Source organism: Ornithinibacillus scapharcae TW25, from assembly GCF_000190475.1.
Lineage (GTDB): Bacteria > Bacillota > Bacilli > Bacillales > Amphibacillaceae > Ornithinibacillus > Ornithinibacillus scapharcae.
In genome coordinates this window covers 57672-115342 of record NZ_AEWH01000004.1, presented here as the reverse complement: position 1 = coordinate 115342, position 57671 = coordinate 57672, and the positions used below count along the sequence as shown (strand labels likewise).

Here is a 57671-nt window from a genome sequence, read left to right as displayed (position 1 = left end):
TTACAACTGGTGACGGGGAAGTTCTTGCTTTAGATGCTAAGTTGAACTTTGATGATAACGCTTTATATCGTCAAAAGGACGTTTTAGAATATCGTGATTTAGATGAAGAAGATGAAAAAGAAATTGAAGCTTCAAAATATGACCTTAGTTATGTAGCACTAGATGGTAATATTGGCTGTATGGTAAACGGTGCAGGACTTGCAATGTCAACAATGGACATCATTAAACATTACGGCGGGGAACCCGCTAACTTCCTTGATGTTGGGGGCGGCGCTACTGCTGAAAAGGTTACAGAAGCATTTAAAATCATTTTGTCCGATAAAAATGTAAAAGGAATTTTCGTAAATATCTTCGGCGGAATTATGAAGTGTGATGTAATTGCTGAAGGAGTAGTAGAAGCTACAAAACAAGTCGGATTAAATCTACCTTTAGTTGTGCGCCTTGAGGGTACAAATGTTGATTTAGGTAAAAAGATTCTGAATGAGTCTGGTTTAAATATCATTCCTGCAGATTCCATGGCAGATGGGGCAGAGAAGATTGTATCCCTAGTAAAAGGTGCTTAATGGATTTTAAAATCTTGTAATTTAATAGACTAGTTTTTGGAAAGGACGGACGAAAATGACTGTTTTTGTTAATAAAGATACGAAAGTAATTGTCCAAGGAATTACTGGTGGTACTGCTAGATTTCACACAAAACAAATGCTGGAATACGGAACTAAAATTGTTGGCGGTGTAACACCGAAAAAAGGTGGAACAGAAGTCGAAGGTGTTCCTGTATTTAATACAGTAAAAGAAGCGGTTGACCAAACTGGTGCTAATGCTTCTGTAATTTATGTTCCAGCACCATTCGCTGCAGATGCTATTCTAGAAGCGGTAGATGCTGAATTAGATTTAGTTATTTGTATTACAGAGCATATCCCTGTACTTGACATGGTTAAAGTAAAACGTTATATGGAAGGGAAGAAAACTCGTTTAATCGGACCAAATTGCCCGGGTGTTATTTCTCCAGACGAATGTAAGATCGGTATTATGCCAGGTTATATTCATACAAAAGGTCATATCGGAGTAGTTTCCCGCTCTGGAACGTTAACATATGAAGCGGTTCACCAGTTATCACAAGCTGGTTATGGTCAAACTACTGCAGTCGGTATTGGTGGAGACCCTGTTAATGGAACAGACTTTATTGATGTATTAAAAGCATTCAATGATGACCCAGAAACTTATGCAGTGGTAATGATTGGTGAAATTGGCGGTACTGCAGAAGAAGAAGCGGCTGAATGGGTAAAAGTGAATATGACAAAACCTGTTGTGGGATTCATTGGTGGTGCTACAGCACCTCCGGGTAAACGTATGGGTCACGCTGGAGCAATTATCTCTGGTGGTAAAGGTACTGCTGAAGAAAAAATTCGTGTGATGAATGAATGTGGAATTGAAGTTGCAGAAACACCTTCTGTAATCGGAGAAACGATGATTCGTGTACTGAAAGAAACAGGTTTAGCAGAAAAGTGTAAGACACACTAAGTACCTTGAACGTGTAAATATAGGTAGAACCTAAAAGGCTAACTTTTAGGTTCTTTCCTAATACGCTGCCCCTAGATGAAAAATTATAAAAAGGAAGTGACAATTTGCTACAAAATAAACGAGATCGATTAATTCACCTCCATCGATGTCGAAACCTGTCAAGAAGAAACCTCTATCGAATGCTTCAAACGGACGCCACTCTAACTTTTATCTACTCCCTTTCTTCAGCTGAATTAAGAAAATTTCTCTCCATAGGTGTAACACAATCTGATTCATTATTTCACGATCTGCATAGTCATGCATTAATAGATGAAATGATGGCAGATAAGAGGCGATTTCAGATACTCACCATACTAGATGAGGAATTTCCTATTACACTAAAGAACATTCAAGATCCTCCCTTGGTTTTGTATGCTGCCGGAGATAAAACTTTAATGAATAAATCACCCTCCATCAGTGTAATTGGCACAAGAAAACCTACCAAGCAAGGAGGATTAAAAACAGGATATATGATCACTCCATTAATAAAGAAAAATTGGGTCATTATTAGTGGGATGGCGAAAGGGATTGATTCTTATGCACACCAGCTAGCATTATATCATCAAGGCAAAACAATTGCAGTTTTAGGTAGTGGATTTTATCATATATATCCTAAAGAAAATAAGGCATTATTTCATCAAATAGTTAAAAATGGACTTGTCCTTACCGAGTACCCTCCCAATACACCTCCAAAGAAATTTCATTTTCCTGAAAGAAACCGGATCATTAGTGGTTTAAGCTTTGGTACTTTAGTAATAGAAGCAACTGAAAAAAGTGGAACGATGATAACGGTAGAACAGGCTTTGGATCAAGGAAGAGAAGTATATGCAGTACCAGATGCACCTCATATTCCTCAGTCAATTGGATGCTTGAGGCTTATCCAAGACGGGGCAAAAGTTGCATTAACATATAGAGATATCCTAGAGGATTGGGAATCAGGTAGTCCAAATGGATATCTTTAGGCTTATAAATGGCATTAAGAGCAATCAAAGTGTCGTTTTTAAGTATTTTGGTTAAAGATACTTTTTACCATCGTATGTTTGACAAAAGACTGGTATATATTTATTATTAGTGAGGATTTAGTTAGGACATGAATACTTAGTAAAATAGTCTATTTTTTAAATGTTTAATCTGAATATGTTGACATTTTTATCATCTATTCTTACATTTAGATGTATAGCACTTTTAGGACGCGATTGATTTAGGGGTTAATATACTAGGTTTTTCGTTACCTCAGTTAAGGAGGAAGAGGATGGCAGATTATCTCGTAATTGTAGAATCACCCGCAAAAGCGAAAACGATCGAGAGATACTTAGGAAAAAAATATAAAGTCAAAGCTTCTATGGGACATGTAATAGATTTACCGAAAAGTCAAATGGGTGTCAATGTAGAAGAGGGATATAAGCTAAAGTATATTACGATTCGTGGTAAAGGTGATGTATTAAAGGATTTAAGGAAATCAGCAAAGAAAGCCAAAAAAATATATCTCGCAGCCGATCCAGATCGTGAAGGGGAAGCGATTGCATGGCATTTAGCTCATGCCTTAAATGTGGATGAAAACTCAGAATGTAGAGTTGTATTTAATGAAATAACAAAGGAAGCAATCAAGGAATCTTTTAAAAACCCACGTAAAATTGATACGGATTTAGTAGATGCACAGCAAGCGAGACGTGTGCTAGACCGCTTAGTTGGTTATAATATCAGTCCTTTGCTCTGGAAGAAAGTAAAGAAGGGACTTAGTGCAGGCCGTGTGCAATCAGTTGCACTTAAAATGATCACAGACCGTGAAGAAGAAATAAATAACTTTAAACCAGAAGAATACTGGTCAATCGAAGCTAACTTTCAAACAGGCAAAGAGTTATTTGATGGTGCTTTTTATGGAGTGGACGGTAAAAAGCTTGAGTTATCATCAGAATCAGAAGTGAATAATGTATTGAATAAATTAGTAGATAATAAGTTTACCATAGACAAGGTCACGAAAAAGGAACGTAGGAGAAACCCTTCACAGCCGTTCACCACATCATCTTTACAACAGGAAGCTGCTCGAAAATTGAATTTCCGTGCAAAGAAGACCATGATGATTGCTCAGCAATTATATGAGGGAATAGATCTTGGTAAGGCTGCTGGTGGCATTACTGGTTTAATAACTTATATGCGTACCGATTCCACTCGTATTTCAGAAACTGCAAAAACAGAAGCAAAAGCATATGTAGAAGAGAAATATGGAAGTGAATATTTAGGTGTCAATAAGAAAGAGAAACAAAAGGAAAATGCACAGGATGCCCACGAAGCTATTCGTCCAACTTCAGTCATGAGAGAACCAAATTCACTAAAAGCAATTCTCTCAAGGGACCAATTAAGACTGTATAAATTGATATGGGAACGTTTCTTAGCAAGTCAAATGGCTCCAGCTGTATTAGATACGATGACAGTACAACTAATCAATAACAAAGTTGAATTCCGTGCTACCGGTTCCAAAATAAAATTCAAAGGTTTTATGAAGGTATATGTAGAAGGAACAGATGATAATAAGAAAGTGGAAGACAAAATCTTGCCTGATCTTGATGAGGGAATGGTAGTGGATGCCAATGAAATTATTCCGAATCAACATTTCACCCAACCACCACCAAGGTATACGGAAGCAAGATTAGTGAAAACGATGGAAGAGTTAGGTATTGGTAGACCATCTACCTATGCACCTACTTTAGATACCATCCAACGGCGTGGCTATGTCACATTAGATAATAAGCGTTTTATTCCTACTGAACTAGGTATAATTGTGGTGGATATCCTAAAAGAGTTCTTCCCAGAGATAATCAATGTGGAATTTACTGCGAAAATGGAGAATGACCTAGATGCTGTAGAAGAAGGAAAGGTCGAGTGGGTCAATATTATCGATGATTTTTATCATGGGTTTCAAAAGCGTTTAGTCAAAGCGGAAGAAGAAATGGATAAAATCGAGATTAAAGACGAACCTGCTGGGATAGATTGTGAGAACTGTGGCCATGAAATGGTTTATAAGATGGGCCGATATGGAAAATTCCTAGCTTGTTCTAATTTTCCAGACTGTCGAAACACAAAACCTATCTTAAAAGAGGTTGGTGTTACTTGTCCAAAATGTAAGGAAGGTAATGTGGTAGAACGGAAGTCTAAAAAACGCCGAGTATTTTATGGATGCGATCGATTCCCTGAATGTGACTTTGTATCTTGGGATAAGCCAATCGCTAGGCCATGTCCGAAGTGTGATTCTCTATTAGTAGAGAAGCGGACTAAAAAGGAGACCCAGATAACTTGTACAAATTGTGACTATAAGGAAAATACGCAAGGCTAGTTTGACCTATAAACACCTCTAATTGTTTCAGAAACAATTAGAGGTGTTTTTCATGTAAAGAATAATGTAGTGAATATTGGACTGGTAGCATAGGTGCAAACCAGCAGTAAGGTTTTAAACTGAAATTTCTAGGGTAAAGAAATATTAAATTTTAATTATAATTTTTAAACAATTGGTAAAAATGATTAGTGGGACATAATTTACTAATATTAGAAGGTATCGAATTATGTCGAAATATGAAGAGTTTCTAATTGACTATTAGGGTTGAAATGGCTATAATTATGCAGTGGAAAGTGGAAGTACTTGACAGGATTACAATATGGATAAGAATAGAATTTTGTCCGAGTTGAATTCAATTCAGAATTTTGTTACAATTTTGTTAAGTTCATTGCAAAAACTATTCCATCTATGGTATATTTGTACATGGCTGTTGGCAGGGGTGAGGATTTGAAAGTATTTGCGGAATATCAGAAGTCTTTTATCGAATACCTACAAATCGAAAAAAATGCTTCCCCATACACAATAGAATTTTACAATCTAGACTTGGAGGAGTTTTTTTCTTTCTTAGTTATAGAAGAAATTCATACTCTGCAGGATGTTGACCAACATTGTGTTCGGCTTTTTTTAACTACACTATATAATCGAAAGCTATCTAGAAGGTCCGTATCAAGAAAAATATCTAGCTTGCGTACCTTCTTTAAGTTTTTAGAGAGAGAAAAAATTATCGGAAATAACGTCTTTACGTTAATAACTTTACCAAAAGCTCCGAAACCAATACCAGGTTTCCTCTATACGGAGGAAATGGAGAAGCTTTTTGAAAGTAATAATGCTGAAGACCCTCTAGGTCAAAGAAACCAAGCCTTATTAGAAACGTTATATGGTACTGGAATTCGAGTAAGTGAATGTCAGAATCTACGCCTAAAGGATTTGGATTTTCATATTGGAACGATGTTGGTAAAGGGAAAAGGAAATAAAGAACGTTATGTTCCATTCGGTAGTTTTGCAGAAAAAGCGCTACAAGTATACATACATGATGGTAGACAGCAACTACTAGAAAAATCGGGATCCAATACAGATACTCTTTTTCTAAATTCTAGAGGTAACCCGATTACCACTAGGGGGATTCGCTTAGTACTGACAAAAATGGTAGAAAAAGCTGCGCTTACTGTAAATGTTCATCCACATAAACTTAGACACACCTTTGCAACGCATCTCTTAAATGAAGGTGCGGATTTACGAACTGTTCAAGAATTATTAGGCCATGAAAGTCTTTCGTCTACGCAAATTTATACTCATGTCACAAAAGACCATTTGCGTAATATTTATTTAAGCAGTCATCCAAGAGCAAATAAACGAGATTAACGGATGAGGTGATCCTTTTGACACAAGAGATACATGCTACCACAATTTTTGCTGTACAGCACAAAGGCCAAAGCGCCATGAGTGGTGATGGCCAGGTGACATTAGGTAATTCTGTGGTGATGAAGCATAAAGCAAAGAAAGTACGACGTTTATATAACGGGAATGTGTTAGCGGGGTTTGCAGGATCAGTTGCAGATGCTTTTACGCTTTTTGAAAAATTTGAAGGAAAGTTAGAAGCGTTTAATGGCAACTTAACTAGAGCAGCTGTGGAGTTAGCACAGGAGTGGCGAAGTGATAAAGTATTACGTAAGCTAGAGGCAATGCTGATTGTCATGAACAAGGAAAGTATGTTGTTGATTTCAGGTACAGGTGAAGTGATTGAACCTGATGATGGGATCCTTGCAATTGGTTCTGGTGGTAATTATGCACTTAGTGCTGGAAGAGCACTAGTAAGCTACGCGGAGGATATGTCAGCTAAAGACATTGCGCTTGCTGCAATGAAGATTGCAGGAGAAATTTGTGTATTTACGAATGATCAAATTACGTTGGAAGTACTAGATTAAAGGGAGGCCATGTTTGAATGGGTATAAATTTAACTCCAAGACAAATCGTAAACCAACTGGATAATTACATTATTGGTCAGAATAGCGCTAAGAAATCAGTGGCAATTGCTCTTAGGAATAGATACCGTAGAACTTTGCTTGATGACAAACTGAAAGATGAAATTGTACCTAAGAACATACTAATGATTGGACCAACTGGTGTTGGGAAAACAGAAATCGCTAGACGTCTAGCAAAGCTTGTTGGGGCACCATTTGTGAAAGTCGAAGCTACCAAGTTTACCGAAGTAGGCTATGTAGGGCGAGATGTGGAATCGATGGTGCGAGACTTAGTCGAAATGTCCTTACGAATGGTAAAAGAAGAAAAAATGAATGATGTTCTAGGTAAGGCAAAGGAAGAAGCAGAAAGAAAGTTGGTTAAACTCCTTGTTCCACAAGTGAAAAAGCAATCTACTATATCCAATCCTTTTGAAATGCTATTTTCTTCTCAAGGTAATGATGAAGCAGATGAAAATATGGAGAAGGATGAGGAGATTAAATCTAAGCGTAGTCGAGTAGCGCATCAGCTTGCAATGGGAGAACTAGAAGATCATATTGTAACCATTGAAATTGAGGAAATCCCACCATCTATGTTTGACTTACTTCAGGGATCTGGCATGGAACATATGGGAATGAACATGCAAGAAACACTTGGTCAATTTATGCCAAAGAAGAAAAAGAAAAGAAAGTTAACTGTTTCAGAAGCAAGAAAGGTACTTACTCAACAAGAAGCGCAAAAGTTAATCGATATGGAAGAAGTGTCACAAGAAGCGGTTAATAGAGCGGAGCAATCAGGTATTATCTTTATAGATGAGATTGATAAAGTTGCTGGTAAGCACGATAACTCGCCGAATGTATCACGTGAAGGTGTTCAACGAGATATACTACCTATTGTGGAAGGTTCCACTGTTGTAACGAAGCATGGTCCAGTAAAGACAGATCATATGCTATTTATTGCTGCAGGGGCATTTCATATGGCGAAACCATCTGACTTGATACCAGAATTACAAGGTAGATTTCCAATTCGCGTTGAATTAGAGAAGTTATCGGTCGATGACTTTGTGCGTATACTAAATGAACCATCGAATGCACTATTAAAGCAATATCAAGCTTTATTGAAAACCGAGGGTATAAATGTTGTATTTACAGACAAAGCTGTAAATAGAATTGCGGAAATTGCCTATCAGGTCAACCAGGATACGGACAATATTGGAGCTAGAAGACTACATACAATTTTAGAAAAATTGCTTGAAGACCTTTCATTTGAAGCTCCTGACGTTACCATGGAGACCGTGGAAATAACACCTGAATATGTTGATCAAAAACTTAGTACGATTGTAAAAAACAAAGATTTAAGTCAATTTATATTGTAATTAATTAATATATTGGAGGAACTATAAAAATGGAACTATTAGATCGCGCAAGAAAAATTAACTCAATGTTGCAAAAAGCAACAGGTAAATCAGTAAACTTTAACGATATGGCTGCATCATTAACAGAGGTTATTAAAGGTAATGTATTCATCTTAAGTAGAAGAGGGAAACTACTTGGTTATGCGATTAACCAAGAAATTGAAAACGAGCGTATGAAGTCTATGTTGGAAGAAAGACAATTCCCTGAAGAATATACAGAAGGTCTATTCCATATTCATGAGACTACTGCTAATTTAGAAATTAATAGCCAATACACTGTTTTTCCAGTAGAAAACAGAGACTTATTTAAAGATGGACTTACAACAATTGTTCCTATTATTGGTGGTGGTCAACGCCTAGGTACATTGGTTATCGGTAGATTAAAAGAAGCATTTAATAATGATGATTTACTACTTGCAGAGTATGGTGCTACTGTAGTAGGAATGGAAATACTGCACGAAAAAACAGAAGAAATCGAAATGGAAGCAAGAAGTAAAGCTGTTGTACAAATGGCAATTAGTTCATTGTCATATAGTGAATTAGAAGCGATTGATCACATCTTTGAAGAACTAAATGGTCATGAAGGTCTTCTAGTAGCAAGTAAAATCGCTGATCGTGTTGGAATTACAAGATCTGTAATTGTTAATGCGCTAAGAAAACTAGAAAGTGCTGGTGTTATTGAATCTCGTTCACTAGGTATGAAAGGAACGTACATTAAAGTTCTTAACGACAAATTCCTAGTAGAATTAGAAAAATTACGTTCAAGATAAGTATAATTCTTACTAATATAAAACCCTTAGACTAAAAAATCTAAGGGTTTTTTTCATGTTTAAAAGTATCGATAATCAAATTCCTTCAAGATAAGAAAACGATATAATGCTCATTCACACGAAACTCCGGAGGTAATAATTGGTAAAAAGATGTGCTAGTAATTGACTTCTTGCTATAGGATAATAAGTAGGTAAAAAGTAGGGTGATAAGCGCGTGGAGTATGGTTCTTTTTTACCAAGATTCTACAAAAAATAAATTAGGTTGAAAGTTATTGTAGACTGAGTTATATTTTTACCTGTAAATTAGTTATTATTACCTAGTAGTCAGGTACTGTTTTGGAGCATTAACTTGAAAAATGTCGAATTTTGATAGACTTTATATAAGATATAAATTACAATATTCGTATAGAATTTTTATTTATGTCCGTTTCTTTATAAAAAGACAATCAAAGGAGGGTGAAAAATGGACTTATTTAGCGGTACGATTAATACATTACAAAAGTCTCTTAACTATGCATCTGTAAAAAATCAAACAATCGCTTCTAATATTGCAAATGTCGATACACCGAATTATAAGGCGAAAGACGTGGTTTTTAAGGACGTACTTCAACAGGAACTTTCGGGTTCTCTTACAGCTAAACGTACACACCCAAGACACATTCCGTTCGAAAATGATCAAAATGTTTCTTTTAAAACGATACAACGAAATAATACTGTCTTTAACCATAATGGAAATAATGTAGATATCGACAAGGAAATGGCAGAATTGGCACAGAACCAAATATATTATCAAAGTTTAGTAGACCGGTTAAATGGAAAGTTTAATAGTTTACAAACAGTTATTAGAGGAGGTAGATAACCATGTCAATATTTAACGCATTTAATGCGAGTGCAAGTGCACTAACTGCTCAAAGACTTCGTATGGATGTTGTCTCTTCTAATATCGCGAACGCGAACACAACTAGAGCAACTATTAACGAGAATGGAGAGTTTGAACCATACCGTAGAAAGATGGTAACGATGGCGCCGGCAGATAATAGTTTCCAATCCTTTCTTCAGAAGGCACAAAATACAACATCGAATCCTGCTTCAGGAGTGAAAGTTACTGGGATTGTTGAGGATGCGGAGCCATTTAAGTTGGTTTATGATCCAACACACCCTGATGCGAATGAAGAGGGTTATGTAGAAATGCCCAATGTCGACCCACTAAAAGAAATGGTCGATCTAATGAGTGCCACTAGATCCTATGAGGCTAATATTACTGCGTTAAATGCTAGTAAAAGTATGTTAATGAAGGCACTTGAAATTGGTAAATAAGGAGAATAGTGATGAATCTTTCTATTGGTAATATTAATCATGTGAATCCAAGCACAATGATACCGAAACAAAAGAAGAGTGTGGGTGAGGCTCAAGCGAGTTTTGCTAATGCATTAAAAAACGCTATTAATAATGTAAATGAGTTACAGAATGTCTCCGACAAGAAAACGGAGGCACTTGCTTTAGGGAAAATTGATGATTTGCATGATGTGATGATTACTGCTCAAAAAGCAAGTATTACATTACAAGCAACAGTTGAAATTCAGCGTAAGGCTATAGATGCCTATACTGAAGTCATGAGAATGCAGGTTTAATTTTTTCTTTTATATCGGTACAATCTATTTTATTGTAAATAGTTTTGAACATAAAATTTTAAAAATTGCAAACCTCAAAAACATAACTATGGATTTCCAACAAGCTGGGAGCCATAGTTTCTACTATTATTGCAATATTATTTGGCGGGGGAGTACATGAACGAGAAAATAATGAAACTAAATGAAAAGGCCAAATCGTTTTGGACGAAACGGTCAAAAGGTCAAAAGGGTTTAATAATAGGTTCGATGCTCGCGGTTATTGCTTTAGTAGCGGTTGTCTCTATATTTGCGACAAAAACAAATTATGTGCCATTATACAATAATTTATCCTTACAAGAAGTCGGGCAAATAAAAACAGAATTGGATACTAGAGGAGTTCCTTATGAAATACAAGATGGTGGAACGACTGTATTAGTTCCTGAAGAACAAGCTGATGGATTATTAGTTGATCTTGCGGGACTTGGTATTCCAGACAGTGGTAACATTGATTACTCCTTCTTTAGTGAAAATTCTTCTTGGGGAATAACCGATAATGAATTTAACATTATGAAACTAGACGCAATGCAAAGTGAGTTAGCAAATTTAATAAAGAGTATTGATGGAATCAATGATGCTACGGTAATGATTAATATGCCGAAAGATCCAGTTTTCGTTAGTGAAGCAACTCAGCCAGCTAGTGCATCTATTGTAATTGAAACTGCACCAGGCTATCGATTTGAAGGTAATCAAATTAATTCATTATATCAATTAGTATCAAAAGCAGTTCCCAACCTTCTACCTGAAAATATTACGATTATGAACCAGTACTCAGAGTATTTTGATATGAATTCACAGAATGGTTCAGGATTTGGGGATGCGTACACATTTCAACAAACTGTAAAGAAAGATATTGAACGCGACCTTCAAAGAAGGGTACAGCAAATGCTAGGTACCATGGTTGGAATGGAAAACGTAATTGTATCTGTAACAGCTGACATCGATTTCACACAAGAGAATCGAGTGGAAGAAATCATTGAGCCTGCAGATCCTGAAACAATGGAAGGTTTACCAGTAAGTGTTGAGACTATTCATGAAACCTACACTGGAGAAGGCGCACAAGCTGGCGGTGTAGCGGGGACTGGAGACGAGGATATTACTGGTTATCCTGGTGCGGAAGATGGGAACGACGGAGAATACGAATATATTAAAGAAACAATCAATAATGAATTCAATCGAATTCACAAAGACATCGTAGAAAGCCCTTATAAAGTACGTGACCTAGGAATTCAAGTGGCTATTGATGAGAATGATCTTGATCCACAGGATCGAGCAGTAGTAGAGGAAGGTATTACTTCTATATTAAACTCGATTATTACAACATCTGTTGATGCTGGATATGGGGAGATTACACCAGAAGAAAAGACATCAATTGTATTCCAAGAGTTTAGTGGCGGGAACGAACAAGCAGCAGAGCCTGCATTTACTATTCCGGTTTGGATGTACATTGTTGGCGGCGTACTATTGCTAATAATCGTTTTATTACTAATTCTACTATTTAAACGTAAGCGAAACACAACAATGGAAGAATATGATGAGACAGCATTTACAACAGAACAAGTCCAAACGGTTCCAGATATAGAAGCTGCTTCCGATGAGACTGAATCTGCTCAACGTAAAAAGCAACTAGAAAAAATGGCTAAAGATAAGCCGGAAGAATTTGCGAAGTTACTTCGTGGATGGATTGGGGAAGATTAGGAGGTTAGATAAATGGCTCGTCAACAAAATGAATTAACAGGTAAACAAAAAGCGGCAATTCTCTTAATCTCCCTAGGACCAGATGTGTCAGCGCAAGTTTACAAGCACCTAACGGAGGAAGAGATTGAAAAGCTTAGTCTAGAAATTTCATCTGTTAAGAAGGTTGATTCTGGAATGAAGGAGCAAGTCCTGGAACAATTCCATCAAATTGCTCTTGCTCAGGATTATATTTCTCAAGGTGGTATTGGCTATGCCAAAACGGTTTTAGAAAAAGCATTTGGTGAACAAGAAGCAAGTAATATCATTAATCGATTAACTTCTTCATTACAAGTTAGACCGTTTGATTTTGCTAGAAAAGCAGATCCACAACAGGTGTTAAACTTTATACAAAATGAGCATCCACAAACAATTGCTCTAGTTCTTTCTTATTTAGATCCAGAGCAAGCAGGGCAAATACTATCTGCCTTACCACAAGAAGTACAGGCAGATATTGCAAAACGTATTGCGACGATGGACTCTACTTCACCTGACATCATTAGCCAGGTAGAGGAAGTGCTAGAACGAAATATATCTTCTCAGTTTACAGAAGACTATACGCAAACAGGCGGTATTCAAGCTGTTGTAGAGGTACTGAACGGGGTTGACAGAAGCACAGAAAGAACTATCTTAGATGCGTTAGAAATACAAGATCCGGAACTGGCTGACGAAATTAAGAAGCGTATGTTTGTATTCGAGGATATTGTTATCTTGGACAACCGTGCTATTCAGCGTGTAATTCGTGAAGTGGAGAATGAAGACTTACGACTAGCACTTAAAGTTTCAAGTGATGAAGTAAAAGATATTGTCTTTAAGAATATGTCACAACGTATGGCAGATACATTCAAAGAAGAAATGGAATACATGGGTCCAGTCCGCTTGCGTGATGTAGAAGAAGCTCAAACACGGATTGTTGCGATTATTAGAAGGCTTGAAGATATTGGTGAAATCGTAATTGCACGTGGTGGGGGAGACGATATCATTGTATAGTATCCAACCTGAGTCAAAAAGAGTCATTCAATTAAAAACGATTCAACAACCAATTATGGAACAAGAGCTGGACTTTGAATCACAGCTAAAATTTGATCTTCAACGAATTCAAGAAGCTAAAAACGAACTTAATGCTATTCAAAAACAGAAAGAGCAACTGATTTTGGATACAGAAAATCAAATTGAGCAAGCAAAAAAAGATTGGTTGGAAGAAAGAAATCTTTTAGTTGAGCAAGCGAAAGAGGAAGGTTTTCAAGCCGGATTCGAACAGGGGAAATTAGAGAGTGAACAACAATTTAAGCACTTAATTGACCAGGCCAATTCGATCATTATAGCATCTAAAAAGGATTATCAAGTAACCGTTGAGAAAAGTGAAGAGACTATTCTTTCACTGGCAGTACAAGTTGCCGAAAAAATAATGAAGCAAGTACTAGAAAACGAACCTGAATCCTTTTTAGCTATCGTAAAAGAAGCCATTACATCAATTAAAGATCAACGTGAGCTCTCTATTTATCTGCATCCAGATAATTACGAATATGTTTTAACACAAAAAAATGAGTTAGAAAGAGTAATCGATACAAAATCTGAACTTTCGCTATATATAAATGAATCATTGGAAGTAGGAAGTTGCGTAATTGAATATCCATTCGGAAAAATCGATGCAAGTATTGATACGCAACTTCATCAGATTAAACAAGTTCTTCACGAAATTGTAATGGAGTCAAGAGAATGAATCTAAAAAAGTACTTTAATGCAATCGAGGAAGCTGATGTATATAAACGTTACGGCAAAGTAGAACGAGTTGTAGGTATCATGATTGAATCTGTTGGTCCTGCAGCAAATATTGGTGAGGTTTGTTATATACACCCAACAAACAATTTAAAGAAGAAGCCTGTTCTTGCAGAGGTAGTTGGTTTTAACCAAGAAAAGATAATTTTAATGCCTTACAACGAAGTCTCTGAAATCGGTCCGGGTTGTCTCGTGGAATCAACAGGTAAACCACTAACTGTCAAAATTGGCAGAGGGTTAATTGGAAAGGTTGTTGATTCACTTGGTAAACCACTTGATGAATCAGAACTACCAAAGGGATTATCTAACTATACAACAGAGCAAGCGCCACCTAACCCGATGTCACGTCCAACAATTTCCCAACCAATTCCTGTTGGTGTAAAAGCAATCGATTCGATGCTAACAGTCGGAAGAGGTCAACGAATTGGTTTGTTTGCTGGTAGTGGTGTTGGCAAGAGTACATTGTTAGGGATGATCGCACGTAACAGTAAAGCGGACATAAATGTTATTGCACTTATTGGAGAACGTGGTCGTGAGGTTCGGGAATTTATAGAGAAAGATTTGGGACAAGAAGGTCTTAATCGGTCAATTGTTGTCGTTGCAACTTCCGATCAACCTGCCTTAATGAGAATTAAAGGTGCCTATACGGCAACTGCAATTAGTGAGTATTTTAGAGATCTTGGTTATAACGTTAACCTTATGATGGATTCCGTTACACGTGTTGCAATGGCCCAACGAGAAATCGGACTTGCAACTGGTGAACCCCCAACAACGAAAGGTTATACACCATCTGTGTTTTCTATCTTGCCTAAACTATTAGAACGAACAGGTACAAATAAAAATGGTGCTATTACAGCATTTTATACAGTTCTAGTGGATGGTGATGATATGAATGAGCCAATCGCTGATACCGTTCGAGGTATTCTTGATGGTCACTTTGTAATGGATAGAAGATTGGCGGAACAAGGACAATACCCTGCAATCAATATTCTGAAGTCTATCAGTAGGGTTATGAATCAAATTTCTTCACCAGACCATTTGGCTATCGCACAACAGGCGCGAACACTACTGGCAAAGTACGAGGAGAATAAGGATTTGATTCAAATTGGGGCCTATAAACGAGGCACTGATCATGAAATTGACAAGGCCATCCTTTATTATCCGAAACTACAAAACTTCTTGAAACAGGATGTCTATGAAAAACTTACCTTTGAAGAAACGATAGACAATTTAAGTATGTTGTTAAATGGAGGTAGTTGATTTTGTCGGGAACAGCAGTATTAACTAAAATTCTAGATATTCGTGAACGCGAGAAAAGAGATGCGGAACTAGCATATAAAAGATCAGTTGATTTATTCGAGGAAGTAGGTACTAAGCTTCTGAGGATTCTACAAAAAAAAGAAGCAGTAGAAGCATCTTATGAGGAATCGCTTCGATCGAACATGAATCTAGACCAAATCCAGGACCAACTTGCTTATATTGAGTCATTAAACAAACATATAGAAGATTTACAACTACAGGTCCAAAAAGCACGATACAATATGGAATCGAAACAACAAGTACTGACAGAAGCACATGTTGAAACGAAGAAATTCGAAAAAATTATTGACATACGAGCAACAGAAGAACAAGAAGTATTAAAAAGAGCGGAAGCTACATTTATGGATGACATTTCCATCCAACAATATCTTAGTCACAAAAAATAGGTGAGACAAATGGCGAAAGAAAAAGAATTTATAGAAAAAGAAAAAATGAATCCATTCCTGTGGTTCCTATTTGCCATAGTTATACCTGTAATTATTGCAATTACGCTAACGGTTATTGTATTTGCTGTGGCTGGGGTGGATGTCGTAAATTGGGCAAAGAATACTGGTGAGAAAATCCCTGTACTATCTTCCGTTATTACAACGGAGGAAGAGGCAAGGGAGTTAGAAAAAGAAGAAAACAATCAAGCTAAGCTAGATAAAAAAGATGAAGAAATCGAAAAGTTAAGTCAAGAAAACAAAACACTTGATAATAAGATTGAGCAACTAGAACAACAAATTGTAAAGCTTGAGAGAGACTTAGAAGTGGCAAACCAGCAACCAGAGGCTGAAGTTGAAGTAGAAGACACAAATAAGACAGTAAAACAATTATCAAGTTCTTTTACTGAAATGAAGGGTGAGCAGGCTGCATTAATATTAGAACAACTCGATACCAGTACTGCATTTCTCATTTTAAATGAAATGTCGAATAAGGATCGTGGTGCAATCATGGAGAATATGACTCCAGAAGCTGCTGCTGATATTGCGAGAAGATTTATCAATCAATAAGAGTATCGATTTTGAAAGGAGGTGAAATAAGATGAACGTGACTAGTATGGCAGTCCAACCAGGAGTAGTAAGTAATGGAAGTCAAACTGCTAAAACTGCTGGAAAGACAGTGGAGGTATCACCATTATTTTCAAAGTTACTCCATCAAATAGATAGTGAACTTAATTCTGATACAAGAGACTTGGAAGGAGAGCTTACCCCAGAAACCAGTAGTCTACTAGATCTATTAGCTAGTTTAAATATAGAGCTTAGTAGTCTATTAGAAAATAGGGATAGCCTTGAAGAGATTTCAGCAAAAATAACAGACAGCCTATCACTAGAATCTGTTACCGAAGCACTTGGTGATGATGAGTTGGTTCAGTTATTGGTTGAAAAACTTGGGATTGAACTGGAATCGGAATCAGCTACTGACGTATTCACAGCTACGATGCCTATCCATTTAGAAGGTATCATGCAGCTAGAACAAGTAGACCTTGTGAAAGTGCAAAATCAATTAGCAGATTTAATGGTTAAATTCGAAAGTTTATTATCGGAAGTTAATAATCAACAAGATATACGTCGGATAGCTCCAAAAGTATTAGATATTTTAAAGCAATGGTCTGCATTAGAAAATCAACTAGTACGTGCATTTAGTTCAGAAGGTAATCAACTAGAACCAGTATCGTATAAGATGAACCAGGTCTTAAAAGAGATTCTTCAAGTATACGAAAGCCGGAACAAGTTAACCGCTAAATCAGCCTATCAGAACGATGCACAGGTGACGACTAAGGATGTTGTAAAGTGGATTGAGAGTGCTCTACAAAATCAACAGCTTATGGATAAATCTGCTCCAGTTCAAGGCGTTAACTACCAAACAAATATGGCTATGCCTAAATTAGAACAGTATGTAATTTTTATAAACCAAAATCAAAGTACTCAAACTGTTGACCAGCAGTTAGTTGATCAGTTCCAACAGGTCATGAAAACAAGTAAGTTTCTAACGATGCCAAATGGTGTTAATCAGTTATCAATCGCTTTGAGACCAGAAAATCTTGGGGAGATGATGATTCGATTAGTAGAGGTTAATGGTGAAATGACCGTTAAGATCGTAGTAACATCACAAGCAGCCAAAGACGTATTGGAATCAAATATGAATCAATTGAAGCATATGTTCTCACCACAACAAGTAGTGATTGAAAGACAGGATGCAACGATTGGTCAAGGACAGACTCAAACGAAACAGAGTGATGAACAATCTCTACAAAGTCAAAATCAAGGATCAGACGAATCCTCACATCAAGAAGATAACAAACAATCTGATGAAGAATTTGACACCTATTTAGAAGAGTTTATCCAAACTGAGAAAGGCTAGGTGAGAAACATGCCAACAATAGATCCGTCATTGTATCTTAAGAATCAAACTCAAGTTAGAGTTCCAGGAACCGAGCTTGGAAAAGATGAATTTTTAAAAATCTTAATGACCCAATTACAGAACCAAGATCCAACGAATCCAATGGAGGACCGTGAATTCATTTCACAGTTAGCGCAATTTTCATCATTAGAACAAATGATGAATATGACAAGTGCTATCAATACTTTAGTTAGGAACCAAGCGATTAGTCCTATTATTCAGTATAGCCATATGATAGGAAAATTTGTGACATATCAAGGTTTTGATGAGGAAACAGGAAAGCCACTTGAATTACAAACAAGTAAAGTTGTTTCGGTTAGTCAATCAGAAGGTTATGCCGTACTGGAATTGGAAAATGGTGAAAAGGTATTTGCCGATCTTATTTTGGAGGTAAAAGCTTCTGAAGATACACCAGTAGATGATACTCCAGAAGAGGAACAAGCTGATAGTAATGAAGAAGCAGGCGAAAATACAGGGTCTGAGTAAAGGAAGTGATTGATATGGATCATCGAATCCATCAGGTACCCAGACAACATGCCTTACAGTTCCCTGCTAAACAAAATCCGAAAGTTGACTCAAATGGACTTGATTTTAAGTCGATTTTACAAGAAAAGCAGGAGCTAATAATTAGTAAACATGCAAGCGAAAGATTGCAAGAAAGAAATATCCATTTAAATGATCAACAGTGGCAACTAATAAATGAGAAAGTAACAGAGGCAAAGCAAAAAGGTATTACAGATTCACTTGTTGTCATGAATAATGCTGCATTACTCGTGAGTGCAAAAAATCATACGGTTGTTACTGCCATGAATTTAGAAGAGGCATCAAACCGAATCTTTACAAACATTAATGGAACTATCTTAATAAATGAATAGGCTGGACCCTTATGGGAAGCCAATAAGCTGTTGACTGATTGATACAGCTAAATATTAAAGGTAAAAGGGGAAAATATAAATGCTACGTTCAATGTATTCAGGTATATCCGGAATGAAAAACTTCCAAACAAAACTAGATGTTATTGGTAATAACATTGCTAACGTAAATACATCTGGCTTCAAAAAAGGCCGTGTAACATTCCAAGATATGATGAGTCAGATGACTTCAGGCGCACAAGCACCTACAGCAACCCGTGGTGGGGTTAACCCAGCGCAAGTAGGTCTAGGTTCTCAATTAGGGTCCATTGACAACATTCATACACAAGGTTTCCGTCAAACAACAAACAACCCGTTAGACTTTGCTTTAGAAGGCGATGGAATGTTTATCGTAAGAGATGGGGATTCAACATACTATACACGTGCTGGTAATTTTTATTTAGATGAAGATGGAGCAATTGTTAATCCACAAGGTTACTATTTACAAGGATTTCAAGGTAGTCCTGTTCTAGAATCTACTTCAATTACTGCTCAAGATAGTACTGGTCAGAACATTGAAATTGAAAACGATCTAACTACTGGTGAAATTATTGTTCGATATAATGATGGTGCTAGTAAGGAGGTTAGATTAGCTCCGGATGCTGCTAATAAAGTAATTACCTTTAATGATGGCGGAGGACAACCTGTAGAAGTAAATTTAACTAATAGTCCGCAAACCGTTATTACTGTAGGTACGGGGGCTACCGCAGAGGTAATTACGTTTGAAGATTTAGATAGTAGTACTTTCAAAGTTCCGGGGTACGCACCAAACCTTTCATTCCAATTAAATGATGACGGAACATTCACTTTTGGAAATGGTGCAAATTCAGTTACTTCAACTGCTGGAAGCCAGAACTTAACATTCACTGACGGAGCGACTACTTTCAACGTTACTTTTGATGGTACGACACTTTCCATCGCAAATGGTGGTAATACAACTACTTTAGAATTTGGTGGATCAACAGGTATGGGCTTTGCTGGTCCATTGGGTAAACTAACCATTCCAGATGACGCTCAAAGCTTTAGTGTTCAATCAAATGGTGTAGTAAACTACGTTGATGTAAATGGTGATACTCAGGTTGCAGGTCAAATTGCACTTGCAAGTTTTTCAAATCCAGCTGGTCTAGAAAAAGCAGGAAGTAACCTATTCTTAAATAGCACGAATGCAGGTTTACTTACTGATGGAAATGGTGCACCTATATATGTATCACCTGAAACAAATGGAGCGGCTTCCATCGTCGCTGGAGCTCTAGAAATGTCTAACGTTGACCTTTCTGAAGAATTCACAGAAATGATTACCGCTCAACGTGGTTTCCAGGCAAACACAAGAATCATTACAACATCAGATGAGATCCTACAAGAACTTGTTAACTTAAAACGATAAATAGGGGGTAAGATGATGCCTTAGAGAGAGGAGGAAAAACCTCCTTTCTAAGGTATCTCTGTTAACTATTATGATAAAACTTACACGTTTGAATGGTGACTCCTTTTCATTAAATGCTTTTATGATTGAACAAATACAATCTTATCCTGATACTACTATTACCCTCATTAATGGAAAAAAAATAGTTGTTAAGGAAGCTGAATTAGTGGTAGTTGAACTTATAACATCTTATTACCAGAGGATAGGGATTGTACATTCACTAAGTGAGGTGGGAAAGTCCAGTGAGTAAATTAGTAAAAACAATGCTTCTCTCATTAGTAATCATTGTATTAGTGGGTGTTGTAGCTGCTGTTATCATACTGAATGTACTAGATAAGCGCGATAAAGGAGAAGAACAACAATCTATTGATGAGATTGTGGAATACTCCTACCAAACACCAGAAATCACAACAGATTTAAGTGATGGAAGTTTTGTAAGAATTCAATTTCAAATAATAACTGATAGTAAAGACGCAAAAGAAGAAATTGAAAAAAGAGAGTTCCAAGTAAGAAACATCCTAATCAAAGAATTAGCAACAAAAGATGAAGACTCGTTTAAATCTGGTCTATCAGACGTTGAGGATATCCTAAAGGTCGAACTAAATAAAGTGATGACTGAAGGTTCCATTGAGGATGTTTATACCATAAATAAAATTTTACAATAGAAAAACAATACTCCAATATGGAGGTGAGTATCCTTGGCAGATGAAGTTCTCTCGCAAAATGAGATCGACGCCCTTTTATCCGCACTGACAACAGGTGATATGGATGCAGAAGAGCTAAAGAAAGAAGAAAAAGAGAAAAGGGTTCGAGTATATGACTTCAAACGAGCTTTACGGTTTTCTAAAGACCAAATTCGAAGTATCGGAAGAATTCATGAGAACTATGCACGATTATTAACAACATTATTCTCTTCACAGCTACGAACCTATGTTAATATTTCAGTTGCATCCGTAGACCAAATTCCATATGAGGAATTTATCCGTTCCGTTCCAAAAGTAACCGTAATGAACTTATACAATGTTCCTCCTTTGGATGGAAAAATCATTATGGAAGTAAATCCAAATATTACGTATGGTATGCTTGACCGTCTATTAGGCGGAAGAGGAGATTCTATCAATAAGATAGATAATTTAACGGAAATTGAATCTATTTTAATATCCCAGTTATTCCAAAAAACAACCATGAGCTTAAAAGAGGCCTGGGCATCACTAATAGATATTGAACCTGAATTAGAGGAAATGGAGATCAATCCACAATTTTTACAGCTAGTCTCACCAAACGAAACAGTTGTTGTCGTATCGTTAAATACTGCGATAGGTGAAATAAGCGGGATGATTAATATTTGTATTCCACATATTGTTTTAGAGCCGATTATTTCCAAGCTCTCGGTTCAATACTGGATGCAAAATAATACAAGTCAGAAGCGAGATCCCGAAGCAGCTGATAAATTAGCTAAAAATCTTGAGAATGTCCATGTTGATGCTAAAGCAATACTTGGTGAAACAACTATTAATATTCAACAGTTCTTAGATTTAGCATCGAATGATGTGATTGCATTAAAACATCCTATAGATGAACCATTAGTATTAAAAGTGAATGATGAACCTAAATTCCATGTACAGCCTGGTAAACACAGAAATAAACTATCCGTACAGGTGTTGGAAGAAATTACGGGAGGAGTTGAAGAATAATGAACGATGGAATGCTTTCCCAGGATGAAATCGATGCACTATTAAAAGTGGGTGCTGATGATGATTCCGATATTATAGAAAGTAATCAGACCGATAAATCTGACATTGATATGAATGATTATCTTTCGTCGATTGAGATAGATACATTAGGTGAAATTGGAAACATTTCATTTGGAAGCTCTGCAACTACGCTTTCAACGCTTCTAAGTCAAAAAGTCGAAATTACAACACCAACAGTATCCATTATCATGAAACAAGAAATTGAAGAAGCATTTCAATTTGAACATGTAAGTGTTCAAGTGAAGTATGTTGAAGGTTTCTCTGGACAAAACGTCCTTGTAATTAAAGCGGAGGACGCAGCCATTATCTCTGATATTATGTTAGGTGGTACTGGAGAAGGTCCATTTGGAGAGTTAAACGAGATTCATTTAAGTGCTGTTCAAGAAGCAATGAATCAAATGATGGGGGCAGCTGCTACTAGTATGTCAACCGTATTTGATAAGCGTGTCGATATCTCTCCACCATCCATTTCTCAAGATCATTTAGCGGATGATGCTGGTGATCCAGATGAAGAAGTGTTTGTGAAAGTATCGTTTCAACTAAAGGTTGGTACGCTAATAGATTCGAATATTATGCAATTAATGCCTATTCGTTTCGCAAAACAACTGGTAGAAGACTTGCTGAATGGCGAACAAGAAACACAAGCAGAATCTGCTGTTTCAGTTGAACCAATTGACAGCTCAGTCCTATATCAAGAGGAGGCTAGTCCAATGCCAAGACAAGCCCAAGTAAACGAAAATTCAAATGTTCAGATGATGAGATCCAATGAACCACAATTCATCGGAAATACAACAATTCAAAATAAATCAAATGTACAACAGGCAGAATTTTCAAGTTTTGAAACACAGGGAAATGTTACCACTAATACACGTAATTTAGATATGTTATTAGACATTCCTTTAAAAGTTACAGTGGAGTTAGGAAGAACAAAACGAACTGTGAAAGAAATTTTAGAACTATCAGCTGGATCAATTATAGAATTAGATAAGCTTGCTGGTGAGCCAGTTGACATTTTAGTCAATGAAAAGTTAATTGCGCAAGGTGAAGTGGTAGTAATAGATGAAAACTTTGGTGTTCGGGTAACGGATATTATTAGCCAATCCGATCGACTAATGAAGCTGAAATAATAACACTAGGAGGAATTTTTCATGAGTAAACGCATCTTAATCGTGGACGATGCTGCATTTATGCGAATGATGATTAAGGATATACTATCTAAGAATGGTTTTGATGTTGTAGGAGAGGCTCAAGATGGAGTACAAGCTGTTGAATTATATAATGAATTGACTCCTGATTTAGTTACAATGGATATTACAATGCCAGAGATGGATGGTATCTCTGCACTTAAGAAAATTAGAGAAACGAATCCGAATGCAAAGGTAATTATGTGTTCTGCGATGGGACAACAAGCGATGGTTATCGATGCAATTCAAGCAGGAGCAAAAGACTTTATCGTAAAACCTTTCCAAGCGGATCGTGTAATCGAAGCTATTCAAAAAGCCCTAGATTAAGAAACGAGTGAGGAAATTGCGTATCGTAAATTATGTGGGGATACTTCTTGGTTTAGTTGTTATTCTAATTAGTTCCCCTTTAAATATCCATGCAGATGGTATGGTCAGTGATCAATACAATGATGATTCAAACGATTCATCTGAAAAGGAACAAAATGATAATTCCCCAGTTACCGACACTGAAGAGGAAAGCCCAGAAAGTGAGGATACTGGGAATGGTTCACTTGTTTTAAATTTAATTCAAATGGTTTTTGCATTATTTTTAATTTTAGTATTGATTTATTTATTGCTTAAGTTTTTAAATAAGCGAAACAAGCTTTTCACTCAAGTGAAGGCTCTTGAAAACCTTGGTGGTATAGCAGTAGGTCCTAGCAAATCGATACAAATAATTCGGGTAGGAAGCAAGCTGTACTTAATAGGGGTTGGCGAGAATGTACAACTACTTGAAGAAATTGAAGACGAACAATTGAGGAAGGAAATCCTAAATAGCTATAAAGATCAAGCAACTTTCAGACCGGATAACTTTCTTTCAATATTTCAAAAAAATTCTAGTCAGGATACTGAATCGTCCAGTTCAAACAAAAATGATTTTAAAAATCTGTTTTCGAGCGAACTAGAAAAATTGAAACTAAACAGAAAAAATCTTATGAATAAGCATACCGAGAAGGAAGATAATCATGAATGAATTTATCGATATGTTTTCTAGTTCAGATCCTACAAATGTCTCGACATCGGTAAAGTTAATATTATTACTAACAGTCTTTTCTTTAGCACCTGGGATTTTAATAATAATGACAAGCTTCACAAGAATCATTATTGTTCTTTCATTTGTAAGAACATCATTAGCCACACAACAAATGCCACCCAATCAAGTGTTAATTGGACTTGCGTTATTTTTAACATTTTTCATAATGGCACCCACCTTTAGTGAAGTATATGAGGAGGGGTTACAGCCATTATTTAATGAGGAAATTACGCTTGATGAGGCATATGACCGAGCAAGCGAGCCGATAAAAGAATTCATGGCAAATCATACAAGGCAAAAGGATCTAGCATTGTTTTTAAATTATGCTGAAATAGAAGCACCAGAAAGCATTCAGGATATACCAATGACTGCATTGGTACCAGCATTTGCAATAAGTGAATTAAAGACAGCTTTTCAAATGGGTTTTATGATATTTATTCCATTTTTAATTATTGATATGGCAGTTGCAAGTATTCTCATGTCCATGGGGATGATGATGTTACCACCAGTTATGATTTCTTTACCATTTAAAATATTATTATTTGTTTTGGTAGATGGATGGTACTTAATTACACATTCCTTGTTTTCAGGATTTTGACAATGAAGAGGAAAAGGGTTAAAGGAGGGTTTACGAATTGAGTAGTGAATTTGTTTTAACATTAGCAGAAAAAGGGATATACACGGTGCTTCTTGTTACAGGACCTCTGCTTATTTTAGCATTAGCAGTCGGATTACTTGTAAGTATTTTCCAAGCAACGACTCAGATTCAAGAACAAACCCTTGCTTTTATTCCTAAAATTGTAGCTGTTCTAGTTGGCTTAGTCTTTTTCGGCCCATGGATGTTATCAACTATGATTGAATTTACATCTGACCTTTTCCAAAATCTTAACCGGTTTGTAGGGTAGGCTATGTTGTTTGAGTTAATAAATATCAATAGTTTTCCTGTCTTTTTGCTTATCTTAGTAAGAGTGCTTGGCTTTTTTGTCACCATGCCGTTATTATCTTATCGGACGATACCAATTCAATTTAGAATTGGTTTAAGTTTCTTTTTAGCTTTTATGATGTTTTACACGATTGATTCATCAGGCTTTGTATTAAATGAGTTATTTTTCTTTTTAATCTTTAAGGAAGCACTAGTAGGTATTCTGGTAGGTTTAATTGGGTATATCATTATTTCCGCTGTACAAGTTGCTGGGGGATTTATCGATTTTCAAATGGGGTTTGCAATTGCCAATGTTATGGATCCTCAAACTGGTGCTCAAAGTCCAATAACGGGGCAATATTTCTATATTATTGCATTACTATTCTTATTATCGGTAGATGGTCACCATTTGTTAATAGATGGTATAGTAAATAGTTATACTTTTATTCCAATCGATACTTTTATTCCTTTTCATGATGGCAATATCGCTGAATTTGTAATTAGGGCGTTCAATAGTATGTTTCTTATAGCTTTCCAAATATCGATTCCAATTGTTGGCTGTTTGTTCTTAGTCGATGTAGCATTAGGTATCGTGTCGCGAACTGTTCCACAGCTCAATGTATTTGTAGTCGGTTTGCCGTTAAAAATATTAGTCAGTTTTGCTGCTATTTTAGTGTTTTTAAGTCTTTATATCGTGTTAGCTAGAACTTTATTTACTACTATGTTTGAGACCATGCAAGGGCTTATGTCATTATTTGGAGGTGCTTAGGTCTTGCAATTAAAGTTAGATTTGCAATTCTTTGCAGGTGAAAAAACCGAAAAAGCAACTCCGAAGAAAAGAACGGATGAACGAAAAAAAGGTAGAGTAGCAAAGAGCCAAGATGTTAATACAGCTTTATTACTTCTGTTTGTACTTATACTGATGGCAGTGTTTGGAAGTTTTATGAAGGATAGTATGCTCGCTTTATTTCAGCATACATTTACGGAGTATATGAATTGGGAACTTACAGAAAAATCGGTTTTTCAAGTTTTTAGGGAAGGAATTATTAATTTTGTTAAGATAGTAGCTCCAGTTATGCTTATTGCTATGGTTGCTGGTGTTGCTGCTAGCTTAATGCAGGTTGGTTTTTTATTCACAACTGAACCTCTCAAGTTTGACCTTAAAAAAATTGATCCGATACAGGGTGCGAAACGAATTTTTTCTGTTCGTGCTCTTGTAGAATTACTAAAATCTTTATTAAAGATTTCCATTATAGGAACCATTACATTTATGGTCATCTGGATATACAAAGACGAGATGTTAATGGTTGCATTTAAAAATGCGGATGGTGCATTAGCATTCTTCGGTAGAGTAACGCTCATCATGGGATTCGCAGCCACAATAGCATTATTAATACTTGCTGTATTTGATTATGCTTATCAACGATTTGATTTCGAAAAAAATATTCGGATGTCTAAACAAGATATCCGAGATGAATATAAAAATATCGAAGGAGACCCTTTGATAAAATCGAAAATTAAAGAAAAACAACGTCAAATTGCCATGAGGCGTATGATGAGTGAAGTACCTAATGCGGATGTAGTTATTACAAACCCGACCCACTTTGCAGTAGCAATTAAATATGATGAAGACAAAGCGGGCGCACCATATGTGGTTGCAAAAGGTGTTGATAGTATTGCATTCAAAATTAGAGAAATTGCGAAAGCAAATGATGTAATGACAGTTGAAAACCGACCTCTAGCGAGGTCACTATATGCATCAGTTGAAATAGGGGAAATAATACCGGAAGAGTTTTATCAAGCTGTTGCAGAAGTTTTAGCTTATGTATATCGTATGGAGAAAAAAGTTTAACGCTTAAGGAGAGACATCCATGAAGGCACGTGATTTATCCGTTTTAATCGGTGTAATTTTAGTAATAGTCATGTTAGTCATCCCACTACCTGGATGGCTACTTAGCGTACTTATTTTAATTAATATTGTATTAGCATTAATTGTACTCTTGGTTTCTATGAATACACAGGAACCACTTCAGTTTTCAGTATTTCCCACCCTGATACTACTGTTAACATTGTTCAGATTAGCATTAAATGTCTCGACCACAAGATCTATCCTTAGTGAAGCAGATGCTGGTGGAGTAGTTGAAACCTTTGGTTCTTTCGTAATTGGTAATAACCCATTAGTCGGTTTTGTAGTATTTATTATTCTAGTTCTTATTAATTTCTTGGTTATCACAAAGGGTTCCGAACGTGTTTCTGAGGTAGCTGCTCGTTTCTCACTAGATGCGATGCCAGGTAAACAAATGAGTATAGATGCAGATTTAAACGCAGGACTTATTTCCGAGCAAGAAGCAAGGGATAGAAGAAAAAAGGTAGAAAATGAAGCGGATTTTCACGGCTCTATGGATGGTGCAAGTAAATTCGTAAAAGGGGATGCAATTGCAGGTATTATCATTGTATTAATCAATATAATCTTCGGATTAATTATTGGTTTAACCCAAATGGGATTCTCATTTGGTGAAGCAATTGATACGTATATGCGATTAACAGTAGGGGACGGTCTAGTGAGTCAAATACCAGCATTACTAACTTCTACTGCGACTGGTATTGTGGTAACACGTAGCTCTGCCACTGGAAACAATTTAGGAAGTGATGTTACTGCTCAGTTATTACAGTATCCTAAATTATTATTTATTGCTGCGGGTACAATATTCCTATTAGGGTTTACCCCTATTAATTTCTTCCTAACAACTATTATTGCAGGAGTCATAGCTATAGGTGCATACTACATGCAACAAAAGCAAAAAGAACCTGTCATAAGAGACGAAGAAGAAGAAGTTCAAGAAGAAGGTTCTGCTATGAAAACGCAGGAGAATGTTGTGAATCTTCTAAGTATGGACCCAATTGAATTTGAGTTTGGATATGCACTTATTCCATTAGTTGATGCTAAACAAGGTGGAGATCTACTAGATCGTGTGATTATGATCCGTAGGCAATTAGCGATTGAATTAGGTATTGTCATCCCAGTAGTACGTATTCGCGACAATATACAACTGAATCCGAATGAATATCGCTTACGGATAAAAGGAAATGAAGTTGCCACAGGAGAGATACTTCTAGATCACTATCTAGCGATGACCCCTGATATCGATAATGACTTAATTGATGGTATTGAAACAAGGGAACCGGCTTTCGGACTTCCAGCTAAATGGATTAGTGAAGAAAATAAAGATGAAGCAGAACTGTCAGGTTATACGGTAGTAGATCCTCCGTCGGTTGTTTCGACACACATTACAGAAATTATTAAACGACATGCTCATACACTATTAGGGCGACAAGAGACAAAGGAATTGGTAGACCATCTTAAAGAAAATTATCCAATCCTAGTGGAAGAAGTTACGCCAGATCCACTATCAATCGGAGATATCCAAAAGGTATTAGCGAAACTTTTAAGAGAGAATGTTTCGATTCGAAACTTACCCATCATTTTCGAAACGTTAGCTGATTTTAGCAAGCTTACTAATGACCCGGAATTACTCGGGGAATATGTTAGACAAGCACTATCAGCTCAATTAACAAAACAATATGCTAATCCGGATAATTCGATGAAAGTAATCACCGTCTCTGGAAGAGTTGAAAAGAAAATCGCTGAAAGTATCCAAACAACTGAGCATGGTAATTATTTAGCATTAGATCCAGACACTCAACAAGAAATTGTCAAAGCAATTAATGAAGAGGTTGAGAAATTAGCACTACAAGAGGAAAATCCAATTGTTTTATGCTCACCTGCAATTCGAATGTATTTAAAACAATTGTTAGATCGATTCTTACCTCACGTTGTTGTTTTATCCTATAACGAACTTGAACCAACTGTACAAGTACAAAGTGTTGGAGTGGTGAATGTAGCATGAAGGTAAAAAATATGTAGCACCAACAATTCATGAAGCAATGACTCAAATAAGGAAGGAACTTGGGACGAATGCTGTTATTTTAAGTTCCAAGGAAATTCAAGAAGGTGGATTTTTAGGGCTCTTTAAGAAACGGAAGGTGGAAGTAGTAGCGGCACTTGATCGGGATCCGGTACTAATGAAGCAACAAAAACCAATCACGAAAAAGCCTGAAATACCTATTAATACTCGAAAACAAACCGTAAACCATGAATTAATGAATGAAATAAAGAACATGCGCCTGCTGCTAGAGCAACAATCTCTCCAACAGCAGGTTCATAAATATCCTCTTGATTATCAAACGGTATATCATCATTTGATTGAACAGGAGGTCAAAGAAGAAATTGCGACCAGTATCATGGAAAGTGTAATCAAGCAGCATGAGAATAAAAACACTTTTCCTAAGGCCGCAATAATAGCACAAGACGTTAAGCAAGAGATGGAGTCTAGGTTAAGTAATCTATCCTTTAAAGGTATATCAAAATCAGCAAGAGTAGTACATTTTGTTGGGCCAACTGGGGTAGGGAAAACGACTACTATTGCAAAAGTAGCTGCTAAAAGCATGTTACAGGACAAAAAAAGCGTTGCATTTATTACGATGGATACATACAGGATTGCTGCAATTGAACAATTAAAGACATATGCGAAGATACTAGATAATCCTGTTGAAGTAGTCTATTCACCACAGGACTACCAAGAAGCACTTGAAAAGTTTCGGGACCATGATCTAATTTTAGTTGATACGGCAGGTAGAAATTATCGAGATGAACAATATGTCGAAGAACTGACAAAGAATATAAAGTTAAAAGGTAATGTTGAAAATTATCTTGTACTCTCTTTGACAGCCAAACCGAAGGATATAATTGATATATTTCATAGCTTTCGACACATTGATATTAAGGGTTTAATCTTTACCAAAATTGATGAAACAAGACAATATGGTAGTTTATTGAATATACCGCTAACCCATCAACTGGGAATTGCCTATATTACCAATGGACAAGAAGTCCCTGATAATATTGTAATCCCATCAAAAGAAGTCATTAGTAATTATATAGTAGGTGATCTAATTGACTCATGATCAAGCTGAGAGCTTAAGACGAAAGATTGAAACATCTAAGAATCCAAAACATGCCAAAACGATTTCTTTTGTCAGTGGTAAGGGCGGTGTTGGTAAATCCAATATAGCGGTCAATTTTTCCTTAGAGTTATCCAATCAAGGGAAAAAAGTTTTGTTAATAGACTTAGACATTGGTATGGGAAACGTCGAAATATTATTAGGATTACAGGCAAAGAAAACTATTGTAAATATGTTGCAGGACTTTTTGCCTATTTATGATATTATGGAAGTAGGACCAAATAATCTGAACTATATAGCTGGGGGTTCAGGATTAACAAGTCTATTTTCACTTGATGAAAATAAAATGAATTACTTTTTAGAACAGTATCAATCAATTGTACAATCATTTGATTATATTATTTTCGATATGGGTGCGGGTGCGACCCAAGCAAGTATCGAATTTGTTCTAGCGTCTGATGAATGTATCGTCATAACAACTCCAGAACCAACTTCGATAACAGATGCATATAGCATGATAAAGCATATTATTAGCTATAAGGAATCCATGCCAATCTATTTGGTATTAAATCGGGCTGATAATCCAAAAAATGGAGAGCGAACTGTAGCTCGTTTTCAAAACGTTATCTTACAATTTCTCGGGGTTGAATTAAAGCTTCTTGGCATACTTCCGGAAGATAAGGCAGTTACTGCAGCTGTTATCGAGCAGGCTCCTTTTGTAATAGCCAATAATCGATCGCAAATTGCCAAGTCAATTAAACGATTGGTGACGCATTACACAAGACAGCAAGAAGGAGTCCAGGCTAATGAAGCTTCTACATTCGTTGACAGATTAAAAAATCTACTAATTCATAAAGGTAGGTGAGCATCGTGTCTCCCATTCGTGTAATCGTGGTTGATGACTCAGCTTTCATGAGGAAAATGATCACAGATATACTAGAAAGTGACAACCGTATTCAAGTAATTGCAACGGCTAGGAATGGGGCGGATGGTTTAAAGAAAATAAAAGAGCTTTCACCAGATGTTGTAACGCTCGATGTCGAGATGCCCATAATGGATGGAATGACAGCACTTGCTCACATTATGGAGGACAACCCCCTCCCTGTAGTTATGCTTTCCAGTTTAACAAAGGAAGGAACTACTAATACATTACAGGCAATCACGACTGGCGCAGTTGATTTTATAGCGAAGCCATCTGGTTCTATCTCGCTAGACATTGCAAACATCAAGCAAGAAATTATTGAAAAGGTTCTAGCTGCAGCCCAAGTCGATGTTACAAAAAGTATTCAAACTGACGAAGACGATAAGCCAAAGCTAGTTCCAACAAGGCAACTATATGCCAAAACAATTGTTCTTGTAGGTGCTTCAACCGGAGGACCGAGAGCACTTCAACGGCTAATTCTCGACCTACCAGAAGACTTTTCTAATCCTGTTCTAATTGTTCAACACATGCCGGCTGGATTTACGAAATCACTTGCAGATCGATTGAATAATTTGAGTGGCTTGCATATTAAAGAAGCAAAACATGGAGAAATTATTCAAGATAGAACCGTTTATATCGCGCCTGGAAATTTTCATATGAAGATTCGAAAGGTAGGTACAGTTCACGCGATTGAACTGACTCAAGAGGATGAAAGAGCTGGTCATAGACCTGCAGTAGATGTCTTATTTGAATCAGCTGCCACAATCAATAGAGTAAATAAAGTAGCAGTTGTTCTTACAGGAATGGGAAGTGACGGTTCTAAAGGAATTGAACAATTAAAGAGAAATGACCCAGAAACCATCGTGCTTGCTGAATCTGAAGAATCAGCTGTCATTTATGGTATGCCCAAGGCAGCTATTAAAACTAATGCGGTTAATTATATCGTACATTTACATAAAATGGGCGAAATGATACATGCGCTAACGAAAAGAACCGGGGGGATGTAGAATGGATACAACACAATACTTAGATGTTTTTATTGATGAAAGTAATGAACATATCGAGGTTCTCTATAAAAAGTTGTTAGAGCTCGAAAAGGATCCTACTGAAAAAGCAATAATTGAAGAAATATTTAGAGCTGCGCATACCTTAAAAGGAATGTCTGCAACAATGGGTTATAATGATTTGGCTAAGTTAACCCATACCTTGGAAAATGTATTCGATGCCATTCGTTATGATAAAGTTCAAGTACAATCAGAAATGATTGATTTGTTAGTGGAAACAGTTGATCATCTAAATGCCATGGTTGAAGATATTGCAAGTGGAGGAAATGGTTCACAAGATATAACAGACGTTGCAAATCAATTAGAAGCAATTGAAAAAGGTGAAGTAGTTGTACCAAAAGAGAAAATAGAAACAGTTCAAGAGGTAGTAACAGCTCAAAACAGTAGTGTGTTCACCAAGTTAGATGAATTTGAATTATCCATTCTGAATGAGTCGAACGAGAGAGGCTTCCAAAACTTTGAGGTCTCTGTTCAACTAAGGGAAGACTGTTTATTAAAAGGTGCCCGTGTATTTATGGTGTTTGAAGTATTAGAACAATTGGGTGAAGTAATTAAGTCTAATCCTTCTGTCACAGACTTAGAGGATGAAAATTTTGATTACTCTTTCTCCGTAATACTAGTTTCTAGCGCCAAGGAAAATGAGATTGCTGAAAAGATTAAAAAAGTATCAGAAATCGAAAAAGTAACAGTAGACGCATTCTCTGTAAACAATTACCTAGATAGAAAAGAGACTGAGCTGACTACACCAGTCACTAATGAAGTAAATACTGTCGAAGATAAGAAAGTAGAAAAGAATGAGTCAACAGACAGTGAAAATACGAAGAGTAGTCATAATAAAACAATCCGAGTAAACATTGATAAACTTGATGTGCTGATGAATCTATTTGAGGAATTGATTATAGACCGTGGTCGTCTTGAGCAAATTTCTACGGAATTACGTAATACGGAGCTTCAGGAATCGGTAGAACGTATGTCCAGAGTGTCAAGTGACCTACAAAATATCATTCTTACTATGCGCATGGTTCCTATTGAACACGTATTTAGTAGATTCCCGAGAATGATTCGTAAACTTGCAAGAGACTTGGATAAGCAGGTGGATTTAGAAATTATCGGTGCAGACACAGAGTTAGATCGTACAGTAATTGATGAAATTGGAGATCCAATTGTCCATCTATTGCGTAATGCCATAGACCATGGCGTAGAAACACCAGAAGTGCGTTTACAAAAAGGTAAACCAGAAAAAGGTACCATTAAATTAAAGGCCTTCCATAGTGGTAACCATGTATTTATTGAGATTGCTGACGATGGTGCAGGGATAAACAAAGAGAAGGTGTTAAAGAAAGCTATCGAAAATGGTATAGTATCTGAAAATGATAAAGATACGTTAACCGACCAACAAATCTATGGTTTAATCATGGAAAGTGGATTCTCTACAGCTGATAAGATTTCTGATATCTCTGGACGAGGTGTAGGTCTAGATGTGGTGAAAAACACGATTGAGTCACTAGGTGGCAGTATAACAATAGACTCGGAATACAATAAAGGTTCTGTATTCTCTATTCAATTACCACTAACATTGACGATTATTTCTGTATTGTTAGTTGAATTAAATAAAGAGAAATATGCTATACCTTTATCTTCAATTATTGAAACAGCTATTGTGTCGAAAGAACAGATTCTTTCTGCACACCATAAAAAAGTAATTGATTTCAGAGGAAAAGTAGTTCCATTAGTTAACCTTAAAGAGATATTCGATGTGCCGAATGCGGATCATGATGAGGAATATACATCAATTGTTATTGTGAAAAAGGGCGAAAAAATGGCTGCACTTGTTGTAGACTCTTTCATTGGTCAACAAGAAGTAGTTCTTAAATCCTTAGGGGCATATTTGAGTAGCACATTTGCAATATCTGGAGCAACTATTTTAGGTGATGGACAGGTTGCTTTAATTGTCGATAGTAATGCAGTAATTAAATAATAATATTTTTAAGGGGGAAGAAAAAATGAGTAATGAAACAGCTACTGAAAAAAAGGTTATTGTATTTCAACTAAAGGATGAAGAATTTGCAGTTTCCGTACAACAAATTGGTTCAATTGAGCGAATTGAAACGATTACACGTGTTCCGAATACTGCGAAGTTTGTGAAGGGTGTAATTAACCTAAGAGGAGTAGTAACTCCGATTATTGATCTTCGTTCTCGATTAGGAATTGAAGAATCTGACTATACAGAATCAACGCGGATTATTATTGTATATTTGGATGATATGGAAGTTGGATTAATTGTTGATGCAGCTAATGATGTAATCGATATTTCTACTGACGCTATTGAACCTGCCCCTGAAGTAATCGGTGCAGTCAATGCAGATTATATTGAAGGCGTTGCGAAACTAGAAAATCGTTTATTAATCTTATTAGACCTTAAGAAGGTTCTTACGTATGAAGAAATTAACGAGTTAAAAAATGTAGAAGGTCAATAATATGAATTATGAGCAACTATCACTTATCCAATTGGATGCGTTAAAGGAAATTGGAAATATCGGTGCTGGAAATGCTGCGACTTCCATGTCTAAATTGATTCAAAAAAAGGTAGATATGGTGGTGCCCAGCATAGATATCGTGGCATTTGATGAAGTGATGGATTTGGTAGGTGGTGCCGATAACCTGATTGTATCGATATTATTTGAAATACAAGGTGACGCACCAGGTATGGTTTATCTATTATTCTCAGCAGAAGAAGCGGAATCTCTAGTAAAACAAATGACAAGAAACAATGCGATTTCGCTCTTTTCTGCTGAAAAAGACAATGAAATAGCCTTTTCTGCATTGGGAGAAGCAGGGAATATCTTAGCAGGATCATATTTATCCGCGTTATCCGATTTTACCAATATTAATATGCAACCATCAGTACCACATATCAGTATCGATATGGCTGGGGCCATTTTAACGGTTGGTCTATTACAAGTTTCAGAGGTGACCGATTATGCCATTATTATTAATACAAAGATTAATGATGAAGCGGCAAATCATCAAGGTGTGAATGGTCAATTATTATTATTACCCTCACCTGAGTCATTTGCTAACATCTTTGAAGCATTAGGAATACAAGACTATGCATAAAGAAAAGACAATTGTTAAAGTAGGGATAGCGGATTTAAACATGGTTTCTGCTCCTGATGTGATTCGAACATCAGGGTTAGGCTCCTGTGTAGGTGTAGTTATTTATAATTTGAATAAACAAATAGCAGGAATGGCACATGTCATGCTACCAGATTCCAGTCTTGGAAAACAGGCCACACTAAATGAGTACAAATATGCTGACACTGCAATCGACATACTGGTCGATAAGCTTTGCCAACAAGGTATTAGAAAATCTCAACTACAAGCTAAACTTGCAGGTGGCGCACAAATGTTTCAAATTAACAACAGTTCTAATGACCTTATGCGAATTGGTAAGCGAAATATAGAAGCGGTTCTATCAAAACTTAATGAACATAATATTCCGGTAATATCTTCTGATGTTGGTGGGAATTTTGGAAGAACGATAGAATTTGATCCACAGAACGGACAATTAAAAATTCGAACCATTACTAAGGGTGAAGAAATTATTTAAATACATCGTGTAAGGTAGATGTAAAATTTGGACAGGGAGGAGCATGTCATTTGGGAACAAAAATCTCTCCCCTAGAGCAAGAATTATGGGAAAGATGGAAAAACCATCAAGATAATGATGCAGCAAATGAATTAATTCAACAATATATGCATTTGGTGAATTATCATGTAGAACGAACCATAAGCCATCTTCCAAGTAGTGTTTTAAGAGAAGATATTAAAAGTCTTGGCTTATATGGACTGTACGACGCCTTAAAAAAGTTCGATCTTGATCGGGATCTGAAATTTGATACCTATGCTTCCTTCCGAATTCGTGGAGCTATTATTGATGGCTTAAGAAAAGAAGATTGGCTTCCAAGGTCCATAAGAGAAAAAACAAAGAAAATTGAACAAGTTACCCAGCAATTGATTCAGCGGTACCAACGCGATCCTAGTTCAGAAGAAATTGCTAAGGTATTAGATATGCCTGTTGAGGAAGTTGAAACATACGTCCGAGACGCACTTGTCGCTAATATGTTGTCTATTGAGGAAAAACCAAAGGATAGTAAACATAAAGAAGGTATAGGATATACCATTCCTGATGAGACAAGTGTACAACCAGAAACACAGGTTATTCGAAATGAACAATATAAGGAATTAGCGAATAGTATTAAAGGCCTGAAGGAAAACGAGCAAATGATAATTAGTCTCTTTTATAATGAGGGATTAACATTTACAGAGATCGGGCAAGTACTTGGTTTAACGACATCTAGAATTTCACAGATCCATAAAAAAGCTATCTTTAAATTAAAAAACACATTAAAAGAAGCTTTATAATTTCAGCCGAAGGAGTAGTTTGGTATGACGGATCTAAATCAATTGTTTAAAGTAGTTGTTTCCAAAGATCATATGATTGCCGAGCTCCATTATACTGATGAATATCTCGTAAACCGTGATATAGAGATTTCAGTGGAACTATTAAAACAATTTCTTATCGAAAACAAAATTGTTTATGGAATAAATAGCGAGGGCATGAATCAATTTTCTGGCCTCCCAGCTCTTGAAGACTTCCCTGTAACAATTGCGACCGGGGAAGCTCCTGTTCCTGGTGAAGATGGTAAGGTACATTATGTGGTTAATTTTAATCCTGAAGTAGAAAGAACGGATGAAAATTGGAATTTTCGCGATGTCATGAGTATCCCATCTGTTGAGGTCGATGAGAAACTAGCAACAGTTTCACTACCTACCGAGGGTGTCCCTGGGACAGATGTTTATGGAAATACAGTTCCCGCCAAACCGGGGAAAACAGTTAAAATGAAAGCGGGTAAAAATGTACGCTTTGATGAAGAGAATTTAATCTTTTATTCGGAATCAGTTGGACAGGCTAGTGTACAAGGAAGCTATATACATGTTCATCCAGTTTTTGAAGTAAGAGATTCATTATCCATGAAAGAAGGAAACCTAGACTTTATCGGAACCATTATCGTACGAGGTGATGTACCTTCAGGATTTTCATTAAATGCTGGCGGAGATATTAAAATATTCGGTATGGTAGAAGCAGCAACATTAACAGCAGAAGGTTCTATATATATTGCGGAAGGTTTTGCTGGACTGCAAAAAGGATTAATTGAAGCAAAAGAGAATCTGCAAATTGGTTATATTAATCAAGGAATAGTGAATATCCAAAATAACTTATATGTGGAAAACTCTATCCTTCATAGTGATTGTATAGTAGGGAACGAGTTGATTTGCCAAAGGGGCAGCATAATTGGTGGAAAGATATCTGCGGGGGGGAGCATCCAAGTTAAACATGTTGGAAATCATTTAAACACTCCTACATATTTAAATCTTGGACGCAACCATAAAGAGGTTGAGCGAATAGAAGAACTCCAAGCACAGAAAAAAGAAGTGGAAGATTCATTAACAAAACTTTCGCTTATAGGAGACAAATTAGCAAGCACACCTAATATTGAGTCAAACCCTAAATTATTCACGATGCTCCAAAAGCAACAGGCTTCCTATGATAAAAACCTAGAATTACTAGAGAATATAAAGGAAGAACTTAACTCTATTTCAAGTGAATCTAACGAGAAAAAAGCAAAATTGACGGTGCTTGGCAATATTTATGGAAATACGATAGTATCCTTTGGTAAATACAGGCGAGTAATTAATACTCCATATAAGCAAGTCGAATTTGAGCTCGTCCGTAATGAAATATTTATGCGTGCCTTATAATATTTCCAAAAGGAATAGTCCTGTATAAACGCCTGAAAGAAGTGATCTTAATGAGTTGGAAATCGATTGAGATGCAAGTAGCACTTCCTAGAACACAAGATGCCGGAAAGATTCAAGAACAGCTTTTTAAACAAAATCAACATTTTCAAGAGGGATTAGCACAGAGTAATCTTGTACAAGAGATGGAGAAACGAAAGAAAGTTCAAGAGTTTGATGAGATTCACTTGCAAAAAGATGGCCAAAAAGAAGAAAAGGGATCTGGACAAAGAGGTAATAGAAAGAACGAGAAAGATTCAAACGAAGTTGAACACATAATCAAACATCCTTTTTTAGGGAACAACTTTGATATTAGGAGCTAAACGTTTTATGACATCATTTTTATTTATCATTAGTTTTTTATTACATATTGTTTCTATTGTCGCGATCTATTCTTTACATAAACAACGCCTACAAACTCATTCTACGGATACTACAAAAACATCCGATATCATCGAATTAATGGATAGTTATCTGGAAGAGATTAAACAGGAGAATAGACTCTTACAGGAAGAATTGTCGAAGAATAATAATGATTCAACTAACAAAGAGAATGTTACATCTAAGAAGAATCTAGATTCTGTTACCAGAATAGAGCCTACTCTGGATTCTAAAATCGATGAAGAACCACTAGAAACAATAGATATAAATCTGAATAGTGACGTACAGGATGAGATTGAAGTGTCTCTACAATCACGAATATTAAAGCTGTATCAAGAGGGACGTTCAATCGAAGATATAGCTCGAAGTTTAGGTTGTGGAAAAACAGAAGTAGAATTAATTGTAAAATTTCACGAGAAAAAGTAATATTTAAGCTTGATTACCTGAATCTAGTATGATATATTTATTTTTGGTGTAAATACAACATATTTTTTATTTATAACCACACACGCTTGTTGATTTGCTAAAAGGTGCCGAAAGGTCTTTAGCAGAAATGATTCAAGCGGAGGAAAAACCAAGGAGGAAAAATAATGTCAGTAATTTCTATGAAGCAATTACTAGAAGCTGGTGTACATTTCGGACATCAGACACGTCGTTGGAACCCTAAGATGAAGAAATATATCTTCACTGAGCGTAACGGCATTTATATCATCGACCTTCAAAAAACTGTTAAGAAGGTAGAAGAAGCTTATAACTATGTGAAAGAGCTTGCTGCTAACGGTGGTACTGTTCTTTTCGTAGGTACAAAGAAACAAGCACAAGATTCTGTTAAAGAGGAAGCTATCCGTTCTGGTATGTACTATGTTAACCAACGTTGGTTAGGTGGTACACTTACAAACTTCCAAACAATTCGTAAACGTATTAACCGTTTAGTTGAAATTGAAAAAATGGAAGAAGATGGTACTTTTGAAGTACTACCTAAAAAAGAAGTTGTTGGTTTACTAAAAGAAAAAGAACGTCTTGTTAAATTCCTTGGTGGAATTAAAGACATGAAGAAACTACCAGATGCACTATTCGTAATTGACCCTCGTAAAGAGCGTATTGCAATTGCGGAAGCTCACAAATTAAACATTCCTATCGTTGGAATTGTTGATACTAACTGTGATCCTGATGAAATCGATTATGTGATCCCAGCTAATGATGATGCAATCCGTGCTGTGAAACTTCTAACAGCTAAAATTGCTGATGCTATCCTTGAAGTTAAACAAGGTGAGGAATTAGAAGTAGTAGAAGAAGCACAAACAGAAGATTCAGTTGAAGCAACTGAAGAAGCTTAATTCTGAAAAGGTCAGGTGATAAGAGGATAAGCCTTTTATCACCTTTTTTTAAGGATAACTTGCTTAGAGGTACATTAGACTTGTGATTGGTTTGTTCTTATTTCAGATAGTTAATGCTAATTATGAAACTACTTCGCTCATATGTACGAACAAAAGCGAGTTTCTAAGCATTTAATATCAAACTAAGGTAAAGCTAAATATGTATAATATTAAGGAGGATTCAAGATGGCAATAACTGCACAAATGGTAAAAGAACTTCGTGAAAAAACTGGTGCTGGAATGATGGATTGTAAGAAGGCACTTACAGAAACTAATGGTGACTTAGATAAAGCAATTGATTACTTAAGAGAAAAAGGTATTGCAAAAGCTGCTAAAAAGGCAGATCGTATTGCTGCAGAAGGATCTACATATATTGCAACTGAAGGCAATACAGCAGTATTAATGGAAGTTAACTGTGAAACAGACTTCGTAACAAAGAATGATCAATTCAAAACATTACTAGTAGATTTAGGAAACCACATCCTATCTCAAAAACCAGCAAGCGTTGAAGAAGCATTACAACAAAAGCTTAATGGTGATGGGGAAACAGTTGAAACTTATATCAATTCTGCTGTAGCAAAAATCGGTGAAAAACTATCTCTTCGTCGTTTTGAACTTCTTACTAAAACTGACAATGATGTATTCGGTGAGTACTTACACATGGGAGGAAGAATTGGTGTTCTTACTCTAATTGAAGGTTCTACTGATGAAGCTCTTGCGAAAGACATTGCAATGCATGTTGCTGCAGTAAACCCTAAATATGTTAGTCGTGACGAAGTGTCAGAAGATGTAATTAACCACGAGCGTGAAGTGTTAAAACAACAAGCACTAAATGAAGGTAAACCTGAAAACATTGTTGAGAAAATGGTTGAAGGCCGTCTAGGTAAATTCTTTGAAGAAATTTGTCTATTAGAACAAGGTTTCGTTAAAGATCCAGACCAAAAAGTTAAGAAGTATGTCGCTTCTAAAGGTGGAAGTGTAAAGACATTCGTTCGCTATGAAGTAGGAGAAGGAATGGAAAAACGTGCTGACAACTTTGCAGAAGAAGTAATGAGCCAAGTTAAAAAATAATGAAAAACAACAATAGGGGACATTTAATGTTCCCTATTTCACCATAAATATAGATTTCGACATAAATTCAATGTGAATACGCATTGAATGAAGTTACACTTTATGGAGGTTATTATGACAACTGCTCGTTACCAAAGAATTGTTTTGAAATTAAGCGGAGAAGCTTTAAGTGGAAATCAGGGCTACGGTATTGAACCAAAAGTTATCCAGTCCATCGCATCCCAAGTCAAAGAAGTAGTTAATCTTGGTGTAGAGGTTGCCATTGTTGTAGGTGGCGGAAATATTTGGCGTGGTAAAGTCGGTAGTGAAATGGGAATGGATCGTGCAACAGCTGATTACATGGGAATGCTAGCAACTGTTATGAATTCTTTAGCATTACAGGATGCATTAGAAACGATTGACATTCCAAGTCGAGTGCAAACTTCGATTGAAATGAGACAGGTGGCAGAACCCTATATCAGAAGGAAGGCTATTCGTCATTTAGAAAAGAAACGAGTGGTTATTTTTGCTGCGGGTACCGGTAATCCTTATTTCTCTACAGACACTACAGCTGCTTTAAGAGCGGCTGAAATCGAAGCTGAAGTAATTTTGATGGCTAAGAATAATGTGGATGGTGTTTACTCAGATGATCCAAGAGTAAATAAAGAAGCAAAGAAATATGATAATATTACGTATATGGAAATGCTGAACGAAGGCCTAGGCGTAATGGATTCTACTGCTTCGACATTATGTATGGAAAATGATATACCGCTAATCGTGTTCTCTATTACAGAAGAAGGAAATATTAAAAAGGTTGTCCAAGGTGAGACAATCGGTACAATTATAAGGGGGAAATAATCATGACTGATCAAATTATGAATGAATGCCGAGATAAAATGCAACAAACTATTCAAGCATTTACAAGAAATTTGGCCACGGTGAGAGCTGGAAGAGCTAACCCAAGTTTACTTGACAGTGTGTTTGTTGAATATTATGGTGCCAATACACCACTCAACCAGTTAGCTTCAATAGGAGCACCTGAAGCACGATTACTTGTTATTACTCCTTATGATAAAACTGCTATGGGAGATATTGAAAAAGCCATTCAAAAAGCAGATTTAGGATTATCTCCATCTAATGACGGTAATGTAATCCGTCTTAACATCCCTCCATTAACAGAAGAGCGTAGAAAAGACTTAGTTAAAGTGGTAGGGAAGTATGCAGAAGAATTTCGTGTTCAAGTAAGAAACGTTCGTCGTGATACCAATGACGCACTGAAAAAAGCAGAGAAAAATGGAGAATTAACAGAAGACGAACTAAGAAATGCTCAGGATGACGTTCAGAAAGTAACGGATAAATATATTGCTGAGATCGATCAATTAGCAAAAGACAAAGAAAAAGAGATCATGGAAGTTTAATAACCATTGAACTCGATTGTGATTATTGGTACGTAGATTCCAATAAAAAATTTTGCTCTATTTAGAGGAAAAATGATGTCTCTATTTACAATTAAAGCCCTCTTTGTATAAGGGGGCTTTTGTATTCTTACTAGAAAATAGTATAATGAGAGTATTATTTTAGACGTAACGAACATCATCAAGATGTTATTTATGGTATGATGTTACTAAATACATATTGTACGGACTGACATAAACAATAGCTTTTTAGCATAAGTATTATAGTATTTTATAATGATAAACACCAGTGTTCGGAGGGAAATTATGCAGATGAAACTTCCTTTTTTAAAATCAAAAAAAGATAGCCCCTCACAAGATAATGAATTAATCACTATACCAGAACATGTTGCAATAATTATGGATGGAAACGGACGCTGGGCTAAGAAAAGGGGTCTTCCAAGGGTTGCAGGTCATAAAGAGGGGATGGACGTGGTCAAGCGGACAGTTGATACAGCCGTCAAGTATAACATCAAGATCCTAACATTATTTGCGTTTTCATCAGAAAATTGGAAAAGGCCAAAACCCGAGGTAGAATATTTGCTAAAATTACCGAAAGAATTTCTACATACATACTTACCGGACTTAATTAAAAATAACGTACGTATCGAAACCATTGGAGATTTTGACTCGTTACCGGAGCATACGAAAGAAGCTGTTCAGTATGCAAAGGACAAAACGAAGGATAATAATGGATTATTGTTAAATTTTGCTCTAAACTATGGTAGTAGAAATGAAATCATTAGAGCGATTAAGCTTATATCAAAAGACATTGATGATTCGAAGCTCTCACTCGATCAATTAGATGAGAGTCTGATATCTAAATATTTATATACGCAAGGGTTAACTGATCCAGATTTATTAATTCGCACGAGCGGAGAACAACGCCTCAGTAATTTCTTACTCTGGCAACTCGCCTATACAGAGTTTTGGTTTACGGATGTTCTCTGGCCTGACTTTAATGAAAAAATATTTGTTGAGGCGTTATTAGACTATCAAAGAAGATCTAGGCGCTATGGAGGTATATAAGGTGATGAATGGTAAATGAAGCAACGAATTTTAACAGGAGTGGTAGCACTTATCCTATTTGTACCATTTGTTATCTATGGTAAATTGCCTTTTGCGGTAATTATTTACTTGTTGGCAACAATTGGTTTAATAGAACTATTGAAGATGCATAAAGTTTCTTGGACTTCTATTCCAGGTCTTATAGCTATCCTATTTTTATGGCTAATTCTATTTCCAGGGTTAGAAGGGATTACTTCTCTTCACTTTAGTACGAATACAACTCAGATTCTGTTAATTTTTGTGTTCCTGCTATTGGCCTATACCGTATTATTGAAAAATAAGTTTACGTTTGATGATGTTGGATTTATCTTATTAGCTGTTCTATATGTTGGTTTAGGTTTCTATTACCTTTTAGAAACCAGAAACAGTGCAGATGGACTTGCTCTAATTTTGTTTGCGTTCTTGATTATTTGGTCGACTGATACAGGCGCATATTTCATGGGACGAGCATTTGGGAAGAACAAGCTATGGCCAGAAATTAGCCCGAATAAAACCATCGAAGGAGCTGTAGGTGGTATTCTTTTGGCTACAGTTGTCGGTGTGGTTTTCCATGTCATTCACCCATTCACAGATAGTGTACTAACTGTCATCATCATGACGATAGCATTGTCCGTATTTGGTCAGATAGGTGACTTAGTTGAATCAGCATTTAAACGTCATTATAATGTGAAGGATTCAGGAACCATCCTACCTGGTCATGGTGGGATATTAGATCGATTTGATAGTGCCATATTTGTTTTTCCGGTACTTCATTTAGTCTTACAACTAGTAGGTTAGGAAATAATATACTCTTTTCTACTTCAATAAAGGAAGGTGTTATGTTTGACGACAGTTATTGCTTTTATATTTATGTTTGGGTTATTAGTATTCGTTCACGAATTAGGACATCTTATTTTTGCTAAACGCGCTGGAATGTTAGCTAGAGAGTTTGCCATTGGGATGGGTCCGAAGATATTCGCTTTTACGAAGAATGACACCCTTTATACTATAAGACTACTACCTATTGGTGGTTATGTACGAGTGGCGGGGGAAGATCCTGAGATAATTGACTTAAAACCAGGTCATCATATTGGTTTAGAGTTTAATGATGAAGGTAAAGTGAATAAGATTATCGTTAACAATAAATCAAAACACCCAAATGCCCGTGTGATTGAAGTAGAAAAGGCAGATCTGGACCATGAATTAATCATTGAAGGTTATGAAGTAGAAGAAGAGGAACGCTTACGCTTTGAGGTGGACCGTCGTGCTTTATTCGTGATGGATGAGAAAGAAACTCTAATTGCACCATATGACAGACAATTCGCTTCTAAATCACCCGGAAAAAGAGCAATGCAGCTATTTGCTGGACCAATGATGAATTTCTTATTGGCTATTCTAATCTTTATTATAATTGGTGTTGTACAAGGTGTACCAGTAGAAGAAGCGAGAGTCAGTGAGATCGTCGAAAATGGCCCGGCTGCGGAAGCTGGTTTCCAGCCCAATGATGAAGTCATTCAAGTAGATGATAAGTCCATATCTACCTGGGGAGAATTCACCAGCATTGTACGTGATAATCCAGGAGAAGAATTGACTATGACAGTTTTACGTGGGGAAGAGACGATAGAATTAACAGTAGTTCCTAAAGAAGTTCCTTTCGAAGGTCAAGAGGGTTCTTACGGACAAATTGGTGTTTTGCAGGCATCGGAAAAAACATTTTGGGGATCTTTTAAATATGGTGCAGTTAAAACATATGAAACAACATCGATGATATTGACGAACTTAGCAATGCTAGTAACTGGCCAATTAGGTCTGGATATGTTGTCTGGACCGGTTGGAATTTATGATGCAACAGACCAAGTTGTACAAACTGGTTTTATGAATTTCTTAATGTGGACAGCAATCCTTAGTATTAATCTTGGGGTAGTTAACCTAGTTCCTTTACCAGCACTAGACGGTGGAAGACTATTATTCGTAGGTATTGAGGTCTTACGCGGAAAACCTATGGAACCCGAAAAAGAAGGAATCTTCCACTTCGTTGGTTTTGCACTGCTAATGCTATTAATGATTATTGTTACTTGGAACGATATTCAACGTTTATTCCTATAAAAGGAATAATTACCAACTAAAAAACTTGTAACGATATACTAAACTTAGTACTATTAATTATAGTATGAAGTAATTTTCGGGACCCTTGTCTTTAATTCATGACAAGGGTTTCCATTATTTCACGGAGAAGTCTTGAAAACTTTTATACCTTTTACTAGAAAAATTTCTCCTCTCATTTGACGGGGATTTATGCAGGGGGAATTGAAAATGGATATATCTAAAATAGAAAAAATGAAGTTATTGCTTCAACAAATAGAAATGCCTGAAGAATATGTAAGTCAATATTTTGAAGAGAGTGCTTTATCAAAGCTCGATATCTATAAGGCTCAAAAGCTTTGGCACTTTCATGTTGATATAAAAAATATATTACCAACAGCTGTATATCAAGAGTTCATCACTAGATTAAAGCAATCCTTTCAACAAATTGCTACAGCTGATTTAACGCTTTACACACAAGATAATCAATGTACAGAAGAATTAATTGTCGATTATTGGCATCTCTTCTTACAACTAACTTCAGACATTTCTCCAGCCTATCGCGATTTAGTATTTAATCAAAAACCTAAAGTTAACGGTAATAAGATTATGTTAACAGCTAGGAATGAAGCAGAAGGACATGCGTTAAAGAAAAGACTGGACGAAACTTTTAGAGAATTTTGTAAAAAAGTGGGAGCGCCATCCTATACCTTAACAGTAGATGTTAAAACACAAATGGAAGAGATTGAAAAATTTCGAGAACAAAAAGCTTTAGAAGATCAAAAAATAATTCTTAAGACTATTCAAGATAAGGAAAAACGTGATAAAGACCGCTCAGTTGAAGAAAATCAGCCTTTTGCAATTGGATATAAAATTCAGGATGACGTTGTTCAGATGCAGGAAATTCAAGAAGAAGAGAAGAGAATTACGGTACAGGGTTATGTTTTCGATGTCGAAATTCGTAAGCTTCGATCTGGTAGAAGTCTACTAATTGCTAAAGCTACAGACTATACGGATTCACTTCAGATAAAGATGTTCTCAAGAGGCGACGAGGATGCCTTGAAGTTTGAACAACTGAAAAAAGGTATGTGGATTAAAGCTAGAGGTAGTATACAAACCGACATGTACTCAAATGAATTGGCAATGATGGCCAATGATATGCATGAAGTACAAGTTGCTAGCCGTCAGGACACGGCACCTGAAGGCGAAAAACGAGTAGAATTTCATGCTCATACGACTATGAGTCAATTAGATGCTGTTATTACACCAGCCAGACTGGTGGAACAAGCTGCAAAATGGGGACATAAAGCAGTAGCGATAACGGACCATGGTGGTGTACAAGGATTTCCAGAAGCATATAGTGCAGGGAAGAAAAATGGCATTAAGATTTTATATGGTGTAGAAGCTAATCTAGTAGATGATGGTGTTCCTATTGCCTATAATGAAGCAGATATCGATTTAAATGATGCTACCTATGTCGTGTTTGACGTAGAAACAACTGGTCTTTCTGCAGTTTATGATACCATTATCGAGCTCGCGGCTGTCAAAATTCATCAAGGAGAAATTGTCGATCGCTTTGAGGCATTTGCTAATCCACATCACCCCTTATCCCAAACGACAATCGATTTGACTGGGATAACGGATGAAATGGTGAAGGATGCACCAGATATCGAAGAAGTACTAAAGGATTTTCATTCTTGGAGTGGAGATAGCGTCTTTGTAGCACATAATGCAAGCTTTGACATCGGATTCTTAAATCAAGGTTATCAAAAAATTGGCTATGAAAAGGTTGAAAATCCAGTTGTCGATACGTTGGAATTAGCACGTTTCTTGCTTCCAGAGCTAAAAAATCATCGATTAAATACGCTTTGTAAGCATCTAGATATCGAGTTAACACAGCATCACCGTGCGATATATGATGCAGAGGCAACAGGTTATTTATTATGGAAATTGGTCAAGCGGGTTTTGGAGAGAGAAATCACAAACCATAATCAGTTAAATAACCATATGGGTGAAGGGAATGCCTATCAGCGTTCTAGACCATTCCACTGTACGTTGATTGCTCAAACACAAGAAGGTTTAAAAAATCTCTATAAACTAGTTTCCTATGCCCATATAGACTATTTCTATCGTGTGCCACGTATACCTAGGTCCGTTTTACAAAAGAATCGTACCGGTATCTTGGTAGGAACTGCCTGTGACAATGGGGAAGTATTCGAAACGATGATGCAGAAATCGGCGGAGGAAGCAGAAAGAGTTGCAGAGTTCTACGATTATATCGAAGTCCAACCGCCAAGGAACTATACGCATTTAGTTGAGAAAGAACTCGTTCAAAATGAAGCACAGATTTTAGATATTATAAGGAAAATAGTAGAGCTAGGACAGAAAATGGATAAGAAGGTAATCGCGTCAGGAAATGTGCATTACATTGATGAACATGAAAAAATGTACCGCCAAATCCTAATTGCCTCCCAGGCTGGTAATCCATTAAACCGTGTTTCATTACCAGATACGCCGTTTAGAACTACGAATGAAATGTTAGAATGTTTTAGTTTCCTAGGAGATAAAAAAGCAAAAGAAATTGTAATTACTAACACTCAATCATTAGCTGAAGAAATTGATGATATATCGCCTGTAAAAGATGACCTATATACACCGAAGATTGAAGGGGCAGACGATGAGATAAGAAATTTATGCTATACTCGCGCCAAATTCATTTATGGTGAACCAATTCCTAAAATAGTAACAGACCGTTTAGAAAAAGAACTTGATAGTATTATTAGTAATGGGTTTTCTGTTATTTATCTTATCTCTCATAAACTAGTTAAAAAATCATTAGATGATGGATATTTAGTTGGTTCAAGGGGATCGGTTGGTTCATCTTTCGTGGCAACCATGACAGAGATCACCGAGGTAAATCCATTACCACCGCATTATGTATGTCCTAGTTGTCACTATAATGAATTTATTACTGATGGTAGTGTTGCTAGTGGCTTCGATTTAGCCGATAAGGATTGTCCAAACTGTGGTACAGCGCTTAATAAAGATGGGCAAGACATTCCGTTTGAAACATTTTTAGGTTTTAAAGGGGACAAAGTTCCAGATATAGACTTAAACTTCTCCGGAGAATACCAACCAACCGCACACAATTATACGAAGGTATTATTTGGTGAGGATTATGTTTATCGTGCGGGTACCATTGGTACAATCGCTGAAAAAACAGCATATGGTTATGTGAAGGGGTATGCTTCTGATAAGAACTTAGTTTTTAAAAATGCTGAAGTGGACCGGTTAGTAAAAGGTTGTACCGGTGTTAAGAGAACAACTGGACAGCACCCAGGGGGAATCATCGTAGTACCAGATTATATGGAAATCTATGATTTTACACCAATTCAATTTCCAGCGGATGACCGGAAGAGTGAATGGAAAACTACTCACTTTGATTTCCATTCTATCCATGATAACTTACTGAAGCTGGATATACTGGGACACGATGATCCGACCGTTATTCGTATGCTACAGGACTTAAGTGGTATCGATCCTAAAACAATCCCTACAGATGATAAAGAAGTAATGAAAATCTTCTCGGGGACAGAGTCACTAGGAGTAACACCGGATCAGATATTAAGTAAAACTGGTACGTTAGGTGTTCCGGAATTTGGAACTAAGTTTGTAAGGCAAATGTTAGAGGATACAAAACCTAGTACTTTTGCGGAATTAGTCATTATCTCTGGACTATCTCATGGGACAGACGTATGGCTTGGTAATGCGCAGGAATTAATCAATGATGGTATCTGTAAACTACCTGAGGTTATCGGTTGTCGTGATGATATCATGGTTTATTTGATGCATAAGGGACTTGAAGCATCTTTAGCCTTCAAAATTATGGAATCTGTTCGTAAAGGTAAAGGTCTACAAGACGATTGGATTGAAGAAATGAAAAAGCATAATGTACCGGATTGGTATGTTGAATCTTGTAAAAAGATTAAGTATATGTTCCCGAAAGCTCACGCAGCTGCATATGTTTTAATGGCCGTTCGTATTGCTTACTTTAAAGTGCATTATCCATTATATTTTTATGCGGCGTATTTTAGTGTACGTGCAAGTGATTTTGATTTAGATACGATGGTGAAAGGGTCTGAAGCCATACGTAAGCGTATTGAAGAAATTAATGCAAAGGGGAATGACGCTGCTCCTAAAGAGAAGAGTTTATTAACTGTATTAGAGGTTGCACTCGAAATGTGTGAGCGTGGATTCTCATTCCAAAAAGTGGATTTGTACAAATCCAAAGCATCTGAGTTCATCGTGGAGGGCAATACATTAATTCCGCCATTTAATGCTGTTGAAGGTCTTGGTACTAATGCTGCAATCAATATCGTAAAAGCTAGAGAAGAAGGAGAATTCCTTTCTAAGGAAGATTTACGCGAACGTAGTAAAATATCTAAAACAATTCTTGAATATCTAGATAATCACGGTACATTAGAAGGAATGGAAGAAAAAACCAATTATCACTATTTTAATTTATATGAAGAGAGGGGGAAGACTCCTCTCTTTAATTAACTGTAACTACATAAGGTATAACTTGATAAACCATAACAAATGTATGTATAATAAATTCGAAATTATTTTATTATTATATGTACCTACCAAACCTAAGGAAGTGATCTGGTGACTAACTTCATACAAACAGAAGACTTACATAACTTTTTAATATTGAATAGAAACATCTTTGAAGAAAAATTGCTAAGTGAAGCGGTTAATGTAAGGGACAAAATTAAAGAGATTCACTTGATTGGGAATATCAATTTATTGGATAACGCGCATCAACTAGTTTTATTAGTAGTAGACCAAAGAGAAGAAGAAGTTAGACAATTTGCCAAGAAGGAAGGAATAGTGTGGGCAAAACATGCCATGACACTTAGTTTTAAATTAGAATGGATACGCGCTATAAGAAAGACCTTCTGGGTATTTTTACATCAATTTGATCTTTTATCTGGTAAACAAGTAAAAGATAGTGCAGCTTTCTATACAGAGACAAGTAATTATAATGAACTAATTGATACATTTACGAATAGCTTCTTTATTAGTTACTCGAAATATAAGGATGAGTTAATTGAAAAGCAACGGAAGCTAGTTAATAATCTATCCGTGCCAATTATCCCAATTACGCCTAATGTCAGTATTCTTCCTTTAATTGGAACAATCGATACTAGTCGAGCAAATGTAATTGAAGAAAAGGTATTACTGGAAGTGGGCAGATTAAGAATTCAAACACTAATCATGGATCTTTCAGGAATAGCAGAAATGGATAATGAAGCTATAAAACTATTCCTCAAGCTATTAGACGGTATAACCATGATGGGTAGTCAATTAGTCATAACAGGTTTACGCCCTGAAATAGTAAGAAATATGATTAAACTAGATATCGAATTTGGAGCAAAAGCAACAACGAAAGCTTCATTACAAAAAGCGCTACAAGATTATTTGTAAATGTAAACTAGTAAAAATGGAAGTATACTAGAATAATAAAGTGTAATTATCTAGAGTGAGCACTGATATTGTCTTGCAACTATATAGGTTTTATGGTATATTTTAGTAGTACGTATTGATAGTATCGGACTAAAAGAGTGGGTTTCTCCCACTCTTTCTTCGTAATCGCTCACTTTGTCTAGCTCCCCTTGCCTTGTTTTGGCAAGGGTTTTATATTGGTGAATAGGACAGTCATATACTATCCACAATACATAAATTCTCATTTAAATGAAAATAGAGCAGTTAGTTAATAATAAGTGTATGAATTTTTAGCTTAGGTAAAGGAGGAAGTTTTTTGAGCTCTCAGGTTGTCAAAACAACAGAAGAATTAGTTAAGCCAATTCTAGAGGAAAAGAATCTAGAACTAGTGGATATCGAATATGTTAAAGAAGGAAAAAATTGGTTTCTGCGTATTTTTATCGATAAAGAGGGCGGCATTGATATAGCTGAGTGTGGCGAAGTGTCCGAACAATTAAGTGAGAAGCTAGATGAAATAGATCCAATTCAAGAAGCGTATTTCCTGGAGGTTTCTTCACCAGGGGTAGAACGTCCATTAAAGACTGCAGAAGACTTTACAAAGCATATCAATAAAAATGTGTATGTAAAGTTATTTGAACCTATTAATGGGGAAAAAGCCTATGAAGGTATTCTTAAGGACTTCTCTAATAATATTGCAACAATCGAGTATAAAGTTAAAACGCGAAAACTACAAGTGGAGATTCCATTTGATAAAATTGCAAAAGCAAGATTAGCAGTTGTGCTATAAAGGGGGATTAATTTAAAATGAGTAGTCAATTGTTTGACGCAATTGAAAATTTGGGTAAAGAAAAAGGTATTGATAAGGAAATATTGATTGAAGCACTAGAAGCGGCATTAATTTCAGCATACAAAAAGAATTTTAAATCTGCTACTAATGTACGGGTTGAACTTGATGAAAAAGCTGGAACAATGCGCGTGTTTTCGCGTAAGACAGTAGTAGAAGAAGTAGAAGATAGTCAACAAGAAATATCATTAGATGAAGCCAAGAAAATTGATCCAAATTATGAAGTGGAAGATATTATCGAAGTAGAAGTTACACCAAAAGACTTCGGTAGAATTGCAGCACAAGCGGCGAAGCAAGTTGTGACTCAACGAGTGAGGGAAGCGGAAAGAGGCGTAATCTTTAGTGAATATGCTGACCGTGAGGAAGACGTTATGACAGGTATAATCCAACGGATCGATTCAAGATTTGTTTACGTTAATCTAGGAAAGATTGAGGCGAAACTTCCAGAAGCGGAGCAAATGCCGACAGAGGATTATCAAGTACATGATCGCTTAAAAGTGTTTGTAACGAAAGTGGAAAATACAAGTAAAGGGCCACAAATCTATATCTCTCGGTCACATCCAGGACTATTGAAGCGTCTATTTGAAATGGAAGTACCCGAAATTTATGATGGAATAGTAGAAATCAAGTCTGTAGCTAGAGAGGCTGGAGACCGTTCTAAAATTGCAGTATATGCTGATGATCCAGAAATAGATCCGGTTGGTTCTTGTGTAGGTCAAAAAGGCGGCCGTGTTCAAACCATCGTAAATGAATTAAAAGGTGAAAAGATTGATATAGTGGAATGGTCTGAGGATCCAGTAGTCTACGTATCAAATGCCTTAAGTCCTTCCAAAGTTATAAGTGTGTTGGTGAATGAGGAAGAAAAATCAACCACAGTAATCGTCCCTGATTATCAATTATCACTAGCAATTGGTAAGCGTGGACAAAATGCAAGACTTGCTGCGAAGTTGACTGGTTGGAAGATTGACATTAAAAGTGAAACCGAAGCCCGCTCTGAAGGTCTTCTAACGGAACAGGAAAATACTGATTTTACGGGTGTCGATGTAGAAGTCGAAGAGGATTTATTCGAATAGGGAGGGGTATTTATGGTTGGAAAACGTAAATCTCCAGAACGAAAGTGTGTCATAACAAGTGAAATGAAACCAAAGAAAGAACTTATTCGGGTTGTTCGTAACAAAGAAGGAGAGGTTTTTGTAGACCCTACTGGGAAGCAGAATGGTAGAGGAGCATACCTCTCGAAAGATTTGGACGTAATCAATCAGGCTGAAAAGACAGGAGCATTAGCTAAGCATCTAAATACGCAAGTAGATGCTTCTATCTATGATGAGTTAAGGATGCTTGTTAGTGGTCGCAATGAATAGAAATTATTTAAATATTATCGGCATAGCATTTCGAGCTGGCAAATGTTCAACTGGGGAAGATACAATTGTCAAAGACATTCAAAGAAGAAGAGCGAAACTGGTACTTATTGCAAATGATGTAGGTCCCCAAACACGAAAAAAACTTACGGATAAATGCAATTCATACAAAATTCCTTATATTATCCTAGCCGATGATCGAGATACATTATCAAATGCTATCGGAAAATCCCATAGAGTAGCACTTGCAATACTTGACGAAGGGTTTGCGAAAAAACTTCTAACGTTACTCGGGTAAATAAATTCGGGGGTGAACATATGCGTAAAATACGTGTATATGAGTATGCAAAAGAACAAAATATTACAAGTAAGGATGTTATTACTTATTTGAAAGAAAATAATATTGAAGTTTCTAATCATATGTCAACGATCGACCATGATACGATTAAGAAACTCGATCAAAAATTTGGTAAGAAACAAGGGGATCATACTCCTAATACTACCCAGAAGCAAAATTCGGAAAATACAACTGCTAAGAATGAGACCTAAAAAAAATAATAACGAGAAAAACAATTCAAATTCGAATACAAACAAACAAGAGCAACATAATAAGAAACAAATGAATCATAACAAGGCAAAGAATCACAAGCAAAATCATAAACAACAGCAAAATAAAGGGCCTAAAAATAAAAAGAACAAGCAGGCGAAGGAGCAACCAGTGGTAAAAGAAACACCGAAAGAAATCAAATATTCTGGAACGTTAACAGTTAGTGAATTAGCTGATAAATTAAATAAAGAAGCGTCTGAGATCATTAAGAAATTAATGTTTCTTGGTGTCATGGCAACGAAGAACCAAGATTTAGATGATGATGCAATCGAATTAATTTGTGCTGAGTTCGATGTCGAAGTAGAAAAAGAAATTATCTTAGAAGACACGGATTTAGATAAGTATATGGAAGAGGATAATGAGGCTGATCTAATTGAAAGACCAGCGGTTGTAACGATTATGGGGCATGTTGACCATGGTAAAACAACATTACTTGATTCTATCCGTAATACAAAGGTAACTGCAGGAGAAGCAGGTGGAATTACGCAGCATATCGGAGCTTATCAGGTGAAACGAAATGGTAAGAAGATTACTTTCTTAGATACGCCTGGGCATGCTGCTTTCACTAGTATGCGTTCACGTGGTGCACAGGTTACAGACATTGCAATTCTTGTTGTTGCAGCAGATGATGGTGTAATGCCTCAAACAGTAGAAGCAATTAACCATGCAAAGGCTGCTGAAGTACCGATCATTATTGCTGTAAACAAAGTAGATAAAGAAACTGCCAATCCAGATCGTGTGATGCAAGAACTTACGGAATATGAATTAATACCCGAAGATTGGGGAGGAGACACAATCTTTGTCCCACTTTCAGCTTTAAAGGGTGAAGGTATAGATGATCTTTTAGAAATGATTGTGCTTGTCTCTGAAGTTGAAGAATTAAAAGCAAATCCAAATCGACATGCTACAGGTACTGTAATTGAAGCGCAATTGGACAAAGGGCGTGGGTCAGTTGCTACTTTGCTAGTACAAAATGGTACTTTACGCGTAGGAGATCCAATTGTGGTAGGGAATACATTTGGACGTGTTCGAGCAATGGTAAATGATCTTGGGCAGCGTGTGAAAGAAGCTGGTCCTTCTACACCAGTAGAAATCACAGGGCTAAACGATGTACCACAAGCTGGGGATCAATTCGTTGTATTCGAAGATGAAAAAACAGCGCGTCAGATTGGTGAGGCTCGTCAACAAAAACATATTCAAGAAAACAGATCAGAAACTACAAAAGTTAGTCTTGATGATCTATTCGAACAAATCAAGCAAGGTGAAATGAAAGAAATCAATGTAATTATTAAAGCTGATGTGCAAGGTTCTGTTGAAGCCCTAGCATCTTCTCTTCAAAAAATCGAAGTAGAAGGTGTGAAAATCAAGATTATTCATACGGGTGTTGGTGCAATCGCAGAATCCGATATTATTCTAGCTTCTGCATCTAATGCTATTGTAATTGGTTTTAATGTTCGTCCAGATGCAAATGCGAAAAACACTGCCGATTCAGAAAAAGTAGATATACGTTTACACCGAGTAATTTATAAAGCAATTGAAGAAATTGAGGCAGCTATGAAAGGAATGCTTGACCCAGAATTCGAGGAGAAGGTTATCGGGCAGGCAGAAGTTCGTGAAACATTTAAGGTTTCAAAAGTTGGAACGATCGCGGGTAGCTATGTAACCGATGGTAAGATTACACGAGATGCAGGTATACGCCTTATCCGTAATGGTGTAGTTTTATTTGAAGGTGAAATTGATGCGCTTAAGCGTTTTAAAGATGATGTAAAAGAAGTTGCCCAAAACTATGAATGTGGTATCACGATTAAGAATTATAATGATATTAAAGAAGGCGACATAATTGAAGCATATGTCATGGAGGAAATTGAACGTAAATGATATTCTATCTTGAAGTAGAATGCATTATATACGACTCTCACTCTTTAAAAGATAAGCGTTCTGTTATAAAGAAAGTTTTAGCGAAGCTACGTAATGATTTTAATGTAGCTGTAACAGAGTTGGATTATCATGATTTATGGCAACGTACAAAAATCGGAATTGTAACGATAACGAATGAGCGTAACCATGGAGAGAAAGTCATGCAGGAAGTACTTCGAGTTATCGATACGTATTCCGAACTAGAAACGACCATCACTCATGTGGAAATCGTCTAGCTGGATTAGAACTGTTTTTTAAACAGACTAGGTCTGACATGGTTTTCCAAGTCTGATTAAAAAAACGAAAGGGTCTGTGACAAAACTTAATTTTGCAACTGAAAATACGAACAACGTACCATTTACAAAAAAGTTTAGGTTGTTTGTATTTCGCTAGATGAAAATATTAATGTCCCAGCCTCGTGTTTTTCGAATATAAAGAGGTGATTACGATGAGTAATTTACGAGCAAATCGCGTAGCAGAGCAAATGAAAAAAGAATTAGGGGAAATCCTAACTAGGAAAATCAAGGATCCTCGTGTTGGTTTTGTTACTGTAACAGATGTTGAAGTTACTGGTGATCTCCAACAAGCAACAGTGTATATATCGGTGTTAGGAGACGAAGCGAAAAAGAGGGATACTTTACTAGGTCTTGCAAAGGCTAAGGGATTTATCCGTTCTGAAATTGGAAATCGAATTCGTTTAAGAAAGACACCAGAAATCAATTTTGAATTTGATGAAGCACTTGAATACGGTAATCGTATTGAGACGATTCTGCGAGATATAAACAAACAATAATCTCAGTGTTCTAAGTACTGTGTAGTTCATAAACCGCGAGTATATTTAGTGAAAATTTTATAGTCTTATGATAAAAATCTGGCTCTTTGGGTCAGATTTTTATTCAGACTTAAGACGGAGGTAATATCCATGAATGGTATTCTGCCACTATGGAAACCAAAAGGATACACTTCACACGATTGTGTCATGAAGGTTAGAAAATTATATAAGACAAAAAAAGTAGGCCATACTGGAACACTAGACCCTGAAGTAGAAGGTGTATTACCTATCTGTATTGGCCAAGCAACTAAGATTGTTCAATTTTTGACGGATACTACTAAAGTATACCAAGCAGAACTCACCCTAGGTTCTACGACAGAAACAGAAGACGCATATGGTGAAATAGTGGATGAAGTAACCGTCGATAATTTTCCTACTAAACAGGAGATAGAAAACGTGTTACAATCGTTTAAGGGAGATATTATACAAATCCCACCAATGTATTCAGCTGTAAAAGTGAATGGAAAAAAACTGTATGAATATGCAAGGGCTAACCAAGAGGTTGAACGTCCAGAAAGAAAAGTTACAATCCATGATATATCTTACATCTCAAGTGACCCAGAGCAACATAAGATACAATTTCAAGTAACTTGTTCAAAAGGTACATATATTAGAACTTTAAGTGTAGATATTGGCAAAGTATTGGGGTATCCCGCTCATATGTCACATCTTGTACGGATAGAGACAGGATCCATTCATCAAAGAGATACCGTTAACTTCGAAACAATTGAAAAGGCTTGTCAGGATGGGGTAGAACTAGAGTTATTGTTGCCAATAACTAGAGGGATAACACATTTGGCTACTTTGGAAGTTGATGAGCAAACCAAATGGAAGGTATTTAATGGCCAAAAGCTATTGAAACCAGATACGATACTACATACTAATCCCTTTAAAGTAATGCATGATGGAGAGTTATTAGCAATCTATCAGTTACATCCTGAAAACAAAAATGAAATTAAACCGATGCGCGTTTTTCGCGATAATTGAATTGCAGGTGAAACAATGAAAATTATTAAATTGACTTATCCTCATTCGTTGACAATGGAAGAATTACCTAAAACAGTTACAGCCTTAGGTTTTTTTGATGGTATTCATAAAGGACATCAAACTGTAATTAGACAAGCAGTTTCAAAAGCTAAGCAACTACATATGGAAAGTGCAGTTAT

General features: G+C 36.4%; 60 protein-coding genes and 2 pseudogenes (2 of these 62 cut by a window edge). All 62 read left to right on the top strand.

Annotated elements, in window-relative coordinates; all coding sequences use genetic code 11:
• Positions 1 to 563: the final stretch of an ADP-forming succinate--CoA ligase subunit beta gene (gene sucC / locus G5W_RS0101025; RefSeq protein WP_010093445.1), read on the top strand. Its footprint begins 604 nt before the window's first position; only the last 563 of its 1167 coding nucleotides appear in the window; its start codon lies off the left edge, out of view; the stop codon is at positions 561 to 563.
• A gap of 55 nt (positions 564 to 618) precedes the next feature.
• Positions 619 to 1521 carry a succinate--CoA ligase subunit alpha gene (gene sucD / locus G5W_RS0101020; RefSeq protein ID WP_010093443.1) on the top strand — a complete coding sequence of 301 codons (903 nt, stop codon included), beginning with the start codon at positions 619 to 621 and terminating at the stop codon, positions 1519 to 1521.
• Positions 1522 to 1625: 104 nt separating this feature from the next.
• Positions 1626 to 2522 (top strand): DNA-processing protein DprA, encoded by an 897-nt coding sequence (gene dprA / locus G5W_RS0101015; protein WP_029190960.1) that lies wholly within the window; start codon positions 1626 to 1628, stop codon positions 2520 to 2522.
• A 290-nt stretch (positions 2523 to 2812) separates the two neighbouring features.
• The gene (gene topA, locus G5W_RS0101010) at positions 2813 to 4891 is read left to right on the top strand and encodes a type I DNA topoisomerase (protein WP_010093441.1); all 2079 of its coding nucleotides are present in this window, start codon (positions 2813 to 2815) and stop codon (positions 4889 to 4891) included.
• A gap of 447 nt (positions 4892 to 5338) precedes the next feature.
• Complete coding sequence (gene xerC, locus G5W_RS0101005) at positions 5339 to 6253, top strand: tyrosine recombinase XerC (RefSeq protein WP_010093440.1); 915 nt, start codon at positions 5339 to 5341, stop codon at positions 6251 to 6253.
• Positions 6254 to 6270: 17 nt separating this feature from the next.
• A complete protein-coding gene (gene hslV, locus G5W_RS0101000) occupies positions 6271 to 6816 on the top strand; it encodes an ATP-dependent protease subunit HslV (RefSeq protein WP_010093439.1) in 546 nt (181 codons plus the stop codon).
• A gap of 17 nt (positions 6817 to 6833) precedes the next feature.
• Positions 6834 to 8225, top strand: coding sequence for an HslU--HslV peptidase ATPase subunit (gene hslU / locus G5W_RS0100995; protein ID WP_010093438.1), 1392 nt, complete (start codon positions 6834 to 6836; stop codon positions 8223 to 8225).
• Between the two features lie 29 nt (positions 8226 to 8254).
• A complete protein-coding gene (gene codY / locus G5W_RS0100990; RefSeq protein ID WP_010093436.1) occupies positions 8255 to 9034 on the top strand; it encodes a GTP-sensing pleiotropic transcriptional regulator CodY in 780 nt (259 codons plus the stop codon).
• Between the two features lie 463 nt (positions 9035 to 9497).
• Entirely contained in the window at positions 9498 to 9893 is a 396-nt protein-coding gene (gene flgB, locus G5W_RS0100985) for a flagellar basal body rod protein FlgB (RefSeq protein WP_010093435.1), read from the top strand.
• A gap of 2 nt (positions 9894 to 9895) precedes the next feature.
• On the top strand, positions 9896 to 10351 hold the full coding sequence (flgC, locus tag G5W_RS0100980) for a flagellar basal body rod protein FlgC (protein ID WP_010093434.1): 456 nt from the start codon (positions 9896 to 9898) through the stop codon (positions 10349 to 10351).
• 11 nt (positions 10352 to 10362) lie between these two features.
• Complete coding sequence (fliE, locus tag G5W_RS0100975; protein ID WP_010093433.1) at positions 10363 to 10665, top strand: flagellar hook-basal body complex protein FliE; 303 nt, start codon at positions 10363 to 10365, stop codon at positions 10663 to 10665.
• Between the two features lie 156 nt (positions 10666 to 10821).
• Entirely contained in the window at positions 10822 to 12399 is a 1578-nt protein-coding gene (gene fliF, locus G5W_RS0100970; RefSeq protein ID WP_010093432.1) for a flagellar basal-body MS-ring/collar protein FliF, read from the top strand.
• Between the two features lie 12 nt (positions 12400 to 12411).
• A complete protein-coding gene (fliG, locus tag G5W_RS0100965; protein ID WP_010093429.1) occupies positions 12412 to 13425 on the top strand; it encodes a flagellar motor switch protein FliG in 1014 nt (337 codons plus the stop codon).
• Positions 13418 to 14158, top strand: coding sequence for a flagellar assembly protein FliH (gene fliH, locus G5W_RS0100960; RefSeq protein ID WP_010093428.1), 741 nt, complete (start codon positions 13418 to 13420; stop codon positions 14156 to 14158). Before fliG ends, fliH begins: the two co-directional genes overlap by 8 nt.
• Positions 14155 to 15474: a flagellar protein export ATPase FliI gene (gene fliI / locus G5W_RS0100955; RefSeq protein WP_010093427.1), complete on the top strand. Its 1320-nt coding sequence runs from the start codon at positions 14155 to 14157 to the stop codon at positions 15472 to 15474. The genes fliH and fliI overlap by 4 nt, the downstream gene beginning before the upstream one ends.
• 2 nt (positions 15475 to 15476) lie before the next feature.
• Positions 15477 to 15920, top strand: coding sequence for a flagellar export protein FliJ (fliJ, locus tag G5W_RS0100950; RefSeq protein WP_010093426.1), 444 nt, complete (start codon positions 15477 to 15479; stop codon positions 15918 to 15920).
• A 9-nt stretch (positions 15921 to 15929) separates the two neighbouring features.
• Complete coding sequence (locus G5W_RS0100945) at positions 15930 to 16526, top strand: MotE family protein (protein WP_010093425.1); 597 nt, start codon at positions 15930 to 15932, stop codon at positions 16524 to 16526.
• Positions 16527 to 16557: 31 nt separating this feature from the next.
• Positions 16558 to 17877, top strand: coding sequence for a flagellar hook-length control protein FliK (locus G5W_RS0100940; protein ID WP_010093424.1), 1320 nt, complete (start codon positions 16558 to 16560; stop codon positions 17875 to 17877).
• A 9-nt stretch (positions 17878 to 17886) separates the two neighbouring features.
• Positions 17887 to 18402 carry a flagellar hook assembly protein FlgD gene (gene flgD / locus G5W_RS0100935; protein ID WP_010093422.1) on the top strand — a complete coding sequence of 172 codons (516 nt, stop codon included), beginning with the start codon at positions 17887 to 17889 and terminating at the stop codon, positions 18400 to 18402.
• 14 nt (positions 18403 to 18416) lie between these two features.
• Positions 18417 to 18791 carry a TIGR02530 family flagellar biosynthesis protein gene (locus G5W_RS0100930; RefSeq protein ID WP_010093420.1) on the top strand — a complete coding sequence of 125 codons (375 nt, stop codon included), beginning with the start codon at positions 18417 to 18419 and terminating at the stop codon, positions 18789 to 18791.
• A gap of 79 nt (positions 18792 to 18870) precedes the next feature.
• A complete protein-coding gene (locus tag G5W_RS0100925) occupies positions 18871 to 20211 on the top strand; it encodes a flagellar hook-basal body complex protein (protein WP_010093418.1) in 1341 nt (446 codons plus the stop codon).
• A 70-nt stretch (positions 20212 to 20281) separates the two neighbouring features.
• Positions 20282 to 20500: a flagellar FlbD family protein gene (locus G5W_RS0100920; RefSeq protein WP_010093417.1), complete on the top strand. Its 219-nt coding sequence runs from the start codon at positions 20282 to 20284 to the stop codon at positions 20498 to 20500.
• Positions 20493 to 20915: a flagellar basal body-associated protein FliL gene (fliL, locus tag G5W_RS0100915; protein WP_010093416.1), complete on the top strand. Its 423-nt coding sequence runs from the start codon at positions 20493 to 20495 to the stop codon at positions 20913 to 20915. Before G5W_RS0100920 ends, fliL begins: the two co-directional genes overlap by 8 nt.
• Before the next feature lie 33 nt (positions 20916 to 20948).
• Positions 20949 to 21944: a flagellar motor switch protein FliM gene (gene fliM, locus G5W_RS0100910; RefSeq protein ID WP_010093415.1), complete on the top strand. Its 996-nt coding sequence runs from the start codon at positions 20949 to 20951 to the stop codon at positions 21942 to 21944.
• Complete coding sequence (gene fliY, locus G5W_RS0100905; protein WP_010093414.1) at positions 21944 to 23131, top strand: flagellar motor switch phosphatase FliY; 1188 nt, start codon at positions 21944 to 21946, stop codon at positions 23129 to 23131. Before fliM ends, fliY begins: the two co-directional genes overlap by 1 nt.
• Positions 23132 to 23152: 21 nt before the next feature.
• Entirely contained in the window at positions 23153 to 23515 is a 363-nt protein-coding gene (locus G5W_RS0100900; protein ID WP_010093413.1) for a response regulator, read from the top strand.
• Between the two features lie 16 nt (positions 23516 to 23531).
• Positions 23532 to 24200 carry a flagellar biosynthetic protein FliO gene (locus G5W_RS0100895; protein ID WP_010093411.1) on the top strand — a complete coding sequence of 223 codons (669 nt, stop codon included), beginning with the start codon at positions 23532 to 23534 and terminating at the stop codon, positions 24198 to 24200.
• Complete coding sequence (fliP, locus tag G5W_RS0100890) at positions 24193 to 24858, top strand: flagellar type III secretion system pore protein FliP (RefSeq protein WP_010093409.1); 666 nt, start codon at positions 24193 to 24195, stop codon at positions 24856 to 24858. The genes G5W_RS0100895 and fliP overlap by 8 nt, the downstream gene beginning before the upstream one ends.
• Before the next feature lie 37 nt (positions 24859 to 24895).
• On the top strand, positions 24896 to 25165 hold the full coding sequence (gene fliQ / locus G5W_RS0100885) for a flagellar biosynthesis protein FliQ (RefSeq protein ID WP_010093408.1): 270 nt from the start codon (positions 24896 to 24898) through the stop codon (positions 25163 to 25165).
• 6 nt (positions 25166 to 25171) lie between these two features.
• Entirely contained in the window at positions 25172 to 25951 is a 780-nt protein-coding gene (fliR, locus tag G5W_RS0100880) for a flagellar biosynthetic protein FliR (RefSeq protein ID WP_029190956.1), read from the top strand.
• A gap of 3 nt (positions 25952 to 25954) precedes the next feature.
• Positions 25955 to 27034: a flagellar biosynthesis protein FlhB gene (gene flhB / locus G5W_RS0100875; protein ID WP_010093406.1), complete on the top strand. Its 1080-nt coding sequence runs from the start codon at positions 25955 to 25957 to the stop codon at positions 27032 to 27034.
• A gap of 19 nt (positions 27035 to 27053) precedes the next feature.
• On the top strand, positions 27054 to 29090 hold the full coding sequence (gene flhA / locus G5W_RS0100870) for a flagellar biosynthesis protein FlhA (RefSeq protein ID WP_010093405.1): 2037 nt from the start codon (positions 27054 to 27056) through the stop codon (positions 29088 to 29090).
• A gap of 16 nt (positions 29091 to 29106) precedes the next feature.
• Positions 29107 to 30207, top strand: a pseudogene (gene flhF, locus G5W_RS0100865) (flagellar biosynthesis protein FlhF); the annotation flags it as partial.
• Positions 30197 to 31069, top strand: coding sequence for a MinD/ParA family protein (locus G5W_RS0100860; RefSeq protein WP_010093402.1), 873 nt, complete (start codon positions 30197 to 30199; stop codon positions 31067 to 31069). The pseudogene flhF and the gene G5W_RS0100860, both read left to right, overlap by 11 nt.
• Before the next feature lie 5 nt (positions 31070 to 31074).
• Positions 31075 to 32133, top strand: coding sequence for a protein-glutamate methylesterase/protein-glutamine glutaminase (locus G5W_RS0100855; RefSeq protein WP_010093401.1), 1059 nt, complete (start codon positions 31075 to 31077; stop codon positions 32131 to 32133).
• Between the two features lies 1 nt (position 32134).
• Entirely contained in the window at positions 32135 to 34168 is a 2034-nt protein-coding gene (locus tag G5W_RS0100850; RefSeq protein ID WP_010093399.1) for a chemotaxis protein CheA, read from the top strand.
• A gap of 25 nt (positions 34169 to 34193) precedes the next feature.
• Positions 34194 to 34667 (top strand): chemotaxis protein CheW, encoded by a 474-nt coding sequence (locus G5W_RS0100845; protein WP_010093398.1) that lies wholly within the window; start codon positions 34194 to 34196, stop codon positions 34665 to 34667.
• Position 34668: 1 nt separating this feature from the next.
• A complete protein-coding gene (locus G5W_RS0100840; RefSeq protein WP_010093397.1) occupies positions 34669 to 35307 on the top strand; it encodes a chemotaxis protein CheC in 639 nt (212 codons plus the stop codon).
• A complete protein-coding gene (locus G5W_RS0100835) occupies positions 35300 to 35800 on the top strand; it encodes a chemotaxis protein CheD (RefSeq protein WP_010093396.1) in 501 nt (166 codons plus the stop codon). Before G5W_RS0100840 ends, G5W_RS0100835 begins: the two co-directional genes overlap by 8 nt.
• Positions 35801 to 35850: 50 nt before the next feature.
• Positions 35851 to 36615 (top strand): FliA/WhiG family RNA polymerase sigma factor, encoded by a 765-nt coding sequence (locus G5W_RS0100830; protein WP_010093395.1) that lies wholly within the window; start codon positions 35851 to 35853, stop codon positions 36613 to 36615.
• Between the two features lie 24 nt (positions 36616 to 36639).
• The gene (locus tag G5W_RS0100825) at positions 36640 to 38013 is read left to right on the top strand and encodes a DUF342 domain-containing protein (RefSeq protein ID WP_010093394.1); all 1374 of its coding nucleotides are present in this window, start codon (positions 36640 to 36642) and stop codon (positions 38011 to 38013) included.
• A gap of 50 nt (positions 38014 to 38063) precedes the next feature.
• Positions 38064 to 38372 (top strand): hypothetical protein, encoded by a 309-nt coding sequence (locus tag G5W_RS0100820; protein WP_010093393.1) that lies wholly within the window; start codon positions 38064 to 38066, stop codon positions 38370 to 38372.
• A 7-nt stretch (positions 38373 to 38379) separates the two neighbouring features.
• The gene (locus G5W_RS0100815; RefSeq protein WP_010093391.1) at positions 38380 to 38856 is read left to right on the top strand and encodes a DUF6115 domain-containing protein; all 477 of its coding nucleotides are present in this window, start codon (positions 38380 to 38382) and stop codon (positions 38854 to 38856) included.
• Between the two features lie 164 nt (positions 38857 to 39020).
• On the top strand, positions 39021 to 39767 hold the full coding sequence (rpsB, locus tag G5W_RS0100810) for a 30S ribosomal protein S2 (RefSeq protein ID WP_010093389.1): 747 nt from the start codon (positions 39021 to 39023) through the stop codon (positions 39765 to 39767).
• A gap of 225 nt (positions 39768 to 39992) precedes the next feature.
• Positions 39993 to 40877: a translation elongation factor Ts gene (gene tsf, locus G5W_RS0100805; RefSeq protein WP_010093387.1), complete on the top strand. Its 885-nt coding sequence runs from the start codon at positions 39993 to 39995 to the stop codon at positions 40875 to 40877.
• A 114-nt stretch (positions 40878 to 40991) separates the two neighbouring features.
• Positions 40992 to 41714, top strand: a complete 723-nt coding sequence (gene pyrH / locus G5W_RS0100800) for a UMP kinase (RefSeq protein ID WP_010093385.1) — start codon at positions 40992 to 40994, stop codon at positions 41712 to 41714.
• 2 nt (positions 41715 to 41716) lie between these two features.
• Positions 41717 to 42274 carry a ribosome recycling factor gene (gene frr, locus G5W_RS0100795; RefSeq protein WP_010093383.1) on the top strand — a complete coding sequence of 186 codons (558 nt, stop codon included), beginning with the start codon at positions 41717 to 41719 and terminating at the stop codon, positions 42272 to 42274.
• Between the two features lie 303 nt (positions 42275 to 42577).
• On the top strand, positions 42578 to 43339 hold the full coding sequence (locus G5W_RS0100790; RefSeq protein WP_010093382.1) for an isoprenyl transferase: 762 nt from the start codon (positions 42578 to 42580) through the stop codon (positions 43337 to 43339).
• A gap of 15 nt (positions 43340 to 43354) precedes the next feature.
• Complete coding sequence (locus G5W_RS0100785) at positions 43355 to 44155, top strand: phosphatidate cytidylyltransferase (RefSeq protein WP_010093381.1); 801 nt, start codon at positions 43355 to 43357, stop codon at positions 44153 to 44155.
• Positions 44156 to 44200: 45 nt separating this feature from the next.
• The gene (gene rseP / locus G5W_RS0100780) at positions 44201 to 45463 is read left to right on the top strand and encodes an RIP metalloprotease RseP (RefSeq protein ID WP_010093380.1); all 1263 of its coding nucleotides are present in this window, start codon (positions 44201 to 44203) and stop codon (positions 45461 to 45463) included.
• Positions 45464 to 45670: 207 nt separating this feature from the next.
• Positions 45671 to 49959 (top strand): annotated as a pseudogene (locus G5W_RS0100775) (PolC-type DNA polymerase III).
• A gap of 148 nt (positions 49960 to 50107) precedes the next feature.
• A complete protein-coding gene (locus tag G5W_RS0100770; protein ID WP_010093378.1) occupies positions 50108 to 50929 on the top strand; it encodes an STAS domain-containing protein in 822 nt (273 codons plus the stop codon).
• A gap of 334 nt (positions 50930 to 51263) precedes the next feature.
• The gene (gene rimP / locus G5W_RS0100765; protein WP_010093377.1) at positions 51264 to 51734 is read left to right on the top strand and encodes a ribosome maturation factor RimP; all 471 of its coding nucleotides are present in this window, start codon (positions 51264 to 51266) and stop codon (positions 51732 to 51734) included.
• A 17-nt stretch (positions 51735 to 51751) separates the two neighbouring features.
• On the top strand, positions 51752 to 52864 hold the full coding sequence (gene nusA, locus G5W_RS0100760) for a transcription termination factor NusA (protein WP_010093374.1): 1113 nt from the start codon (positions 51752 to 51754) through the stop codon (positions 52862 to 52864).
• 12 nt (positions 52865 to 52876) lie between these two features.
• Positions 52877 to 53152 (top strand): RNase P modulator RnpM, encoded by a 276-nt coding sequence (rnpM, locus tag G5W_RS0100755; RefSeq protein ID WP_010093372.1) that lies wholly within the window; start codon positions 52877 to 52879, stop codon positions 53150 to 53152.
• The gene (locus tag G5W_RS0100750; RefSeq protein WP_010093370.1) at positions 53145 to 53447 is read left to right on the top strand and encodes a L7Ae/L30e/S12e/Gadd45 family ribosomal protein; all 303 of its coding nucleotides are present in this window, start codon (positions 53145 to 53147) and stop codon (positions 53445 to 53447) included. The genes rnpM and G5W_RS0100750 overlap by 8 nt, the downstream gene beginning before the upstream one ends.
• A gap of 20 nt (positions 53448 to 53467) precedes the next feature.
• Positions 53468 to 53698: a translation initiation factor IF-2 N-terminal domain-containing protein gene (locus tag G5W_RS24800; protein WP_010093368.1), complete on the top strand. Its 231-nt coding sequence runs from the start codon at positions 53468 to 53470 to the stop codon at positions 53696 to 53698.
• A gap of 70 nt (positions 53699 to 53768) precedes the next feature.
• Positions 53769 to 55634 carry a translation initiation factor IF-2 gene (infB, locus tag G5W_RS21855; protein ID WP_420178096.1) on the top strand — a complete coding sequence of 622 codons (1866 nt, stop codon included), beginning with the start codon at positions 53769 to 53771 and terminating at the stop codon, positions 55632 to 55634.
• Complete coding sequence (locus G5W_RS0100740; protein ID WP_010093364.1) at positions 55631 to 55909, top strand: DUF503 domain-containing protein; 279 nt, start codon at positions 55631 to 55633, stop codon at positions 55907 to 55909. Before infB ends, G5W_RS0100740 begins: the two co-directional genes overlap by 4 nt.
• 212 nt (positions 55910 to 56121) lie before the next feature.
• Positions 56122 to 56466, top strand: coding sequence for a 30S ribosome-binding factor RbfA (rbfA, locus tag G5W_RS0100735; protein WP_010093362.1), 345 nt, complete (start codon positions 56122 to 56124; stop codon positions 56464 to 56466).
• Positions 56467 to 56595: 129 nt separating this feature from the next.
• Positions 56596 to 57492 (top strand): tRNA pseudouridine(55) synthase TruB, encoded by an 897-nt coding sequence (gene truB / locus G5W_RS0100730; protein WP_010093361.1) that lies wholly within the window; start codon positions 56596 to 56598, stop codon positions 57490 to 57492.
• 15 nt (positions 57493 to 57507) lie between these two features.
• Positions 57508 to 57671, top strand: the beginning of a protein-coding gene (locus tag G5W_RS0100725; protein ID WP_010093359.1) for a bifunctional riboflavin kinase/FAD synthetase. It continues 781 nt past the right edge of the window; only the first 164 of its 945 coding nucleotides appear in the window; the start codon lies at positions 57508 to 57510; its stop codon lies off the right edge, out of view.

What these genes read in the sequence shown, in the direction of transcription:
- sucD (WP_010093443.1), top strand. Translation starts at nt 619, where the DNA reads ATGACTGTTTTTGTTAATAAAGATACGAAAGTAATTGTCCAAGGAATT.
- topA (WP_010093441.1), top strand. Translation starts at nt 2,813, where the DNA reads ATGGCAGATTATCTCGTAATTGTAGAATCACCCGCAAAAGCGAAAACG.
- hslU (WP_010093438.1), top strand. Translation starts at nt 6,834, where the DNA reads ATGGGTATAAATTTAACTCCAAGACAAATCGTAAACCAACTGGATAAT.
- codY (WP_010093436.1), top strand. Translation starts at nt 8,255, where the DNA reads ATGGAACTATTAGATCGCGCAAGAAAAATTAACTCAATGTTGCAAAAA.
- flgB (WP_010093435.1), top strand. Translation starts at nt 9,498, where the DNA reads ATGGACTTATTTAGCGGTACGATTAATACATTACAAAAGTCTCTTAAC.
- flgC (WP_010093434.1), top strand. Translation starts at nt 9,896, where the DNA reads ATGTCAATATTTAACGCATTTAATGCGAGTGCAAGTGCACTAACTGCT.
- fliE (WP_010093433.1), top strand. Translation starts at nt 10,363, where the DNA reads ATGAATCTTTCTATTGGTAATATTAATCATGTGAATCCAAGCACAATG.
- fliF (WP_010093432.1), top strand. Translation starts at nt 10,822, where the DNA reads ATGAACGAGAAAATAATGAAACTAAATGAAAAGGCCAAATCGTTTTGG.
- fliG (WP_010093429.1), top strand. Translation starts at nt 12,412, where the DNA reads ATGGCTCGTCAACAAAATGAATTAACAGGTAAACAAAAAGCGGCAATT.
- fliI (WP_010093427.1), top strand. Translation starts at nt 14,155, where the DNA reads ATGAATCTAAAAAAGTACTTTAATGCAATCGAGGAAGCTGATGTATAT.
- G5W_RS0100945 (WP_010093425.1), top strand. Translation starts at nt 15,930, where the DNA reads ATGGCGAAAGAAAAAGAATTTATAGAAAAAGAAAAAATGAATCCATTC.
- G5W_RS0100940 (WP_010093424.1), top strand. Translation starts at nt 16,558, where the DNA reads ATGAACGTGACTAGTATGGCAGTCCAACCAGGAGTAGTAAGTAATGGA.
- flgD (WP_010093422.1), top strand. Translation starts at nt 17,887, where the DNA reads ATGCCAACAATAGATCCGTCATTGTATCTTAAGAATCAAACTCAAGTT.
- G5W_RS0100930 (WP_010093420.1), top strand. Translation starts at nt 18,417, where the DNA reads ATGGATCATCGAATCCATCAGGTACCCAGACAACATGCCTTACAGTTC.
- G5W_RS0100925 (WP_010093418.1), top strand. Translation starts at nt 18,871, where the DNA reads ATGCTACGTTCAATGTATTCAGGTATATCCGGAATGAAAAACTTCCAA.
- G5W_RS0100920 (WP_010093417.1), top strand. Translation starts at nt 20,282, where the DNA reads ATGATAAAACTTACACGTTTGAATGGTGACTCCTTTTCATTAAATGCT.
- fliY (WP_010093414.1), top strand. Translation starts at nt 21,944, where the DNA reads ATGAACGATGGAATGCTTTCCCAGGATGAAATCGATGCACTATTAAAA.
- G5W_RS0100900 (WP_010093413.1), top strand. Translation starts at nt 23,153, where the DNA reads ATGAGTAAACGCATCTTAATCGTGGACGATGCTGCATTTATGCGAATG.
- fliP (WP_010093409.1), top strand. Translation starts at nt 24,193, where the DNA reads ATGAATGAATTTATCGATATGTTTTCTAGTTCAGATCCTACAAATGTC.
- flhA (WP_010093405.1), top strand. Translation starts at nt 27,054, where the DNA reads ATGAAGGCACGTGATTTATCCGTTTTAATCGGTGTAATTTTAGTAATA.
- G5W_RS0100850 (WP_010093399.1), top strand. Translation starts at nt 32,135, where the DNA reads ATGGATACAACACAATACTTAGATGTTTTTATTGATGAAAGTAATGAA.
- G5W_RS0100845 (WP_010093398.1), top strand. Translation starts at nt 34,194, where the DNA reads ATGAGTAATGAAACAGCTACTGAAAAAAAGGTTATTGTATTTCAACTA.
- G5W_RS0100840 (WP_010093397.1), top strand. Translation starts at nt 34,669, where the DNA reads ATGAATTATGAGCAACTATCACTTATCCAATTGGATGCGTTAAAGGAA.
- G5W_RS0100835 (WP_010093396.1), top strand. Translation starts at nt 35,300, where the DNA reads ATGCATAAAGAAAAGACAATTGTTAAAGTAGGGATAGCGGATTTAAAC.
- G5W_RS0100825 (WP_010093394.1), top strand. Translation starts at nt 36,640, where the DNA reads ATGACGGATCTAAATCAATTGTTTAAAGTAGTTGTTTCCAAAGATCAT.
- G5W_RS0100820 (WP_010093393.1), top strand. Translation starts at nt 38,064, where the DNA reads ATGAGTTGGAAATCGATTGAGATGCAAGTAGCACTTCCTAGAACACAA.
- G5W_RS0100815 (WP_010093391.1), top strand. Translation starts at nt 38,380, where the DNA reads ATGACATCATTTTTATTTATCATTAGTTTTTTATTACATATTGTTTCT.
- rpsB (WP_010093389.1), top strand. Translation starts at nt 39,021, where the DNA reads ATGTCAGTAATTTCTATGAAGCAATTACTAGAAGCTGGTGTACATTTC.
- tsf (WP_010093387.1), top strand. Translation starts at nt 39,993, where the DNA reads ATGGCAATAACTGCACAAATGGTAAAAGAACTTCGTGAAAAAACTGGT.
- pyrH (WP_010093385.1), top strand. Translation starts at nt 40,992, where the DNA reads ATGACAACTGCTCGTTACCAAAGAATTGTTTTGAAATTAAGCGGAGAA.
- frr (WP_010093383.1), top strand. Translation starts at nt 41,717, where the DNA reads ATGACTGATCAAATTATGAATGAATGCCGAGATAAAATGCAACAAACT.
- G5W_RS0100790 (WP_010093382.1), top strand. Translation starts at nt 42,578, where the DNA reads ATGCAGATGAAACTTCCTTTTTTAAAATCAAAAAAAGATAGCCCCTCA.
- G5W_RS0100785 (WP_010093381.1), top strand. Translation starts at nt 43,355, where the DNA reads ATGAAGCAACGAATTTTAACAGGAGTGGTAGCACTTATCCTATTTGTA.
- nusA (WP_010093374.1), top strand. Translation starts at nt 51,752, where the DNA reads ATGAGTAGTCAATTGTTTGACGCAATTGAAAATTTGGGTAAAGAAAAA.
- rnpM (WP_010093372.1), top strand. Translation starts at nt 52,877, where the DNA reads ATGGTTGGAAAACGTAAATCTCCAGAACGAAAGTGTGTCATAACAAGT.
- G5W_RS0100750 (WP_010093370.1), top strand. Translation starts at nt 53,145, where the DNA reads ATGAATAGAAATTATTTAAATATTATCGGCATAGCATTTCGAGCTGGC.
- G5W_RS24800 (WP_010093368.1), top strand. Translation starts at nt 53,468, where the DNA reads ATGCGTAAAATACGTGTATATGAGTATGCAAAAGAACAAAATATTACA.
- infB (WP_420178096.1), top strand. Translation starts at nt 53,769, where the DNA reads ATGAATCATAACAAGGCAAAGAATCACAAGCAAAATCATAAACAACAG.
- G5W_RS0100740 (WP_010093364.1), top strand. Translation starts at nt 55,631, where the DNA reads ATGATATTCTATCTTGAAGTAGAATGCATTATATACGACTCTCACTCT.
- rbfA (WP_010093362.1), top strand. Translation starts at nt 56,122, where the DNA reads ATGAGTAATTTACGAGCAAATCGCGTAGCAGAGCAAATGAAAAAAGAA.
- truB (WP_010093361.1), top strand. Translation starts at nt 56,596, where the DNA reads ATGAATGGTATTCTGCCACTATGGAAACCAAAAGGATACACTTCACAC.